Raw genomic sequence first — 57,671 nt, forward strand, 5'->3', positions numbered from 1 at the left:
AAGATGGCGGAAGTATGTCGGGCAGAATGCCGGGTCCCGTGTCACGCACGTTGATCTCCGCGCGATCGGCGATCAGCCCGGCCGCGATGGTAATGGCGGTGCCGGGCGCGGTGTGGACGTGCGCATTGTCAACCAGGATCAGCAGCACCTGCGTGAGGGCATCTCGATTGCCCTGCACGTCCAGGTCAGGCGGCGGCTCGCACACGATGGTGTGCTGCGGCGCCATCAGCCTGGCCCGGCGGCAAACTTCTGCCAGCAGGGACTTCAGTGGGACGGCTTCATCGCGCAGGGCCTTGCCGGCATCCGCCCGCGCCAGCGCCAGCAGCTGGTTGACCAGGCGAATGAGGCGATCTACTTCGTCGTTGGTATCGGTCAGGACTTCGCTGCGCTCCGCGGCTTCGATGGGCGGATCGCGTCGCAGCAGTTCGATGTTGCCGCGCACGGTTGTCAGCGGCGTGCGCAGTTCATGCGAAGCATCGGCCACAAAGCGGCGCTGCGACTGCAGCGCGTCTTCAAGCTGTCGGTAGCCTGACTCCAGTTCACCCAGCATGTCGTTGAAGGTGGTCGCCAGTTGACCAACCTCGTCGGCCGGCCCGCGGTGCTCCACCCGGCGGCTGAAGTTGCGCTCGGTTCCGATGACCTGGGCGGTGCGGGTAAGGCGCTGGATGGGACGCAATGCGGTCCCGGCCAACACCCAGCCCAGGGCAAAAGCCGCCAGGATGGCCAGGCTGCTGCCGGCCACCAGAATCAAGCGCAGGGTATTGAGGGTCTGTTGCGGTTGGGTCACCGGAAAGGCCACCTGCACAATCTCGATCACGTCCGCGCGCGTGGCGACAAGCGTGCTGTAGATGAGCAGCGGCTCATCCTGCACCTGCGCCGTCTCGAACCAGCCTGAGCCGGCCTGCACACTTTGCAGGCCGGCGTCGCTCAGGGGCAGGTTGACGCCGCTCAGGTCAAGCGTTTGTCCGGTTATCGTGCCGGTGATGCTGCGCGTTTGCGTCCAACGGCCTGGGAGGGTGCCGCCGGGCAGAGTCTCTGCCGGCGCTTGGGGCGACAGCGTTTGATCAGGCGCCGTGGTATCGCCAGGCGGTGGCCCAGTAGGGTGCTCATCGCGCCGGGCATAAAAATCAACCTGACGTATCAGGTTGGTCGCGATGCTGCCGTATGTCGCCCGCGTTTGGATGATGTAGAGGGTGATACTGAACGCGACCAGGGTCAAGGCCAGAATCGCGCTGTAGAAAAGGGTTAGCCGCAGTCGGATAGACATCGTGCGCCTCACGACTCCTCGCGCAAAACGTAGCCCACGCCGCGCACCGTCTGAATCAGGCGCGATTCGCCGCCGGCCTCCAACTTCTTACGCAAATAGCCGATGTACACCTCCAGGACGTTGTCCTCGCCGCCGAAATCATAGCCCCAGACCTCCTGCAAGATCTGTTCGCGGGTCAACACCTGGCGGGGATGGCGCATGAGGAAGTGCAGCAGGTCATACTCTTTCGAGGTCAGACCAAACGCACGCGCCTGCCGCTGCGTTTCACGGGTCATGGGGTTGAGTGATAGATCGGCGTAGACGAGCATTTCGTCCCTGGCGGTCACCGCGGGACGGCGCAACAGGGCGTGCAGGCGTGCCAACAGTTCGGCCGGTGCAAACGGCTTGACCAGGTAATCGTCGGCGCCGCTCTCCAGCCCTTCCACGCGCTGCTCCACGGCATCGCGCGCGGTCAGCATCAATACCAGGGTCTTGTCACCGGCCGCGCGCAGATGTTCGAGTACACCCAGGCCATCGAGGCCGGGCATGAGCCAGTCGAGCACCACCACATCCGGGCGCTGCGCCTGCAGCACAGTCAGCGCGGCGCGGCCATCACCGGCGCTGAGGACACGGAAACCTTCATAGGCCAGCGTGCGTTGCAGCATCTTCAGCAGTTTGGGATCATCATCTACAATGAGTACGGTTGCCATGTCGTATTCTACCTGCGGTCCAAACAGTCCGGTATTGTTGCTCAAATTATACACTGCAAGCGGGAATGGACTTCACTTTTCCGCCTACGGAAACAGGCGCAATTCGTGCCCGCTTGCAGTATAGCACAATCCGTCTGAGGCGCGGTTAAGCCGATGCTGTGAAGATGCTGAGAGATTTTATCCCTTCCCATTTCCCGTGCTATGATTCCTGTGCTATGATGTTGCACCATGCTCACTCGTTACCGTTTGGCCGGCGCGGGGCCAGCGCTGGCCGCCATTCTACTGATCGCCGTTGCGCTGCGCCTCTGGGGGATCAACTTCGGCCTCCCCTATCTTTATCATCCCGATGAGCCGGGCTATGTCGCCATCGCCCAGAACATGGTCAAGACGGGCGACCTCAATCCGCACTTCTTCAACTACCCGACCCTGTTTTTCTATCTCAACTCCCTGGCGTATTTGCCCTTCTATGCGGTGGGCAGAGTGCTCGGCGTATTCCAAACGCCGGCCGACATCCCCGCCCCGATCCTCCTGGTGGGCGGTGCTGGCATGACCCCGCTGGCGGCTACCTTCTGGTTGGGTCGCCTGCTGACCCTGGCTTTTGGGACCGGCGCGGTGCTGCTCGTTTACCTGGTTGGGCGTCAGTTGTTTGGTAGTCGGCGCGTCGGCCTGCTGGCCGCTCTCCTGCTCGCCATTTCGCCAACGAATGTGACGCATAGCCGCTACATTACGCCGGATACCTTCGTGGTTTTCTTTGCCGTGTTCAGCCTGTGGGCCGCGGTCCGGGTTTATCAGCGCGGCCGCACACGGGATTACGTGCTGGCCGGCGTGATGGCGGGGTTGACTGCTGCAACCAAATACAACGGTGCGTTGATCCTGGTATGCATCGTGGCAACCCACTTTCTACGCGCCGGTTGGCGTGGCTGGCGGGATAGACGCCTCTACCTGGCCATCGCGGCCAGTGCCCTGGCCTTTACATTCGCCACCCCGTTTGCCATCTTCGACCCTGCGAAATTCATGGCCGACTTGAGCCTGGAAGCGCGCCACTACGCGACGGGCCATGCTGGCGGCGAAGGGAACGCGGCCCTGTGGTACGTCACTTACCTGTGGCAAGCAGAGGGATTGACGGCACTGTTTGCACTGGCCGCCCTGGCGCGCGGGCTGTGGATGCGAACCAAACCCGTGATCGTGGTGGCAGCTTTCCCTGTCGCCTATTTTGTGTTCATCAGCAATTTTATGGTGCGGAACGACCGCACCCTCGTGCCGTTGACGCCCTTCCTGTTTCTGCTGGCGGCCCTCTTCCTGGTTCACGCCTGGGACTGGCTGTACCGGCGTGAGCCTGGCCCGGACATCGTCCTGCCTGGCACGCGCCCGCCCTGGGCCAGGGGCGTCGCGGGCTTGCTGCTGGCGTTGACCCTCCTCATCCCCTTGACGGGAACCATTCAGGGCGCGAACCGCCTGACCACGGTTGACAGCCGTGAAACCGCGCGCGTCTGGATTGCGCAGAACCTTCCGCCCGGCGCGCGCGTTGTCCTGGAGTCGTACGCACCCTACGTGGACCCCCAACGCTTCACCGTGCTGGGAGTCTACCGGCTCATCCTATATCCACCAGCCTGGTACATCAACGAGAAGTTCGACTACCTGGTGTTCAGTGAAGGGATGTTCAAACGGTTTTACCGCGAGCCGGAGAAATACGCCGCGCAGATCGCGGAGTATGATGCTCTCTTCCAAGCCTTTGAGCCAATCAAGATCTTTACCGATGGTGGCTACGAAGTCCGCATTTACCGGATCATGGCTCATTGAAGCATCCCTGCCCTTGCAAGCCCCACGCCGGCTGGGAAACGTTGTGTCCCTGTCAAACCCAAACGCGCGTCTTATGACCTGTATCAGTGTACGATTGGCGCGGGTCTGGCATACTGTGGCACAGTGTCCCCGACCTAATTCGAGCAAGGGATAGCCCGCGCCATCGGCCATGTGCCGTAGATGCGGCAGCCGGGAGGCCGGGCAGATCAAGATCCGTGCGTTGACGCATGGGAGGACTGAGCGATGAAGAAAATAGTTGTCATTCACATCAACGACGGCGAAAGCACAACCACCGTCGAGTTCTTGGGCCAGCCGATGGAAATCCGCCGTATCGGCTGCCACGGCGACCCCGACAAGGCCGAAGCCTTGATGAACCAGGTTGATGGCACCGTGGATGTGATCGGCCTGGAAGGCATGCCTCATTGGTTGGAGCTTGGCCCGGCACGCCGCGAACATTCCGTGGGCACACGCCTGAGCGGGATCACCACGCAGACGCCGGTCGTGGACGGCAGCGGTATTCGCGCCGGCATCGAGCGGTGGGGTGTCATTTTAGCCGACCGTGCGCAGCCCGGTATTTTTGCCGGAAAGCGTATCTTGATGGTGCCGGGCTTGAACCATGCCGGGCTATCACAATCTCTCGGCCGGCGTAGCGAACAGATGCGCTTTGCTGATCCGGAGATTTTCTTTGCCCTACCCGACATCCCTGGCGTCGGCGCCAAGTGGATGCTGGAACAAGCGGCCGCTCCCACCCTGGAGCAGTTACAGGACGCACCCTTCCGTCGTCTGCTGCCCGAAGCCGGTCATCCCGGCGTGGAGCGCAGCAAGGCGCCGTTCGAATGGGCCGATCTGCTGGCCGGCGACATCGGTACGATTCGCCGCTACGCGCCAGAGGACCTGAAGCGCAAGACGATCGTGGTGGAATCGGCCACCGCAGAAGATGTCGAAGATCTGAAGCGCCGCGGGGCCAGCATCGTGGTGACGATGATTCCGGCGCTGGTCGAAAGGGGGGCGTTAAGCCCCTGGTCGGCCACGGTGTTCGAATGTTGCCTGGTGGCCGCCAGGCGCAACCCTGACGCGCCGCTGAACGAGGACACGTATCTTGACCTGATGGCCGATCTGCAATGGACGCCGGGCGTCCGTTACTTGCAGCCGGAGGAGATGGGCCTCAATAAGTTTGCCTTCGTCATCCATCCACTCAACATTGGCTTCATTCACAAGCACGATCGCTTCCGCTGGACGAAACACCTGCCCGATGAGATCGTGGAGCCGATTGCGGCCCTGGTTCCACCCATGTACGTGGGCAAGATCACCGGCGGGCAGTCTCCCGCCACCGGGCAGAAGATCGAGGGTTATCTGATTTCGCTCGGCAGCACGCCGCGCGAGATGATGAGCAGGGACGAGAATTTTACCTACAAGAAATTGGTGCAGTCGGCCAAGATGGCCGAGCGCTTCGGTGCGCGCATCATGGGCCTGGGCGCCTTCACCTCGGTGATTGGCGATGCCGGCATTACCACTGCACATCAGTGTGACATTGCCATTACCAGCGGCAACAGCCTGACCGTCTCAGCGACGCTGGAAGCGGCCAAGCAGGCCGTCATCAAGATGGGCGCGACGGACCTGACCAAGGGGAAGGCGATGGTCATCGGTGGCACCGGCTCCATCGGCTCGGTCTGTGCGCGCTTGATTGCGCAAGCCATCAAGGACGTGGTGTTGGTTTCGATCGAGCCGGAGCGATTGATCGAATTCAAGCGCATGATCGAGGAGGAGACGCCCGGCGCGCAGGTGACGATTTCGACCCGGGCCGGCGACCTGGTGGCTGACTGCGATCTGATCATCACCGCCACTTCGGCTTTCGGCCAGCGCATTGTGGACATCACCAAGTGCAAACCCGGCGCGGTGATCTGCGACGTGGCTCGCCCGCCCGACATCAGTGAGCAGGAAGCCGCGCTGCGCCCCGACGTGCTGGTGATCGAATCGGGCGAGGTGCTCATTCCGGGCGACATCAACATCACCTACGACATCGGCCTGCCGCCCAAGACGGTCTACGCCTGCCTGGCGGAAACTTCACTGCTGGCCATGGAAGGGCGCTTCGAGGACTACACGCTGGGGCGCAACATCACGATGGAGCGCGTGAAGGAAATCTACCGGCTGTTCAAGAAGCACGGCTACCAGTTGGGCGGTCTGCGTTCGCACGGCAAATTCGTCACCGAAGAAGAAGTGGCGCAGAAGCGTGTGCAGGCCGATTACTGGCGTGCCCATCCCGCAGAGTTCAAGGCCATGCAGAAAGAAGCCGGCGCCAAGCTGGAGAAAATTCCACGCATGTCCAAGGGCGTCAAGACCAAGCAGAACTCGCTCAAGCAGTGGGGGCCGTTGGCAGCTGTCGCCGGAGTCATCGGCGGGCTGATGCTGGCGGGGCGGGGGAGGAAGTAGGGGGAGAGATTGGAGACCGGAGATTGGAGATTGGAGATCAGGGGTGGGGGAAGTGTGTGGGTCTCCAGTCTCTGATCTCTGATCTCCGGCCAACAGAGTGGACGATGTTACATTATTGTCAATGGCAAGCGTGGCATCACACCGGAAACAGCTTGGCTTTTTGCACAGGCCTTTGGCACCACCCCAGAGTTTTGGACAAATCTCCAAGCCAATCATGATTTGGCCAAGAAGCGTCCGCGCCGTGAAATTATGCAATTACAGCCGATATTGAAAGCGGCCTGAGAGTCGCCCACGATGCCAGTGAAGGCTGCACTGCTTCCCTGAATTCGGACACCTCGCGCGCCAGACCATGCTGCTCACGGCAGGGCGCGGCAACAGGCCAGAACAACCTTTCGTCACAGCAAAGTTCAAGAGCCAGATTATCGAAACTTTGCCAAATTGCCTGTTGGGTGTATGATGCGCGTGGGAGGCGAATCATGAGCGATCAACAACTTCTTGAGCGAATTACGATCAACTCCAAGGTCATGGTGGGAAAGCCTGTTATCAAAGGGACGCGCCTCACCGTCGAGTATATTCTGAATCTGCTGGCGCACGACGCCACATCGGCAGAGATTCTCAAAGAATACAAAGGACTCACGCAGGAGGATATTCGAGCCTGCATCCTCTTTGCCACCCGTGCACTTGAAAGCACCATCTTCATGCCGCTTACTGTGGAGATGGCATAGTGCGTTTTTTGGTGGATGAATGCACGGGACCAGCAGTAGCTGAATGGCTGCGAGCACAGAAGCATACGGTCTATTCCGTGTACGAAGAAGCGTCCGGAATGAACGATGATCGCATTATCCATAAGGCATTTACAGAGAACTGGATTCTCATCACGAATGATAAGGACTTTGGAGAACAAGTTTACCGCGAACGCCGCCCTCACAGGGGCGTGGTCTTACTACGACTTGATAACGAGCGGGCAGCTGTCAAGATTGATGTCCTACGACGATTACTCGAAGTCTATTCAGAGAGGCTGCCTGACCGGTTTGTGGTCGCAACAGAGAGAAATGTTCGGTTTAGCGCGTGAGCTTTGAAGCCTACCTGGATCGAAGCCTGCCTGGATCGAAGCCTGCCTGGATCGAAGAGCCAAAGCTTGTCCGAAATTGACGTCTGAGGTCGCTGCACCCGCTAATCCATCGGCGCCTGGCGGCGGCCAGCGTGACGCCACAAAATCCACCCAGCGACCGCGGCCCAGCCCAGGCTGCCGAGCAGGCCAACGGGCAACGGGCCGAGCAGTGAACTGGGGTTGCCCTGCACGAGGAGGACGCCCAACGCGCTGATGCCGTTGATGGCCGCATGCCCGATGACCGCCGGCCAGACACTGCCGGCCCGCAGCGTCGCCCAGGCCAGGAAGACACCGGTGACGACGGTGAACCATACCATCAGCAGCATTCCGGTCCAGGGCGCGCCCGGATAGCCAAAGCCGTAGTTGTGTCCCATGGCGATGACCGGCCAGTGCCATACGCCCCAGATCACGCCTGAGACCAGCATCGCCCGTCGTTCACCCAACGGCAGCAGCTTCGGCAGCAGATAGCCTCGCCAGCCAAATTCTTCGCCAAAGGTAAACAGTCCATTGAGCAGGGGCGCAATCAGCACCGCGCTGCCCAGTTGCGCAGCCACGATCAGCCACGGATTCATCGTGGCCGTCTGCGCGTTCTGCGCCAACATGCCGCGCAGCATGGTGAGATCCGGGTCGAAGTAGCGCGGCAGGAGGGCAAAAAAGACCGCTGCGCCCACGATTGTCGCCAGCGCCGGCACGACCCAGGCCGCCAGCCAGTAGCGCCAGCCCCGCTTGAAATGCGGTCGCAGCCACGTATCCTGCCAGCCTTCACGCGTGAGCAGTCGCGTCAACACGTGCGCCAGCGCCGGCGCCCACATGTAACCCACCGCCAGCAGAACAACCGCCAGGGTCAACTGCAATTGTGGAACCAACACCGGGCTGTTGACCAGGCCGCCCGTGAGGAAAATGACCAGACCGATGATCCAGGCGAGGCCAAAAGCCAAAGCCAGGAAAATACCTAAGCGCTTGACATCCAAACCATTGTTCATCCGTTATCACCTCTGTCATGTGCCCTGGATCGCCTCGCAGACCGGGCGTCCATATTTATTATACCGTTGTCCGCGGCTGTAGTATAATCGCGGTGTGAAGAGATGGCAGAAGTGATCTGTACCGTCGAAGAGGAGTCTGCATGTCCAGTGATCTGATCCACGGCGCTTGCCCGCACGACTGCCCCGATACCTGCGGCATCATCAGCGAAGTCGAGAACGGCCGGGCCGTCAACTTCTACGCCGATCCAAACCATCCCGTCACGCAGGGCTGGCTGTGTGCGAAGGTGCGCCCCTACCTGGAGCGCGTTTATCATCCCGACCGCCTGACCCATCCGCTGCGCCGCGTGGGGCCGAAGGGGGGCGGGCAATGGGCGCGCATCACCTGGGATGAGGCCATCGCGGAGATTGCGGCGCGCTGGCAGGCCATCCGCGTCGAGTCAGGCGCGGCGGCCATCCTCCCCTATTCGTACAGCGGCACCCTGGGCCTGGTGCAGATGACCGTGTGCAACGCCCGCCTCTGGAATCGCCTGGGCGCCAGCCATTTACAGCGCAGCATTTGCGGCGCGGCCGCGGAGTTCGCCGTCGAATCCACCCTGGGCGCCCGCCACAGCCCCGCGTATGAAGATGTGGCTCAGAGTCGTCTCATCATCCTCTGGGGTCACAACCCAGCCAGCACTGCGCCGCATTTCATGCCGGCCCTGCGCCGCGCCCAGCGCGCCGGCGCGGAGACGATCGTCATTGATCCGCGGCGCACCCTCAGCGCACACGGCGCCAGTCTGCACCTGGCGCCCCTTCCCGGTACGGATGGCGCGCTGGCGTTGGGCCTGGCGCACATCATTGTGCAGGAGAACCGCCATGACGAGGCCTGGTTGCAGGCAAATACGGTCGGTTGGCCGCAGTTCAAGGCGCGCCTGGCCGATTACCAGCCGGCGCGGGTGGCGCAAGTCACCGGCCTGGCGGAGAGCGCCATCGTTGACCTGGCCCGGCGCTACGCCAGCGTGCGCCCAGGGCTGATCAAGATCGCCGATGGTCTCAACCGTCACCGCAACGGCGGGCAGACCGTGCGCGCCGTCTGCGCGCTGCCTGCCATCACCGGGCAGTACGGCGCGGCCGGCGGCGGCCTGGCCTACAGCACCAGCGGCTATCTGCGCTGGGACAGCGAGGCGGTTTCTCACGCCGCGGACTGCCCGCCCGCGCCGCGCAGCGTCAACATGAACCGGCTGGGCGCGGCTCTGCTGGGCGAGATCAACGATCCACCCATCCGCTCGCTCTATGTGTACGGCGCCAACCCGGCTGCCAGCGCACCCAACGCGGGCGCCATCGTGGCCGGCCTGCAGCGGTCTGACCTGTTCACCGTCGTACACGAGCTGTTCATGACCGACACTGCTGCCTACGCCGACATCGTGCTGCCGGCCACATCGCAACTGGAGCACACCGACCTGCACAAGGCGTATGGGCATACCTATCTGCAATACAACAGGCCGGCCATTCCGCCCCTGGGCGAGAGCAAGAGCAACTGGGACGTGATGCGCCTGCTGGCGCAGGCGTTGGGCCTCGACGATCCCTGGCTGCAGCAAGGCGCCGATGAGGTGATTGAAGAGGTTCTGACCGCCACGGCCAACCGGCTGCCGGCCCTGCACGGCATCACCCTGGCGCGGCTGCAAGAGGGACGGCCCCTGCCCCTGACGCTTTCGCCGGCAGCGCCATTCGCCGATCTGAACTTCCCAACGCCGAGCGGCAAGGTGGAGCTTTTCAGCCAAAGCCTGGCCGACCTGGGCCTCGATCCGCTGCCCGGTTTTGTCCATGACGATGACACCGCGCCCGCGCCGGATGGCTGCGCCGAAGCGGATGCGCTGCAACTGGTCTCAGGCGCCGCGCATCACTTTGTCAGCAGCAGCCTGGCCAACCTGGAGAGCCTGTTGGCGCTGGAAAAATCGCCCTTCCTGGAAATTCATCCCCTGGACGCCGCGGCCCGGCAGATTGCGCAGGGCGACAGGGTGATCGTGGAGAATCGGCGCGGCCGCTGCACCCTGCGCGCCGTGGTCACTGGTGCCGTGCGCCCCGGCGTGGTCGTCTCGCCCAAGGGCCGTTGGTCGCGGCAGGGAGACGGACACAACGTCAACTGGACCACGTCCGATGCCCTGGGTGACATGGCCGGGCAGAGTACATTTCACAGCAACCGGGTGTGGGTGCGGTCGGACAGTCGCCAGGTTCCTGCGCCCGCCGAGCAGCAAAGCATGGAAGATCAACACGCATGAAAATCAGCCGTGGCACGCTGGCCGCCGCCGGCGCCTATGTTCTTTGGGGCTTCTTCCCCATCTACTGGAAATTTCTGCAGAGCGTCTCGCCCCTGGAGATTCTGATTCATCGCATCCTGTGGTCATTGGTCGTGGTGCTGGCGCTGTTGGCGGTGCAAAAACAGTGGCAATGGCTGCGCCAGAGTCAGGCCCGGCCGGCTATTCTGCGCACGTTCGTGGTCACCGGCATCTTGCTGGCGATCAACTGGCTCGTCTACATCTGGGCCAACAACAACGGGCACATCGTGGAAGCCAGCCTGGGCTACTTCATTACGCCGTTGGTCAATGTGCTGCTGGGTCTGCTCTTCCTGCACGAACGCCTGCGGCGGGCGCAGTGGTTGGCGATCGGCATCGCCGCGGCCGGGGTACTCTATCTGCTCCTCAACGCCAGCGGACTGCTCTGGATTTCGCTCACGCTGGCGTTCAGCTTTGGCATCTACGGCCTGTTGCGCAAGACGGCGCAGCTTGGGTCGCTGCCCGGCCTGACCGTGGAGATGATCGTGCTCTGCCTGCCCGCGCTGGCCTACGCGCTGTTTCTGCAGAGCAGCGGGCAAGCCGTTTTCGCGCATGGCCCGGCTTCAACCACGATCTTGCTGGCGCTCTCAGGCGTGGTCACCGCGGTGCCGCTCTTGCTTTTCGCCCACGGCGCGCGCCAAGTCACGTTGACCAGCCTGGGCGTGCTGCAATACATTGCGCCGACGCTTCAGTTCCTGATCGGCGTGCTGCTCTACGGAGAACGCTTCACCACGCACCGCGTGATCGGCTTCAGCCTCATCTGGCTGGCGCTGGTGATCTACGCCTGGGACAGCTATCAACTCAGTCGAAATCCGTGAGTGATGCCCGATCTCCATTGCGATCTGATTCAAGTTCCTGCAGAATTTGCCGAATATGCTGCTTGACTTGTGGGAGGCGTCTTTCGATAGTCTCCCAGACCAACTCATAGTCAACACCGAAGTAGAAGTGAATGAGCCTATCGCGCATTCCAGCCATTTCACGCCAGGGGATATCGGGATATGAATGACGTATCGAATCAGGCACCTGCTTTGTGGCTTCGCCGATGATCTCGAATTTCCGCAGGACCGCACTAGACGTCCTGTCGTCGGCCTCAAAGGCTTGCAGATCCATATCCACGACAAACGACTCAATGCTGTCAATTGCATGCAGTATATCCCACAGATAAAGGCGAAGATCTCTCACAGGATGATTACCTCTTGGAGTACAGCGTCGCGTAATTCCTCACGGAGCGCGCGACGAGGAACAACATCTACAGGGCGCTGAAGGCGTTCTTCCAGAAACTGGCTCAAACCGACCAAATCGAACAGATCAGCGCCATCCTGAAAATCAACCAACAAGTCAACGTCACTTGATGGATGTTGTTGGTTGCGCGCAAAAGAACCGAACAAACCAATCGTGCGTAGTTTGTAGCGAGCGATCATAACCGTCTTGAATGATCGAAGAGTAGTAATTATGTCTTCCATCTTATACCTTTTTATACCTTTTATACCTTCCATCATAGCGGAATTCTAACGGGAAATGGCTGGGGTGTCAATTGCAGCAGGACAATAATAGGCGACGGACAATCACCCGATTGTTGTCGGTGGGCAGGCTGTGCTATACTTACGCGCAACCGGCGCAGGATCGCCGGCCTGTGAGATGCCAAGGAGTGAAAGCCAATGATTGCCACCAAGAGCCTGGCCGCGAGACTAGATCCCTGGGCTGAACCAGCCTGGGATATCGCATTGCTCTTCCCTGACCAAGGGGCCTGGAGCGAAGAAGAATTCCTGCAACTGGACACCAATCACCTGGTCGAGTTCACCCATGGACGCCTGGAGGTACTGCCAATGCCTAACGAGACTCACCAAGATTCCGTGTTCTTCCTGGCCGCCTTGCTCAAGGCCTTTGCAAGACGGATTGGCGGCCATGCCGTGATCGCGCCCTTTCGCCTGCGCCTGTGGCCTGGCAAAATTCGCGAGCCTGACATCATGTTCATCGCCAACGCGGCCGATCGCCGGCGCCAGCAGGCCTACTGGTCCGGCGCCGACCTGGTGGTCCAAGTCTTGAGCGAGGACGACCCTCTGCGCGACCTGTCGGTCAAACGCTTCGAATACGCCCAGGCGCGCATTCCCGAATACTGGATTGTGGACCCGACCGGCGAAACCCTGACCGTGCTGGCGCTGCAAGGTGACGCGTATCGAGAACACGGCTGCTTTGGCCGCGGGGCCACGGCCACCTCAGCCACCCTGACTGGCCTGGTAGTAGATGTGAACGCGCTCTTCGACGCGGAGTAGACGCCTGCCTGCAAGCCATTCCCACACGATCGTTTCGCTTCCTGCCCGCACCGTGGAACCAATGCGCTCGTTTTGCGTACTGTAGGCGAGGGGTTTGAGTTGCGCCTGCAGGCGCCTCGCTAACAAAAGGAGTAACTTACTATGTCATACACGGCTGAGATTAGCCGCAGCAATCCATCCTGTTTTCTGTTCCTGATTGACCAGTCCGGCTCCATGGCCGACCCGTTCGGCGGCCCCGGCGGCAAGCGCAAGGCCGACGGCGTGGCCGATGTGGTCAACCGCCTGCTGCAGAACCTGGTCATCAAATGCGCCAAGTCCGAGGGCGTGCGCGACTATTATCACGTAGGCGTCATCGGCTACGGCGCCAGAGTTGGCCCGGCCCTGGGTGGCGCTCTCGCCGGTCGCGAGATGATCCCGATCAGCGAAATCGCCAACAACCCGGTGCGCATCGAAGAGCGCGTGCGCAAGATGGACGACGGCGCAGGCGGCATCGTCGAGCAAACGGTCAAATTCCCCATCTGGCTTGATCCGGTGGCGCAGGGCGGTACGGCGATGGTGCAGACGCTGACCCAGGCGCGGACCATCATCGAAGGCTGGCTGACGCAGTACCCGAACTGTTTCCCGCCCATCGTCATCCACATCACCGACGGCGAGTCAACCGACGGCAACCCCACGGACGCGGCCAACGCGCTCAAGGCCCTGACCAGCAACGATGGGCAGACGCTGCTCTTCAATATCCATATTTCATCGCAACGCACCAACCCGCTGGAATTCCCGCCCGGCGCCGACGGCCTGCCGGACGACTACGCGCGCAGCCTGTTCGCCATGTCGTCGGAACTGCCGTCGTACATGCAGGAAATTGCACAGCAGGAAGGCTATCCGGTGACCGCCGACACGCGCGGCTTTGTCTTCAACGCGGACATGGTCGCGCTCATCCGTTTCCTGGACATCGGCACCCGGCCCAGCAACTTGCGCTAGCAGCCTGTCGGAGGGGCATCCTGGAGTCAAGGCTTCAGCCGGTTCTAGCATCCTGGAGTCAAGGCTTCAGCCGGTTCTAGCTGGAAATCGCAGTGATTTTACCGGCTAAAGCCTCGATTCCGGCCCGTTGGGGGTTCTCTCCGACAGGCTACTATAACGAAACGTCTCTGCCGGCCCAGGCTCGCCCCCACACGAACCTGGAGCCGGCTTCTGATGGAGTCAATCACTGTGCAGGTGCTTCTTGATCACCTGGCTCTGCCCAAGGCCGGGAACAGCGCCAATGACTACGAGGATGCGGCGTTTCCGTTGGATGCGCCCGTCACCCCTGTGACCCGCTTGCGGGCGGCCATCGCCGATGGCGCGACCGAAAGCTCGTTCGCCGCGCTGTGGGCGCGTCTTCTGGTCGAGGCGTTCGTGCAGAAACGACTGCTCGTGCGCAGTCAGCGTCTGCTGACGCAACTGGCCGTGCTGCACCAAACCTGGCGGCAGGCTGCCGCGTCCAAACCGCTGCCCTGGTATGCCGAGGAGAAGCTGCGCGATGGCGCCTTTTGCGCCTTCTTGGGGCTGGAACTGGCCGAGGGGCGCCGCGGGAACACCTGGCAAGCCTGGGCCGTTGGCGATAGCTGCCTGCTGCATGTGCGCGGCGACACCCTGCTCGTCGCCTTTCCGCTGACCACCGCGGAGGCGTTCAACAGCCGCCCCCTGCTGATCGGCAGCCAGGTGCGCTTTCACGCCGAAGCGGTCGGAGCGATGCACCGCACGCATGGCGCCTGGCAGCCTGGCGATCGCTTCTTTTTGCTGACCGATGCCCTGGCCGCCTGGTTCCTGGCTGCACACGCGGCCGGCGACAACCCGACCGCCACGCTTGAGGGGTTATTGGCCGACCGCGACACTGACGCGTCGGCCGCCTGGCTGGCCGACACGCGCCGCGCTCGCCACATCCGCAACGATGACACCACGTTGTTGCGCATCACCCTGCTGGGCACACCGGGAGACGCCTGATGGGCGTCTTGCACGCGGTTGCCTGACCAAACCATGCCCACACCCATCGCACCGGCTGCCCCCCAGCCCAACGAATACGACGAAGCGGTGCAGAACCCGCGCACCTGCTTTGCCGACCCGGACCTGCGCAGAGGCACGGTGGAAACCTACCCGCCCGGTCGCGGCATTCCCGGCATGCCCTGGCCGCGCAGCGGCGCCTTTGGGCAGGCTTACCGTGTCTTCGTCAACGGGCAGCAGTGGGGCGTCAAATGTTTCACCCGCCTGCACGAGGACCAGGAGGCGCGCTATCGCGCCATCTCCGCGCACCTCAAGCGCGCCAACCTGCCCTACATGGTTGACTTCGATTTTCAGCCTGCCGGCATGCGCGTCAAGGGCAAGGCGTACCCCTTGCTCAAAATGGCCTGGATTGACGGCGAACCGCTCGATGACTACATCGAAGGCCACCTCAGCCAACCGGGCGCGCTCGCCCGCCTGGCGGACCAATGGCTGGCGCTAGTGCAGACCCTGCACGCGCACGGCATTGCGCATGGTGATTTGCAGCATGGCAACATCCTGGTGGCCGCCGGCGAACTGCGTCTGATTGACTACGACGGCATGTTCGTGCCGGCCCTGCGTGGTCAGGTCAGTCACGAGATCGGCCATCGCAACTACCAGCACCCGCAGCGCAACCAGCAGCAGTTCGACGACTCGCTCGATCATTTCTCATCCTGGGTGATCTACCTCTCCTTGCTGGCGCTCAACGTGGAGCCAGAACTTTTGGTCGCGTTTCCGCGGCGGCGACGAGAAGCTGCTCTTCGATGCGGATGACTTCCGCGCCCCTGGCCGCTCGCCTGTGCTGAAGGCGCTGCGCGACTCGTCCAAGCCAGATCTGCCTCCCCTGGCTGCGTTCATCAGCGAATTGGCACGCGTGCCGCCCACCCACGTCCAGCCGCTGGATGGGCAGTTGGTCATGCGTGCCCTGGAAGAGGCGCGCGCGGCGGCGCGCGTGGCCTGGATCAACGATCATGCGCAGACTGCCCCGGTCAGTCGGGCGGCAAGCGCCGTCAGCCCGCAGCTGGCGGCCGCGCCTGCGCGGCCGCCAGCCGCCGCACCAGGCGCGGCCGGTTGGATCGCCGGTCATCCGGTGAGCCGTCAGCCGCAGGCGCCAAAACTCAGCCGGCCGTCGCCCAAGAAATGGCTGCCGGACCGCCTGTGGCCTGAACGGCTGGGCATGGCGCTGCAACTGCTGACCAGCGGCGCCCTGGTCTACCTGGCGATTCTCGGCCTGATCGTGGTCGAATGGGCCGCGCTGTGGTTTACCTCCACCCTGGCGATGATGATCGTTCTCCTGGCCTATCGCTACGTCACCCTGCCCGAATTCCGTGAGCGTTCCGATCTGCTCACCCTGGCCGCGCGCCACCAGCGGGAGCAGCGTCAGATCTCCAAGCGCCTGGACAAACTCACGGCTGCCTGGGAGCGGGAGACGAAGCGTACACAAACGGCCGCGCACAGACTGGCCACGGCCGAAACGACCTTGCGCACCCGCCAGGCGGCCGAACTACAGACGGTTGACCACGAACTGCAAGCACGCCTGGCCGGCCGACTGCAACGCTGGCAGCAGCAGAAGCGACGTGACGCGCTGGCACAGGTGCGCCTGGCCGATGAAGCCATCCCGAGCATCGGTCTGTTGACCCTACACCGCCTGACGAAGGCCGGCATCATCACCGCGGCCGATGTGGACTACGACCGTGTGCGTCAGGTGCCGCGCGTCGGCGACCAGCGGGCGCGTGAACTGGTGGCCTGGCGGCGTCAGGTGGAGGCGCGCATTGCGCCCACCCTGCCGGTTGCACTTCCGCCTGACCAGGCCGCGCCGCTGCAAAAGCAAGGCGCCAGCGACCATGAGCGCATCGAGAAGCGCCATCGCAAGCCCCTGGCGCACGCCGTGCAGGGACGTCTGGCCGAGGCGCAGCGCCATGCCCAGGAAGAGCAGAAGTTTGTGCCTGCAATCAATGAGGAAAAGCGCTGGCACGCCGATCTCGTGCAGCGCCTGCAGGAAGTCAACAACGAACTGACGGCCTACGAGACCCTGCGCTTCGTCACCTTCATGCGTCGCCTGCTCTTCCTGCGCACCTGAGCCACTGCGTGCAAGTTCACCGGTAAGTGCGCCCTTTCCATTCGCTGCGCACGCCGCGATAATAGCGCAGGGCGGAGCTCCAGGTCATGCTCAGGTAGAGCGTACCGATCAGGGGCGTTAGCAGAGGCCATAACGGTGACAAGCCATAGAATCGCCATGTGGGCCAATGGAAGGCGACCATTCCCAACCAGGCGGTCAGGCTCAGCAGGCGCGTGGATGGATTGGGGATCATCAGGCCGATCACCGGCATCCAGAACAGAAGGGCCATGACCAGGGTGAGCAGGGCAAGGATAAGGGGTGAGTAGCCCAGTTGGGTATAGGCCGAGCGGGCGATCATGTTCCAGATTTCCGATAGCCCCCGGTAGGGCCGCACGCAGGTGACGCGTCGCGAAAGGCCGATCCAGGTGCGCGCGCCGCGCGCCTTGACCTGGCTGGCCAGGGTGCAGTCGTCAATCAGCGCACCGCGCATCACCTGCAGCCCGCCAATGTCGGCAAAAAGGCGCGTTTCAAGCAAGATGCAGCCGCCGGCCGCGGCGGCCACGCGCTTCGTCGGGCCATTGGCCAGGGCAAATGGATAGAGGCTCTTGAAATAGAGGATGAACGCCGGCAGGAGGAGTCTCTCCCAGAAGCTCTGCATGTGCAGTTCGGCCATCACCGAGACGAAGTTCCGCGCGCCGTCGGTCATCAAGTGCTTCAGCGAGGCGATCACACCCGGGGCCAGGCCAATGTCGGCGTCGAGCAGCAGCGTCAGCGGGGTTTGCACGCAACGCACCCCCTGGTCCAACGCCCACAGCTTGCCGGCCCATCCTTCCGGCAACGGCGCGCCCGGTACGATGGTCAAGTTGAGGCCGGGCACGCGGCGAGCGACGCCGGCGGTGGCATCGTCCGAGCGGTCATCCACCAGGATGACGCGCAGACCCTCACCCTGGCCAGCCAGCGCGGCCAGGGTGAGGCCAATGATCGCCGCTTCATTGCGCGCCGGGATGACGACGGTTACATCCTCCAGATTGTAAGGATCGAGTGGGACGGGCGCTTCCCGCTCCAGGGTTTCGCGCTGGAGCCAGGAGAACCAGGGCTGCAACAGCGCGCCCAGCCAAAACAGGGCCGAGAGACCGGCCAGAGCCACATCCATTGCCGTAGATCACCTTCTTTCCGCCCAAACCGCCTAAACCGCCTAAACCGCGCCAAACCGCCTAAACCGCCTAAACCGCCCAAACCGCTCAAACCCACGTCGCGGCTTTCTCCGCTGCGGCGCTGCAACCCCCGCCGCAGCGGAGCCAAGTGTACCCGCGTTCTGACGCGCGGTCAAGACGCCCCATGACATCGGGTGCATTTCAAATTGGGGAATTGGGGGCAGGCGATTGTCAATCCCCCTTATTTCAAGTACAATACGCCTTACTGATCTCCGATCTCCGATCTCCGATCTCTGATCTCCGATCTCTGATCTCCGATCTCTGATCTCCGATCTCAAATCTCAAATCTCACACCCAAGGAGAAACCCACAACCCAATGCTCACCCTGGACCAAATTCGTCAGGAACTCCCTGCTGTCCAACGCGCCGTCTATCTCAACACAGGCTCGAATGGGCCGCTGCCGCGGGCGGCTGCTGTGGCGATGGCCGAGGCAGCCGCTCGGGAACTGAACGAAGGCCGCATCGTTCCGACGGCCTGGCAGGTATTCTCTGAAACCAAGATCCGCCTGCGCGAGGATTTCGCCGCGCTGCTGCACGCGCCGCCCACGAGTGTGGCGCTGACGCACAGCACCACCGAGGGCGTCAATCTGGCCCTCTGGGGGCTGAACTGGCAGGCGGGCGATGAGGTGATTACCACCACCCTGGAACACCCCGGCGTCACCGTGCCGTTGACGCTGCTGCGCCAACGAGCCGGCGTCACCGTCCGTTTCGCTGAGGTGGGTCTGGGCCAGGCCGAGCGCGTGCTCGACGCGCTGTCCAGGGCCTTCACCCGCCGCACGCGCCTGGTCGCGCTCTCGCATGTCAGCTATTCCAGCGGCGCCGTCTTCCCGCTGGCTGAGATCGTCGAACTGGCGCACCGCCACGGCGCGTGGGTGCTGGTGGACGCGACCCAAAGCCTGGGCGCCATCCCCGTGGACGTGACCGCGCTGGGCGTGGATTTCTACGCCTGCTCCGGCCAGAAGTGGCTGTGCGGGCCGGAAGGCGTCGGCGCGCTCTACGTGCATCCTGACCGCTTCGATGATCTGCTGCCGGCTTTCGGCGGTTACTCCACCTTTCTGGCGCAGAATCATCGCGGCTGGATCGTGCCGCAGCCGGGCGCGGCCCGCTACGAAAGCATCGCCTTCTACCCACCCACCATCTGGGGCATGGCCGCCGGCCTCAAGTGGCTGCGCGACGAGGTTGGCTTCGACGCTATTTTCAGCAGCATCGCGGCCAATGCCCGGACCCTGCGCGATGCGCTGGCGCCGTTGCCCGGCGTGACGCTGCTCACCCCTGCGCAGCAGCAGGCCGGACTGGTCAATTTTGACCTGGAGGGCTGGTCGCCGCAGGCATTGGCCGGCCTTGTCGAGGCCGTGGAGCAGGCCGGCTATACCATTCGCACGGTCCCGCACCCGCCCTTTGGCCTGCGCGCCTCAACCGGTTTTTTCAACACAAACGCTGAACTGCTGGGCCTGGCCGCGGAAATCCGGGCGTGGCTGGCGCGGGGACCGGCCGCCGTCAAGGCGCCGCCAATGGCGGTTGGCTTGCCGGCGCAGTATGTGAAACCGGGCTGAGGCCAGGAGAGGACTGCTGTGCTTGCACCTGAGCGGGTCGTCATCGTGCTGGTGGAGCCGCAGGACGCGGTCAATGTGGGCGCGGTGCTGCGCGTCATGTTGAATTTTGGCCTGCGCCAATTGCGCGTGGTCAACCCCGCGGCGGCTGCGCTCGACCCGGCGCGGCTGGATGACCTGGCGCACCGCAGTCAGGCCATCATCGCCGGCCTGCAGGTGACCAGCACACTGGACGAGGCGCTGGCCGATGCCACCTACGTCGTTGGCGCCACCGCGCGACCGCGTGAAGAGGCGCCGGCCGCGCACACGCCGCGTGAATTGGCGCCGATATGGGTCGCCCAAATGCAGGCCGGGCGCCTGGCGTTGGTCTTCGGGCCTGAATCGTCCGGATTGACCAACGCTGCGCTCGACCGCTGCCACGTGCGGCTGACTATCCCCACCACGCCGGACTATCGCTCGCTCAACCTGGCGCAGGCGGTCCTGATCGTTTGCTATGAACTGTGGCTGGCTGCTGACGATCCGGCGCCGACGCCGACCCTGACCCGGCCCGCCGACGCTGCAGCGCTTGTAACCATGTTCACCGACTGGCAGCAGGCGCTGACGGCCATCGGCTTTCTCAAGCCCGGCCAGGCGCCGGTCATGATGCGCCGGCTGCGCGACCTGGTTCAGCGCGCCGCGCCCAGCGCGGCTGAGGCGCGGCTGCTGCATGCCATCGCGCGTGAGATGCTTAAATTCGCCCGCCGGTTGACCTGAGAGTCTGTGAAAATATCCTGGCGGCAGTTCGGAGGTGGCATCATGACCACAACCTGTAGTGGCTTGGTGTTCGAAAACTACCACATGCGGTATGCCATCGCAGGGGTGTTACGCACCCCGGAGATATTTTCACAGACTCTGACAAGAGGTACTTTATGCAAGACAACGACATTCACCCGATCATGATCGCCCTGCGTGCGGCCGTTGGCGCCTGGCGGTTATCCATTGTGGACGCCCTGGCCCAGCGGGCCGAAACCCCCTACAAGATCCTCATCACCACCATGCTCAGCCTGCGCACGCAGGACACCACCACCGGTCCGGCCAGCGAACGCCTGTTTGCCCTGGCCGATACACCGGTTGCCATGTTGACCCTCAGCGCCGAGGCCATCGAGCAGGCGATTTACCCGGTCGGCTTCTACAAAGTCAAGGCGCTGAACGTGCTCAAAGTGTCACGCATCCTGCTCGAAACCTACGACGGACGCGTGCCCGCGACCATCGAAGAGCTGATCGAACTACCCGGCGTGGGGCGCAAAGTAGCCAACCTGGTGTTGACGATGGGCTATGGCTTGCCCGGCATCTGCGTTGACACCCATGTCCATCGCATCAGCAACCGCTGGGGCTATGTGCAAACCAAGACGCCGGAACAGACCGAATTTGCCCTGCGCGCCAAGCTGCCGCCCGCGTACTGGATCGAAATCAACGGGCATTTGGTGATGCTGGGCCAAAACATCTGCCATCCCACCTCCCCGCGCTGCAGCCAGTGCCCGCTCAGCGCCTGGTGTGAGCGCGTCGGCGTCGTGCGCAGCCGTTAGCCCCGCTCCTGTAGGTCCGGCCTCCTGGCCGGACAACGTTGGACAAGAGAAGCAAGTTCTGCGGCGGAGGGCGTCGTCACGCCGGAGACGTGACCTACGGCTGGTTGCGCCCGTCGCAGGTTGCCTTCTTGCCAAATCAACCTGACTCGGTTATAATTTGTGCGGTCGAACGGGGCGTAGCGCAGACCGGTAGCGCACTTGAATGGGGTTCAAGTGGTCGGAGGTTCAAATCCTCTCGCCCCGACCTGATGACAAGGCCGATGGTTGCACAGCCGTCGGCTTTTCGCTATCTTTCGGTTGCATAGGAAAGGCGGCATCTATGACAGATGCCTCATGGCTCGATCGAGAGCCTTTTGCTGTCGAACAAAATACGAACGGGACACACCTGCCCGCTCCGGCCCCGGACCAGACGAGCGATTTTCTGGAACGGGTCAAGGCGGGCATGTCTATTGCTGCCGACATCAGTCGCGCAGATATTGTGCTGTTCCAGTTGCAGCGTAACGAATTGGTCGTCATGGCCCATGCCATGCCGGCGTCCATCTCGTCGCTCTACCGCCAATCTGCCCTACATCGCACCTATCACACGCAGGAACATCCGTTGGCGATGGAGGCCTTGACCAGCGGCGCTCATCGGCGCCGCCTGCGCGAGGTGCTGACCGATGGCGCACCGGTGGACGAAGAGGTGTGGCCGGTCATTGATGGTAACGGTGTCATCGTCGCGGCCTTCAGTGTCCTGACCAACCTGATCGAACACGAACGCCATCGCCGACGAAAGCGTATCTTTCAGACAGCCATGCGTTGGCTGAAGTGGATGGCAGTGCATGGTGAGTTGCGAGGCGCCGAGGACTTGTCCCCTTTCCATGAATTCGACGGCATCCTGTATGTCAACGAAGCCGGGTCCATCGAATACCTCAGCGGCATTGCCATCAACCTCTATCGCCGGGTCGGATACCTTGAGGACATGCGCCGTCGCGGGCTAAGCGGGCTGGCCACCAACGACGAAGCCGTGGTCGCGCGCGCGCTGCGCGCGCAGCGCTGCCTGGAAGAAACGGTCGAGTTTGGCGATCATTACTGGGTACACAAAGCCGTTCCTCTGCGCCAGGCGCAGCCGCAGTGGCAGCAGCCGCGCACCTGGTTCAACCCACACACTCTGCCCCTGGTGCCGGCCGGCGCCTTTTTGTTGATCCATGACGCCACCGAAGCCCGCCATCGTGAGCAGGAGCTTAAGATCAAGTCGGCGCTTATCAAAGAAGTACATCATCGGGTCAAGAACAACCTGTCGTCGGTCGCATCCCTGGTACGGATGCAGGCGCGGCGCATCGTGACCGTGGAAGATGCCCGGGCGGCCCTGGCCGACACCGAGGAACGCATTCGCAGCATTGCGATCATTCATGAGTACCTGGCGCGCGAGGAAGGTCGCCCCATCAGCATGCGCGAAGTGTGCCAGCGCATCGCGGAAGAGGTCAAACGCATCGAACAAAAGCCGGGCCAGGTCATCACCATTACGCTCGCTGGTCCAAGTCTGCACCTGGCGAGTCGTCAGGCCACCGCCTGTTCGCTGGCCATCAATGAGCTGATTTCCAACGCGATCGAACACAGCACCGAACCGGTCATGCGCGATGTGCTCATTGATGTCGTGCTCGAAGATGGCGGCGATTTCGTGCGCCTGCAGGTCACAGATGATGGCCCGGGCCTGCCGCACGACTTCAACCTGCAAACGGTGCGCGGCCTCGGTCTGCAAATCGTGCGCACCCTGGCCCAGGAAGATCTCAAGGGCAAGTTCGAAATACGCGGCAACATCCCCAAAGGGACGACCGCAATCGTTGAGTTTCCAAAAGCGTCACTGGCTGACGCTTGACCCAGGCGGCGCGGACGCTGCTGTCCACGCCTGGATCGTTCTCGTTGTGAAGAGGGGGACTACTGTGGAACGTACCCGTATCATCATCGCCGATGACGAAACGCTCATTCGCATGGACCTGCGCGAAATGCTCACCCACCTGGGCTACCTGGTGGTTGGTGAGGTGGGGGATGGGCGCAGCGCCGTCAACCTGGCGCGTGAACTGCGCCCGGACATCATCATCATGGACATCAAGATGCCGGACATGGATGGCATCGAAGCGGCCAAGGTGTTGACAGAAGACAAAATCGCGCCCGTCCTGCTTCTCAGCGCGTACAACCAGCGTGACCTGGTGGTCCGTGCGCGCGAGGCCGGGGTGGCCGGCTACCTGGTCAAACCGTTTCGTGAAGCGGACCTGGCGCCCGCCATCGAAGTCGCGCTGGCGCGCTTCCAGGAATTCCGCGAGTTGGAAAGACAAGTGGGCGATATCCAGCTTGCACTGGAGACGCGCAAGCTGGTTGACCGCGCCAAGGGCATGCTGATGGATCGCCAGGGCATGACCGAGGCTGAGGCCTTCCGCCGTATTCAGAAGATGAGCATGAATAACCGCAAGCCCATGAAGGAAGTGGCCGAGGCCATCATCCTGGCGCACCAGGTGGGCGAAGGTTGATTGCAGAAACGAACAACGTGCTGACAGCGGTTGGCCGGCTGTCAGCACGTTGACAAGTCTTTCGATTAGGCGTAAGCGATCCGCTGGTTCGTAGTGGCGACTTCAGTCGCTCTGTGGCCGCAGAAACGGCTAAAGCCGTCACTACGAACTGCCTGGCAACTTACGCCGCCCACTATTAGAAGTTCAGTCCACCGCCCAGGTCGAGCACACTGATGCCGAGCAAGGACAGGATGAACGCCAGCAGAACAATGAGCAGGATCAGAATCAGCATCCCCAGGGCCGTCGCCGCCATGAAGCCGCAGCCGAATTGAAAGCCATCGGCAAACGTCAGGCTGCGTATTTCCTCCACCACCGGTACAATTTCGGTCATAACCGGCTCTGTCAACGTTGTTTTCTCCTTCGATGGCACAGGTAACGCCGTTTGTGCGGCAGATCAAATACAGAATATCCTGCAAACAGGCCCAAATTGCGCCTGTTTGTATAGGCGGAAAAGCGCAGTCCGTTCCTGCTTGCAGTATAGCACAGGTTGAAACGGCAAAGCAATTTGCCAGGACATCCGGTAACAAGGGCCGGGCACAGCGTTGGGCCACTCTGCCACTGCTCCTGGTTGCGTGGGGGTTGATGCTGGTTGCGCTCGACGCCCACCCCATCCGTGAAGATGAGGCCCTCTACGCCGCCTGGGCGCTGGGACTGGCGCGCCATGACTTCTGGCTGGTTGGCGTGCCAGTGGACAAACCGCCTCTGTTTCTCTGGCTGTTGGCCGCCTGGCAACAGACGGTCGGCAGCAGTGTCGCGGCCATGCGCCTGCTCAACGTCGCCCTCAGCCTGCTCAGCGCCACTCTGCTCTATGCGCTGGCTCGACGTCTGACCGACCGCCCTAGCGCCTGGCTGACTCTGGCGGTCTACGCTGCATCGCCCTTCGCCATTCTCTTTGCGCCCACCCTCTACACCGATCCCTTGCTCACCACCACCCTGCTGGCCGCGTGCCTGGCTGCCGTACAGCGCCGCTGGGGTTGGCTGGGCTTCTCCCTGGGCCTGGCACTGGCCACCAAACAGCAGGCGCTGCTCCTGCTGCCCCTACTGGTATGCCTGATGCCGCGCCCGCTCGCGCACCCGGCCTGGGCGGCCTGGCGCGGCCTTCTCGGCCTCATCCTCGCGCTCGGCCCCGCCCTGGTCTGGGATGCCCACCGCCTGGCGCTGACACCGCCTGGCGGTCCCCCCACCGTTTGGGTTCAGAGCGCGGTCAGCTACGGCGGATTGTCCCTGGCGCCGCTCAGCGCCTGGCTGCCGCGCCTGGTCGCCTGGCTGACGCCCGCACAGGTTCTTGCGCCGGGATGGGCGTCAGCCGGACTGCTCCTGCTCGGCGTGGCCTTAGCCCTGCGCCAGGGCTGGCAGCGACGCTCTTCACCCAGTTCTAGGCCGTGGCGATCCCCGGCGGGGCCGCCGTGGGAATTGCCGCTGCTTGGCTTTGTGCTGATCTACCTGGCGCTGCAAGTTGTGGTATCATTTCAGGTGTGGGATCGTTACCTGCTGCCGCTGGCGCCGCTGTTGGCTCTGTACAGCGCGCTGGCTCTGCGCTGGCTGTGGCGGCGCGGCGGCCCGATCATCCTGCTGATTGGCTTGCTCCTGCTCAGCGTTCCGGCCTGGCGGGCAGCTCACGGCGGCTATCCCGTTGGCAGCGATCACGGCGCTTACGACGGCATCGAAGAGGCGGCGCTGGTGGTGCGTCAGTATTTGCCCGACAACCCATTCGGCGTGCTCTACCATCACTGGTTGGGCTGGCATTGGCAATACTACCTGGACAGCGCGCAGTTCCAGCGTATCTACTATCCCACGCCGGATTACCTGGCCGCCGACGCCGCCGGCCCCCCGCAGTACACGCGCCTGGTCGTCATACCCGCCTGGCGCCAGGACGACGCACTGGCCGCAGCGCTCGCCGCACAGGGCCTGCGCCTGCACTGGCTGCATTCAACCTATCGCCCCGACGGCTCCCCCTCGTTCCTAATCTATCGTATCGAACCGATCTCTGATCTCTGATCTCCGATCTCCGATCTCTGATCTCCGATCTCCGATCTCCGATCTCCGATCTCGATCTCTGATCTCCGATCTCCGATCTCTGATCTCCGATCTCCGATCTCTGATCTCCGATCTCAGGACTCTCACATGGCATCTCCCTGGCAGCGCTTCCTGCGCCCTGACTATTTGCTCGATCCAGCCCCGCCCCTGGGACGCGCCTGGCCGCTGTTCCTGCTGCTGGCCGGCCTGTTTTTAGGCGGTCTGCTCTGGGCGTGGCAGCAGCGGTCACGCGGGCGCGTCGCGCAGTGGGAGGGCGTGGTGTGCGCGGCCGGACTCCTGCTCACCCTGGCCCGCCTGTTCAACGTGCCGGCCCTCTCCGTCCGGCTGTGGCCGCTGTTGGCGCTGGGCCTGGCGCTCCTCATCGCGCTGGGCTACCGGTTGACGCGGCGCCCGTGGGGTGACCAGCCTGGCTGCGTCGTGCGGGTTCTGGCCCTGCAACCGATCGCCGCCGACCGCGCACGCGCACTGGCCTGGCTGGCCGGCCTGTTACCCATGACCTATCCCGCACTGATTGCCGCGGTGCGCCTGGCGTTGCCCAGCGGTCTCGAAGCCCAGGTGCAGGCCAACCTGTTGCCTGATCCCTGGATCCTGCCGTTCGATCTGCCGGCCGCCCTGCTGACCGGCCTTGCCTTCACCCTGCTCTGCCTGGGCAGCCTGATCCTGCTCCCGGCAAACAGCAGCCAGCGCCCAACGCTGGCACCGGACCGGGCACTGGCCCTGGTTATCCTCGTGACCATCTTGCTGTGGGCCGCGCGGCTGTATGTGGGTCAGCGCACCGCGGGCGTCAGCGCCAGTGATCCTTACGCCTACGCGCAGATGGCGGTGGATGTGGCGGGGACGGGCAGCCCGCTGCATCGTTTCACGTTGTTCCCGGCCTTGCGCGACGCGGGCGTGCCCTGGTATCCCATGGTCCATGTCGGCTACGCGCTGCCGTTGGACGCCGCGGGGACAGCCGCCACCGTATGGCCGCCGGGCTGGCCCCTGCTGCTTGCCGTGCCTTACCGCCTCTGGGGTGAGCCGGCCCTCTATCTGACCGCGCCGCTGCTTGGGCTGCTGGCGGTTGCTCTCAGCGCGTGGTTCGTTCACCTGGTCGCTGGCGCCGAGGGAGCTCGCCTGCCCTGGACAGCATTGGCCGGCGCATTGACGGCCTGGCTGTTGGCGACCAGCTTCGAACAGGTGGACCGTCTCCTGGTGCCGATGGCCGATGTCAGCGCACAGATCTTCAGCCTGCTGGCGCTGGCCTGCGGGCTGTGGGCGTGGCGCAATGGCGCGCGCCGGCCCATGCGTTGGGGCCTGGCCGGCGGCGTTTGTTTTGGCCTGGCCTACTTGATTCGTCACACCCAACTGTTCCTGGCCCTCCCCATCGCGCTCCTGGTCTGGCTGGCGCCGGCAACCAGCCTGCGCCAACGCCTCAGGCTGGCCGTTGGCTTTGCCCTGGGCGCGCTCCCGCTGGGGTTGGCCGATCTCTGGTACCACTGGCGCCTGTCCGGCGCCATTTGGCAGCCAGAATCGCCAGAATCGTTCCTGTTTAGCCTGGCCCACATCGGGCGTAGCGCGGCCGCGGTGCTGGCCGAAGCTCTACGCCACAACGAATGGGGGCTGTTGTGGCCGCTGACCCTGCTGGGCGCCTGGTACCTGGCCCGCCGCGCCCCCCGCGTCAGCGCGGTGCTCGGCCTGACCGTGCTGGCCCTGCTTGCCATCCACCTGCCCTACGGCGCCCTGCGTCTGCGCGACCTGCTCTCCCTGTTCCCGCTGCTGGCGTTATTCACCGCCTGGGGCGCGGTTGCCGTACTCGCGCAGGCCCGTGCCTGGGCCGTCCGCGCCGTCGCCGGGCAGATCGTCGCCGCGCTGGCGGTGGCTGTGCTGATCTTCGCCCTGGCTGCGCGCACCTACCCTGTGCTGACCAGCCCCTGGCGACCGCCGCACGCCAGTTTCGGCTTCGTCAGCGCGGCGCAGCGCGCTGCATTCGCGCAGGTGGCCGCCCTGACCGAGCCTGACGCCATCATCGGGGCCACCCTCAACAGTGGCGCGCTCGACCTGTTGAGCGATCGGCGCAGCGTGCGTCCGGCCGACTGGACATCTGCCCAATGGGCCACGGTGATCGAAACGCTGCACGCGCAGGGCCGCGCCGTCTACCTGCTGGATGATGGGGTTGACCTGGCGCCCGTGCTGGAGGCGACGGGCCGGCAGTTTGGCCTGACACCGGTCGCCCTGCTCGATGTGCCGGTCTATGGCGACCCGGACCGCGTGAGTCGCACGCTTTTTCGGGTCTCGGCGCCCCAGACACGACGAATTTGGAGAAAGTGATGACCGATCAAAACGAATCTCCCATTGGCCACGCGCCACATGGCCGCTGGCTCGATGCCCTGGCGTTGGCCGGCTTGGGGGTGTTCGTGCTGGCGCTCTTTGCACGGCTGGCCTTCACCAACCGCGTGCTGGCGACGGGCGATGTGTACACCTACTTCACGCCCTATCGTGATTTTGCCGCTGCGGCCCTGCGCGCGGGCAAGCTGCCGCTGTGGAATCCGTATCTCTTCCTGGGCGTGCCCTTTCTGGCGAACAGTCAGGCTGCGGTTTTTTACCCGTTGCACTGGCCGCTGGCCTGGCTGAGCACGCCGCGCGCCATCGTCTGGACGATCGTGCTGCACGCCTGGCTGGGGGGCGTCTTCACCTACGGCTGGCTGCGTCACGGGCTGCGCTTGCGGCCGCTGGCTGCCTGGCTGGGCGGCATCGCCTTTGCCGGCAGCGGTTTCATCGGCGGGCATGTGGGGCAGATCAACCAGTTGAATGCCTACGCCTGGTTCCCCGCCCTGCTCTGGGTATTGGCCGGGTTGCAGGCGCAGAAACCGGGTTTCTCGGCGGGCAAGGTGCAGAGACCGGGTTTCTTGGCGGGCATCATCATCGGCGGTATCTTCGCCGTGCAGCTTTTGGCGGGGCATACGCAAGCCTGGTACATCAGCGCCATCGGCGCCGGTCTCTACGCCCTGGCCGGCAGCTTGGGTGCCGCACATCCACCGCACGCGGCGTCCAGCGAGCGCGTGGCGGCCTGGCGACGGGCGCAAGGTTGGCTGCGACCGCTCTTCTCCCGCGCGGGCGCGTGGCCTCTGCTGATCCTGGCGCTCGGCCTGGTCATCGGCCTGGGGCTGGCGGCCATCCAGCTTGTGCCCACGCTCGAGTTGAGCGCGCTCTCGCCGCGCGCCAACGGCATGACCTACCGCGAGGTGGTCTCGTTTTCGCTCAAGCCGCAGTGGCTGCCCTGGGCGCTGCTCCCAGCCTACGGGCAAAACCTGGCCGCACGCTTCGGCACCGTAGCCTACGCCGAATATGTCGCGTATCTCGGCGTCAGCGGCCTGCTGCTGGCTATGTGGGGCGCCCGCGTTGGGAAACGCTGGCGCTGGCCGCTGCTGGCCCTGGCCCTGGGAGGTTTGGCGCTGGCCGTCGGCGCCTACAACCCCCTCTACTACCTGGCCTACCGCGTGATCCCCGGCTGGGCGCTGTTCCGTGCCCCGGCCCGCTGGCTGTTGCTCTACACCGCCGGCATGGCCGGCCTGATCGCCGTCGGGGTTGATGCCATCCAGGCGCGGGCCGGTCAGAGGCCGCGGCTGCGCTGGCTGATCTGGGCCGGCGGCGCCCTGCTTGTCGTCGAACTGCTCGTCGCCAGCAACCTGTTGCCGCACACGCACCCGACCGCGCCGGCCGCGGTGACCTCCCTGCGCAACGCGCCCGCGTACCTCCTCAGCGAACCGGGCCTGTGGCGCTTCCTCAGCATGTCCGGCATCACCTACGATCCCGGTGATCAAACCGACCTGGCGCACCTGTTCGCCGGACAGTTGGACCCGGCCGCGCTGTACGACCTGATCGTGGCCAGCAAGCAAAAGGAGATCGTGGCGCCCAATCTGCCGCTGCTCTGGCGCCTGTCCAGTGTGGATGGCTACGATGGCGGCGTGCTGCCGCTGACGCGTTACGTGGATCTGCAGCGCCTGTTCGTGCCGGACGATCAGTTGGCGCCGGACGGGCGCCTGCGCGAGCAGCTGCGGCGCGTGCCGCCGGCTCCCCTCCTCGATCTGCTCAACACGCGCTTCATCATCACCGACAAAGTCTTCGATGTGTGGGTAGACAACGTCTACTACGACCTGCAGTTCAGCGCGCCCCTGGCGGCCGGCGAGACGTGGCGCCAGACCTTGCCCGCTGACCAGCCGTTCGAGGCGACGGCCCTGGGCGTGATGTCGCACCTGGCGGGCGCCGCCAGCCTGGCGGATGGCACGCCGGTGGCCGCGGTGCGCGTGCAGGCGGCGGACGGGCGCTGGACCGCATTTGCCCTGCGCGCCGGCCAGGACACGGCCGAGGGCAGTTGGCGCGCCGGCGCGGTGGCGCATCAGCCGGCGCGCAGCGCTCATCCCTGGCGCGATCACGCCGACGGTCAGGATTACCTGACCGTGCTGACCCTGACCGCGCCCTCGCAGATCGTCACGGTCGAGGTAACCGGGACAGCGCCAGGCAGCGATTTCGTGCTGCAAGGCGTCAGCCTGATTGACGTGCGTACCGGGAGCAGCCAGGCGCTCATCACGCCGGCGCAGGGCGATTGGCGGCGCGTGCATTCCGGCGATGTCAAAATCTACGAGAAACGCGATGTGCTGCCGCGGGCCTATGTGGCGCCGGCCACGGGCGTGATCGAGGTTGCGGACGCGGCCGCGGCCCTGGAGGCGCTGCGCCGGCCGGACTTTGCGCCCGGCCAGCAGGTGGTCCTGGAAGCAGACCGCAGCCTGCCGGCGCCCGTCGCGATCAACCGCGACGCATCCTCCGGACAGGCGACCGCCGCGGCCGCGGGCCGCGCCGTGATCGAACGGTATGCGCCTGAACAGGTGGTGATCAGCGCCACGCTGACCGCGCCCGGCATCCTGGTTCTCAGCGACACCCACTATCCGGGCTGGCGCGCCACCGTGGACGGGGCGCCGGTTCGTATCGAGCAGGCTAACCTGCTGTTCCGCGGCCTGCGCCTGGCGCCTGGCGTGCATCGCGTGGTCTTCGATTTTGCACCCGCCTCGTTGATGCAGGGTCAGCGCATCACCTTCATCACCTTCATCACCTTGCTGGGCCTCGGCGTTTGGTTTCTTCTCAGGTCTCGAATCTCGAATCTTCCCTCTTGACAGACCGCCGCGGTCATGATATGCTCGGCTCGTTAACAGCTCTGTTCCCCCGCCTTCCGAGTCGCCTCTCGCCGCCGGAAGTCCCTGGCGCGAGTTCTCTCTCCCGCCCGCGACCTCCTTACAGCAGTCAGGAAAATGTCCCTGACCCCAGCCGTTTCGATTGCTGCACGAAAGGAGTCCGTTGTCATGTTACGCCGTTCTTCTACTCTCTCTTTTCTACTTTCTACTTTCTCTCCCCTCTCCTCCCGACATTCTGCTCGCGGCCGGCTCGCGCCGCGCCTGCCGTCGTTGGTTCATCTGCTGGTGGTGTGCAGTCTGCTCTTTTCCACGGCTGCTGCTGCTACCTCCCCCCCCCCAGATAAATTCCGCTGCTAAACTCATGTCCCCTGATCCCAACTTCGATCTCATTTCCGATCCCGATGCGACGCCCGCGCCTGCGCCGGTGCAGTTGACGCTGGCTGCGACGCCGCAGCAGGTCGAGCCGGCGGGCGTCGTCACCTACACCGTGGTCATCACCAACACCCTGGCCGACCGCGACCTGAGCGGACTGGTGGTGAGCGACACCCTGCCGCTGGAGCTGGCCTACTGGCCGGCCGGGGAGGGGGATTTCAGCTACCTGGAAACCGAGCGCCGGCTGGAATGGGTCATCGGCCAACTGGCTGCGGGCGCGACGCTGACCGCCATGTCCGGGGGCGTGACCGCCAGCTACGTGTACGACGGCGACGGCAACCGGGTCAAGGAGACCATCAGCCCGACTTTCGGCCACGAATTGCACGAATTGCCACGAGGGCAGAAGCTCGATTCGTGTAAATTAGTGAAATTCGTGGCAGAGAAAGCCGGGCGGATTTTTGCCACGAATTACACGAATTGACACGAAGGCAGAAGCTCAATTCGTGCAAATTAGTGAAATTCGTGGCGGAGAAGACGGTCAACGAGAACGGCGCACCCGATGCGGAGCTGCGCTACAAGCCGTGAGGGAGAATCGAGGGACGCCCTATCAGACGACGCCGACGCAACGGCGCTTCACCGGTTTGTGTTCCTCCTGATACTCGTCCACTCGCCGGTCATATTCCAACTCTAGTTCCTCGGGCAGCAACATCACCCAATCAATGAAACGATATTTGCTGCTATTGTACACCTTCTTTCCCTTTTCGCTACTTGTGCAGGACAGCCGGTCAGAACCGCAGCCGCGCCGTACAAAGGCGCGCCGCGGTGTCGTGCCGGGGCCGACCGCCCTCAGGCGGCAGGATAGCCGAGCAGGGTTAGTCAGTCGTCGGCGCCAGGGGTGATATTCGTCCACTGGAAGGGACTGTGGCCGGCGCGTTTGCCGCGCTGGAAGCTGCGCATGTTGTGCCAGAGCACGAGCAAATTGAGATAGGCCTGGGCCGTCTCCGGATTGCGAAAGGCTTGGCGCGCCTGTAAGAAAGTTCCTCTGTTCTCAGGGGCCGAGGTAGACGTACACCTGAAAGTCGGGTATAATGACACAGAAGCGGCAACTGTGAGCGGTCGCCGGACCTAATGTGAGCGATCGTCGGACCTAATGTGAGGTGTGCGATGCATGGCCTGAATCGTCTGATTGTCTTTCTGTTTTTTCTTACGCTATTTGTCTGCCTGCTGGGCGTTGCGGTGTTTCCCTTTGGCGCCTTGAGTCTGGCGCAGCAGATCGTCAGCAACCTGAATGAGACCCTGACCCAAGCCTATTACGATTTTGGGCCGCAGTTCAGGCTGGGGCAGGTGCTGGTCGTGGTGGCCGCGGCCCTGGTTCTCATTCCATTCATCTGGCTGCAAGTCCGGCGCACCCGGCCCGCGACCGTTCGAGTGCAGACCAATAGCGGCGCGGCCACGCTGACCGCCGATTCGGTCATGCGCCGGCTCGCCTGGCACCTTGACCAACTGGCCGATGTGGTTGGCGTCACTTCTGAGGTGAAAGCGCACGGTACGAGCGTGGACATCAAGCTGAGCGTTCGCACCACGCCGGACATCGAAGTGCCGATGAAGACCGAAGAGATTCTGGCCGTAACGCGTGAAGTGGTCGAGCAGCGCATGGGCCTGCGCCTGGGCAAGGTGGAAGTGCAGATTGACCATGCGCCTTACGCCGAGCGTGCCACCATCGAGAAGGGAAGCGCACGCTGAGCATCATGGTGACAGATCTGTTGACCGACGCCGAATCTCCCGCGCGCGCGCCAGAAGCCCTGAGCGTGTTGATCGAAAGCCTGCTATTTGTGGCGGCCGAGCCTCTCACCCTGGCGCGCCTGGCCGCGGTGTTGTTGGTCGAGCCGACGCAGGTCGAAGGGGCGCTGTCCGAGCTGGACGCAAGCCTGGTCGGACGCGGCCTTCGCTTGCAGCGCAAGAATGACCTGGTGCAGTTGACGACCCTGCCGAGCGCGGCCCCCGTCATCGAACGCCTGCTGGGACTCGACACCAACCCCAAGCTATCGCCGGCAGCCCTGGAGACGTTGGCCATGATCGCCTATCGCCAGCCGGTGACGCGGACACAACTGGAAGCGATTCGGGGGGTCAACTGTGACGGTGTGATTCGCACACTGCTGAGCCGCAGCCTGATCGAAGATCAAGGGCGCCTGGACGCGGTAGGACGCCCTATCCTGTACGGCACCACCTTCGAGTTTTTGCAGTATTTTAGCCTGAACTGCGTAGAAGACCTGCCGCCGTTGCCGGAGGCCATTATGGCCGAGCTGGCCGCGCGTGATGCACAGGCGGTGACGGTTGCGGATGAAACAACCACGGAGGCTCGAGCCGAGGTTGACACCCGGCGCCCAACCAACGAGCACGGCGCAGCAGACCATGCCATAGCAGATGACGGAGCAACAGAGCGAGGAGCATAAGATTATGGAAGATCTCTGGAAAGTACGTAAACGCAAACGCATGACGATTGGCGAATTGAGCGGTCGCACCGGTATCTCATCCAAAGTCCTGCGGCGCTACGAGATGGGCGAAATTCCGATCCCTCTGACAGACATCGAGAGGCTTGCCCGTTCGCTCTATGTGGAGCCGTGGGAGATCAAGATTCAGTCCGATCCGCCGCCCATGCCCCCGCCCGCCCCGTTTCCTTCGGCCGCTGAAGCCGGCGCGGCCTCACGCCCGGCGCCTCCTACTCCTCAGACTCCCGCCAGCCCGCCTGCAGGGCCAGGGCCTGCGCTGCCCTCAAGCCCGTCCGACGGAGATCAACGCCCGCCTGGCAACCGCCCCGCAGGCCCGCCCCGGCCCGAGGGGGGCGCGCCGCGCTACGCCGCGTCCGACCGGCGCCCGCCGCGCCGCGAACGCCCTGACCGCGGGGAGCGCCCCGATCAGGAACACCGCGCACCGCCCATACCCGGCCCGGTGCGGCCCAGCCAGGTCGCCCATCTGCTCAGCCTGGGCACGCGTCTCGGCGTGGAACAAAGCCAACTGGAAGCCGAGGTCGGCAAGCCGTTGAGTGAGATGAATCGCCGTGAGGCCTCTCTGCTCTTGGGCAGTTTGCAGAAACGTATCGTCGAGGAACATCCCAATCGCCCCAAAGGCAAACGGCAGCGCCCGTACTTGCCCGAATCGGTGGATGAGTTCGAATTCAAATATCTGACTGCGAAACAGACGCAAGGCGCGCTGCTGGATTTCAAGCTGTTCGATGGCAGCCAGGTCGTTGGCCAGGTGATTGGGTTCAGCCCGTATGCCATCACCGTACGTGAGCCATCCGGCGCCGAGACGACCATCCAAAAACTCGCCATTGCCTATTATCGCCAGCCCCCAACGCCGGTGACACTATGAGCCTGGGGGACTATGTGCGCTTCTTGCGCGCGCTCAAGGGCGGGCCGACGCCCTGGCAGATCGAAACGGACACAGGGATCGCACCCGGCATCTATCGCCAGATCGAGCAGCGCTATCGGTCCATCGGCGACGAACAACTGCTGGAGAAGATGGCGGCCTATTTCGGAGTGGCGGCGGAGGAGCTGCGCTGGCGCCAACACTGGCCGCGCAAGGGGCTGACCGCGGCGCTGGTAGATGCGCAGGAAAGCGGCCGGCCGCTGACCCTGGTCTTACGCAACAGTGAAACGCTGACCGGCGCCGTGCAATGGTGGGACTTGGGCGCTGTCGAGATTCGGCAAGCTGATGGCGCGTCGCTTGTCGTCCAACGCCATATGGTGGACCGCTGGGAGTAGATCGGTCCACCGAATGAATTCAATGAATTCAATGAATTCATTAAATTCATTCATGGGCGAATGGGCCGTGCCGCGGGCGCTGACCGGGAGAGTCGGGTTGCAGATACGGAGTCAGGTAATTCATGACAGCCTCCGGGATACGCGTGGGCTGCCCGGCATGCGTAATGCAAATGTGCCGAGAATAGCCGCCGGCCAGCACCAGGCTGTCACGGGCACGCACGATCTGGTAGTCAAACCGGATGCCACGGCTGCGCAGCGCGCCCAGGCGCGTGCGGATGATCAGCAAGTCCTCGTAGCGTGCAGGCGTCACGTAGCGTGCCATCACTTCGGCCACCGTCAGGTAAAAACCGGCCTGTTCGATCTGACTGTACGGATAGCCCACGCAGCGCAGCAGGCTGCTGCGCCCCTCCTCGAACCAGATGATGGTGTTGCTGTGATGGGCGATGCCCATCGCGTCGGTCTCCGCATAGCGTACCGAAACGACCGCACACGCTTCATTTCCTTCCAGCCATTCACGGCGTGTCAGCAAATCAGTCATGACTTCCTCCTGCTGGCAAGCATAGCATAGACGGTAGTATCGAGCAAAGGTCAAGGAGTCAACATGTCAACCAGAAAATGTCAGTCGCTTGTGCTTCTTCTTCTGATCATTTTTCTCAGCACGGCTGGCTCGCTGCACGCGGCCGCTTTTGGTCACACCTTCGTGGTTGATCTCAGCAGCCTGAACCCCACGCAGCGCGCTGACCTGTTGCATGCCCCCGGCGTCGCCTGGTGGGTGCAACTGGGCACACAGGCGTTGGTGGCGGGCGATATGCCGGCAGCGGCGCTGACCCCGCCGGCCGGCCCGGCGCCGATCCTGGTGGCCGACGATGCCGATGCCAGCAGTTTCGTCGCCGTGCGCCTGCCACCAGACGGCCTGCCGGTTCTGCTGCGCTCCGGTCACACGGCCATCGCGCAGCGCGCCAGCGTTGACGCCTGGCTGGCGCAGCATCCAGATGTTGTCCCGCACGTGCAGGAGATAGACGAGGTTGCGCACCACGGCCATCAGGACTTTCATCTTCACCCACTCAGCCCACTGCTGTTGAATCAGATCCTGGGCGGACCGCCGCCGTTTAGCGAGGCGGCCGCTCCCGATCATAGCCGTAGCGACCTGGTGGCGGCGGTCAGCGCCCCCCGTACCTTTGCCGACATCACCTGGCTGGCCACGATTCAAGCGCCGGCCACCACCACGCGGCGCACAGGCACCATCGGCCAGCAGTTGGCACGCGACTGGCTGAAGGCCCAATTCGAATCCCTGGGGTATGCCACCACCCTGCAGGCGTTCAGCAGCCCCTACGGCACCGCGCACAACGTCGTCGCGGAGATCAGCGGCCGCATCCGCCCCAATGATGTTTACATCATCGGCGGTCACTACGATTCCACGTCGCAGTCTGCCGCTACCAACGCGCCGGGCGCAGAGGACAACGCCAGCGGCACCGCCGGTGTCCTCGAGATGGCGCGCATCCTGGCCCGGTATCCGCCGCAGGCCACGGTGCGTTTCATCCCCTTCGCCGGTGAAGAGCAGGGTCTGTATGGCTCCGAGGCCTATGTCAACTCCTTGAGCGCCAGTGAGCGCAGCCGTATCAAGGGGGTCTTCATCATGGACATGATCGGCTACAAGAGCGCCGCGTACCCCCTCAACGTTCTGCTGGAAAGCCGCAGCAGCGTGCCCGGCGCGGTGGGCCTGGTGACGACCCTCAGCCAGAACGCGCAGACCTACACCACGCTCAACGTCACCACGTCGTACTATGCGTGGGGCAGCGATCATGTTCCCTTCCTGGATGTCAACCTGCCGGCGGTTCTGCTGATCGAACAGGAGTACGACAGTTACAGTTGCTATCACCGCACGTGCGATACACCCGACAAGGTAACGCCTGCGCAGGCCGCCGAAGTGCTCAAGATGCTGATTGCCGCGCTCGACGCGACTGCCGGCACCTGCCTGTTGGGCGACATCAACTGCGACGGGCAGGTGACAACCACCGACATCACGATGATTACCGAATTATGGGACACCGGCTACGACCGGCGCGTGGATCTCGATCATAATGGCCACATTGACATTGTGGATGTGATGTTGGCTGCGTGGCAATGGCAGGCATGAGCCGCTGAGGCCGCGGGGCAATGGCGGTCAGGCGCCCTGGCCCCGCAGGGTCGGCGCGGCGTCGGTCTGGAACAAGAAAAGTCGCCACCTTGTCGGTGACGACTTTTCTTGATGCCCCTGGTCCGACTCGAACGGACACGCCCAACCGGGCACAGGCCCTCAACCTGCCGTGTATGCCAATTCCACCACAGGGGCGTAAGACGCTGAGGACATTATACCAGAAAGGAGAAAGTTGTCAACCGTGCTAGTTTTGGTATACTGAGTGCCAGGGGTTCGCAAAAGAATTCGTTTCTGTATTTTGCCGAGAAAACGCTGAGAAACACGGAAGTTATATTTTTACGAACCCCAACCACCGACCGGCGCTGCACTCCGCCCATTTCCTCTGTCTGAGGATTCGACGGCGCCAGATATCCGATGGAAACGCAATTTTTTCCCATAAAGGAAACGAGCATGGTCCGCATTGTTTGTGACTCCAGTAATTCTTTGCCCGATGATTTGATTGCCCGCCTGAACATCGTCGAAGTTCCTGCCCTGTTGAACGTCCCCACTGCGCAGGGCATCAAGAGCTACCTCAACAAAGTTGAGCTATCAATCGAAGCCTTCTATCAGATTCTACTCACCTCCGACAAACTCCCAACCACCTCCCAACCTACCCCACAACAGTTTGCTGCAGCCATTCGCAACCTGCCGGTCGAGGATGACATTCTCTGCATCACCGTCTCGTCCGCGCTGAGTGGCACCTATGCCTCGGCTATGGCGGCCATTGAGCTGGCGCCTGCGCACCGGGTTACCGTCTGGGATGCGAAGGGCGCTTCGATGGACAGCGGCTGGCAAATTGTGGTAGCCGCCGAAATGGCTCAGCAGGGCGCCAGTCTGGCTGACATCATGGCTAAACTGCCGGTGGTCCGCGACAACACGCACACCTTCTTCACGACAGAAACGCTCAAGTATCTCGCCGCCAGCGGCCGGGTGCCGCGCCTGACGGCCGGCATTGGCAACTTGCTCGATGTCAAGCCCATTCTGCGCTTCATGCACGATGGCACCATTCAACCCATTGCACGGGTGCGGGGGCGCAAGCGTTCATTAGAAGATATTCTGACGCGGGCGCACGAAATTTTCGGAGACCGGCCGGTGCGTGTGGCGGTGGTCAACGCCCGTTGCGCACCCGAAGCCGAACGCTTCAACCTGGAGATGCGCCAGCGCCTGCACGTGGTGGAAGTGCAGGTGATCGAGATTGGGCCGGTGCTGGCCGCGTTGGCCGGGCCGGGGGCATTGGGCCTGGCGATCTACGCCTTGTAGGTTGACTTCTTGCATGGAGAGCAAGGACTCCCTCGCCACGCATGGCACGAATTTGCACGAAGGCAAAGGGGCCAATCTGTGAAATTCGTGGCAGAGACCGCCCTGTTTGATCCCGGCTGATCCGGGTTAGGAGAAAGTCGTGAAAATTGCGCTGGATGTCATGGGCGGCGATCACGCGCCGGCCGTGACTGTCGCTGGCGCGGTGCAAGCCGCGCGTGAGTTTGGAATCGAGATCATCCTGGTTGGCCCGGAGGATGTGATCCGGCGCGAGTTGGCTAAACACAAGACGGACGGCCTGGCGCTGCCGCTTGTGCATGCCAGCCAGGTGCTGGAGATGACCGATCATCCGGCGACGGCCGCCCGCAGCAAACGCGATTCGACCATGGCCGTGGGCGCCAACCTGGTGAAGCGCGGCGAGGCGGACGCCTTTGTCACCTGTGGCAACACCGGCGGCGCACTGGCGACGGGCCTGTTCGTCCTCGGTCGCATCAAGGGCATCAAGCGCCCGGCGTTGACGACGCTCTTTCCGAGCGGCGACGGCTTCTGCCTGCTGCTCGACATCGGTGCAAACACCGAGGTGAAGCCTGAATACTTGCATCAGTTCGCGGTCATGGGCAGCCTGTACGCCGAGCGGGTTTTTCACCTTGAGCGCCCGCGCGTCGCGATTGTGTCCAACGGCGAAGAAGAGGGCAAGGGCAGCGAACTGGTCAAAGAGACGGTGCCGCTGCTCAAGGCCGATAGCGGTTTGAACTTTGTGGGCAATGTCGAAGGCAAGGACATCGTGGCCGGCGTCGCCGACGTGGTCATCACCGATGGCTTCACCGGCAATGTCATCATCAAATTCGGCGAGGGCATCGTCAAGCTGCTGCTGACCGCGCTGCGCCGCGAATTACGGGCCAACTTGGCGCGCAATGCGGCGCTTGGACTCTTGCCCACCGTGGCGTTGGCCGCGCTCACCGCGCAGGGCGTCCCTGATTTTCTGCTGCGCCTGCTGCTCGGACTGGCGGCGGCGCTGGCCTTGCCCGCGGCCCTGCTGTTGCCGGGGCTGCGCAAGGTCGCGCGCCGGCTCGATTATACCGAGTATGGATCGGCGCCGCTGCTTGGGTTGGACGGCTTGCTGCTGGTCGGGCATGGTCGTTCGAACGCCAAGGCGGTGCGCGGCGCCCTGCGGACAGCCAAACAGGCGGTTGAAAACAACACCCTGGAAGCCATCCGCGCCGGTGTCCAGGCGCGAAGCCTGGGCGATGATTGATCCCAGGAAACAGGTTCTCGTTTTTGAGAGTGCTGAGTGAGTGCTGAGAAAGAGCTAAGAAAGAGCTGAGAAAGAGCTAAGAAAGAGCTAAGGATAGAAGGAAAACCGATGACTTCGATGTTGCGTCAACAAGTGAACCGCCTTCCCACACCCGTGCGCGCGGCGCTTCTGCGGTTACTGGCCGATGATCTGACCAGCGATCAGTTGCACGATCAACCCCCCATGGATGACAAGACCCTGCAGGACGCGCTCGTCTCCCTGGGTGAACAACCAGAAGTGCGCCCGCGCGTGGTCGTCACCGGCCTCGGCGCGCTGACACCGTTGGGCCATTCGGCGCCCGCCTCCTGGGAAGCCATGGTGGCCGGCCGCTCCGGTGTGGGCCGCGTGACCCAGTTCGATGCCAGCGCCTACCCGTGCCAGATTGCGGCCGAGATCAAGGACTTCGATCCCATCGCGGCCGGGGTGCCGGCGAAAGATGCCAGGCGCATGGCGCGCTGTTCGCAGATTACGCTGGCAGCCGGCGCCGAAGCCCTGCGCGACGCCAACATTCAGTGGGATGATGAGCAGGCGGCGCGCGTGGGTGTCTGCATGGGCACCGGTCTGGGTGGTTTCGACATCGCGGAGAATCTGATCCGTCAGCTAATCACCCACGGCCCCGGCCGCATGAAGCCACACATGGTGACCGCCGCCCTGCCCAATATGCCGGCCTTTCACCTGAGCCAGACCTTCAACTGCAAAGGCCCGCTCGCCACGGTGGTCACAGCCTGCGCGGCCGGCACGCAAGCCATCGGCGAAGCGATGGAGATGATTCGCCGCGGCGCGGCCGATGTGATGCTGGCGGGCGGCGTGGAGGCCCTGATCGGCCACATCTTCTTCAGCGGCTTCACGGCTATGCGCGCCATCTCACTGCGCAACGATGAACCGGAGCGCGCCAGCCGGCCGTTCGACATCCAGCGCGATGGCTTTGTCATCGGTGAAGGCGTGGGTATCATGGTGCTCGAGCGCCTGGAGCATGCCCTCGAACGAGGCGCACGCATCTACGCGGAGGTGCTGGGGCAATCGGCCAGCGCAGACGCCTATCACGTGGCGGCCCCACAGCCAGAAGGCGCCGGCGCGGCGCGTGCCATGGCCGCAGCCCTGGCCGATGCCGGTCTCAGCCCGCGTGACGTGGATTACATCAACGCGCATGGCACCTCCACCCCCATCGGCGACCCCACCGAGACGCGGGCGATCAAGCAGGTGTTTGGCGAGCACGCCTACGACCTGGCGATCAGCTCGACCAAATCTATGATCGGTCACACGTTTGGCGCCGCCGGGGCGATCGAGTTCATGGCGTGTGTCTACAGCGTGGTCAACAACCTCATTCACCCCACCATCAACCTGGAAAGACCTGACCCCCTGTGCGACCTGGACTATGTCCCCAACGTGGCCCGTCTACGCCCCGTGCGCGTGGCGATGTCGAACTCGTTCGGATTGGGCGGGCAAAATGCCTGCCTGGTTGTCGGCAAGTACGCCGCTTGACCCAGTTATCTGATTTCAAACCAATCGGCGCAGGCCGCCCTCGTCCTCGTGACTGCGATTGCAGCCGGGGACGCGGACGCCTGCGCCTTTACAACCAAACAAGGATCTGACGACCTGATGCAAATTTACCTGAATGCAAAGTACATCCAGCGCCGCGCGATCATTGGCAAATGGACTACCGGCCTTTCACTGGCAGTCCTGCTGGCCGGCAGTATCATCTCCTTCATGAGCAACGTCAACCTGCTGCCCTATGCGATGGGCTGTCTGCTGCTCGGTTTTGTGGGCGCCAACATCGGTTCTTTCTACATGCGGCGTTTCGTGCGCAAACCACGGCCGGATGAGGTCATTGCCACCAGTCTGAAGGGCCTGGACGATCGCTACGAATTCTTCGCCTGGCAATTGCCCGCATCCAACGTGCTGCTGAGTCCGGTCGGCCTCTTTGTCTTTATCACGCGCGACCAGGAGGGCAAGATCACGATCACAAAGAACAGTTGGCGCCAACCGTTCAATTTGCTGCGGTTTTTCACCGCCTTCTCGCAAGAGGCCCTGGGTAATCCGGCGCGTGAGGCGCAGGAAGATGTCGCGCGTCTCAAGCAGTGGATCGTACAGAACGGGCCGGAGTTCGAGGTTGAGCCACAACCGGTGGTGGTCTTCGTGGCCAACAAAGTTGTTTTGACCGTCAACGATGCGACCATGCCGGTTGTGCATGCGAGAGACCTGAAGGAGTTCATACGCAAGCAATCGCAGGCCAAGAACGGCCGCCTCAGCGACACGGTGCGCAAGCAGTTGAGCCGGTTGTTTACTACAACATGATAGTGGAGTGAGCTTCTTACGGTTGAATCGTGGCGGCAAAATCACCCGTGCCGAGCACGACATACACGATGACTGAGCTGCCAGGCAGCACCCCGGCCAGGGCTGCCAGGGCCGTCACCTCCGCCTGCTGGGTGCGAGGATTGACGGTGGTGGTTTGGTCCGTGACGTAGAAAGCGTAGCCATCCGTGGTGGTTTGCGCGGCCAGGTTGAGCCTGGCCAACGCAGGGAAGGTGCGCTTGACCAGGTCCAGCGCCGCGGCGGCGTCGCCCGGATAGCCCGCGCTACTCTGCAGGCTGAAGGCGCCAAGCGATGCCGCTTCGATGTCCGCGGTCAAATCACCCGACACCTGACCGGAGCCATAAGCCACCACGCCAACGCCGCCGCTCAGGCGACCGGCATAGGCAGCCATCGCCAGGTGTACGGCGGCCTGCATACTCTGACTGCCGGCGGTTGACAGCGTCGGCGCCACGGTCAACGGCCCGCTGACCCCACGGGCCTGGGTCACCTGTACACTGATGCCGAGCATCTCCTGGGCGTAGGTCTGGATGACGACGGCGGCATCGCTGGCCGGTACTGCGGTCAGGTTGGGCGCCGGCGCCCCGGTGGCACGCGAACCGGGGCGGCCGGCAGCACCGGCTTGACCTGCGCCCGCCCCCCGCGGCGTGGCCAGGTCGTTGCCCGGCCCCGTCCGGCCGCCGCCAGGTAATGTCCGCTCGCCGGCCGGCGGTTCACCCGGCGCGCGGGAACTTCCTGCCGCGGGCGCGCCGGCTGAACCGCAAGCCGTCAGCATCACCACCAACAACGCACACAACTCCATCGTCCGCATCGTTCTTGCCATCCTTGCCTCCGTCTGTGCCCTGATCTTGATCCCCGTCTGGTATCCTCTCAATTTGCAGCCGGGCGATCCCTTGCGGTCGCCCGGCGGGCAGGCGCAAGGCCGTGCCCCTACTTTGCGCTCTTCAGAATCCCAGGCCACGCTCCTTCATACTGACAAAGCGCTGATGCCCGATCACCACATGATCGAGCACGTCAATATCGAGCAGTTTACCCGCTTCCACAATGCTGCGCGTGACGCGCACATCCTCCGGCGACGGCGCCGGGTCACCGCTGGGGTGATTATGCGCAACGATCATGGCCGCGGCATTGGCCTTGATGGCATGGCGAAACATCTCGCCCACACGTATAGCCGCGCTGTTGAGCGAGCCTTGATAGATGATGGGGATGCCAATGACCGTGTTGCGCGTATCCAGGAGGATCGTGCGCAGTTGCTCCTGCTCCAGCAGGCCCATCTCTGCCATCAGCAGTTCGGCGGCCTCGGCCGGCGAACGCACCTGCGGCCGGTCGAGGGGCGATGAGACGAGCAAGCGTTTGCCCAGTTCCAGCGCCGCCTTGATCTGCGTCACCTTGGCCGGGCCTAGTGCTTTTTCCTGGCACAGTTCATCGAAGCTGGCGCGTGCCAGGCCAGGCAGACCGCCATATTTGCTGAGCAGGCGCTGCGCGACGTGCAGAACACTTTCGCCTTCGGTGCCCACGCGCAGCAGGATGGCGATCAGTTCGGAGGAGGCAAGCGCCCCGGCGCCGTAGTACTGCAGGCGCTCGCGGGGGCGTTCATTGGTCGGCATGTTGCGGATCAAGAGCGTGTACTCGACTCCGGCAGATTCGGACATGGGCAGGTTTTTCCTTTCGCAGTGGGAGAGATGTCATGTCATGCGTGAATGTTACAACGAAACTGACTCCCTTGCATTCGCGCCTGCAACCATTACCGCTCTCACAGCGTTACAATAAGAAGCAGTTTGCGGCCGGGCTTTGCTCTATCGCTTGGAATCGGGTATAATCGGCCGGTTACATGAAATTACTACAGGAGACTCTTGCATGTCGTCTGATCTGTTGAATACAATCGGGACTGCCCTGCAGACCGTGGTGGCCGTGTTTGGCGCCTTGTTGGTGGCCTTCTGGATCGCCCTCGTCATCTGGACATTTCGTGATATGCGCGCCCGCACCCGTGATATTCTAGCCACGCTGCTGGCATCGCTCCTGGTTCTGCTCTTTGGGCCGGTCGGCCTGGGGCTGTACCTGCTTCTGCGGCCACGTGATACCCTGGCTGAGCGGTACGAGCGCATGCTCGAAGAAGAAGCCCTGCTGCGCGACATGGAAGAGCAGCCTGTCTGCAGCAGCTGCCAACACAAGATACAGCCGGACTGGATGCTGTGCCCGCATTGCACCGCCCAACTGCGTCGCCCCTGCGCCTCTTGTGGCCGGCTGCTCGACATGAGCTGGCAGATTTGTCCGTACTGCGCACAGGTGCCCACCGTGGCCCCCATGCAAACCCTGCCTGCATCCCCGGCGGCAGACGACGGACGCTGGGCCAAGCCGACGGCCATTCCCGCCCAGGCGCCGCGTTAAGAAAAAGAGGTAAATAGATAACCATGAGCAAAAGCAAAGTAGCCATTCTCACCACCACGCCCGCCACGGTTCTGGACGATTATCATCGCCTGATGAACCTGGCCGGCTACCAGGATGTGATCGCAAAGGACGCCGACACCGCGCTCAAGGTCAACATCTCCTGGCATGTCTTCTACCCCGGCAGTTCCACAACCCCCTGGCAGTTGGAAGGCGTCATCCGTGCCATGAAACAGGACGGCTACGATCCCAACCTGATTCATGCCTGCCACAATCGCACGGTCGTCATTGATGCGCACCTGGGCGAGCGTGAGAACAAGCAGCTCAACGTCGTGGAAGCCCACGGCCTGCGCAACGTGCATCTGTACGAAGGCGAAGAATGGATCAACGTCCGCGACGCGGTCGGCGACCTTGCCAACAAGTTCCTGGTGCTCAACCAGGTCTACCCGCAGGGCTTCAACATTCCCAAACGCTTCATCGGCGAAAACATCATCCATCTACCCACGGTCAAGACCCACGTCTTCACCACGACGACCGGCGCCATGAAGAACGCGTTCGGCGGTCTGCTCAACGAGCGTCGGCACTGGACGCATCCGGTCATTCATGAAACGCTGGTGGACCTGCTGATGATTCAGCAGAAGATTCACCGCGGTATCTTTGCCGTCATGGACGGCACCTTTGTCGGCGACGGCCCCGGCCCGCGCTGCATGATCCCGTACACCAAGAACGTCATCCTGGCGAGCAGCGACCAGGTGGCGATTGACGCCATTGCCGCCAAGCTGATGGGCATTGACCCGCTCTCCATCAAGTTCATCCGCCTGGCGCATGAACTGGGTTTGGGCTGCGGCGATCCGCGCGAGATCGAGATCGTGGGCGATCTGGCCGCCGCGCAGCAGAACTGGCATTTCGACGGGCCGTTCAAGAACATGACTTTCGCCTCACGCATGCAGCACAAGATCTACTGGGGCCCGCTCAAGCGCCCCATAGAATGGTCACTGAAGACGTTCCTGGCGCCCTGGGCGTACATGGCCTCGGTCATCTACCACGACTCCATCTGGTATCCCCTCCTCGGTAAGAAGAAGATGGCTGTTTTTTGCCAGAGTTCTTGCCACGAATTTCACGAATTGACACGAAAGACAGAGAGCAATTCGTGAAAATTAGTGAAATTCGTGGCAGAGAAAGCTAATGTCTTGTCTGGGTTCCTGTGCAGGTCTGGTTGAAGTGACCTGCCACGTACTGCACATCCCAGATGTCAATCAGGCCGTCGCTGTTCATGTCGTGGCGAGCGACGTAGCCGGGCTGACCGCTGGCCGTGCCCCAACTGCCGGCCACTAACATCACATCCAGCAGATCAATCAGACCGTTGTCGTCAATGTCAGCCAGGCAGGGGACGGGCGGCGCGGCCAGGGCCACGTTGGACATGGCGCTCAGGTTGTCCTGCGCGTCGAAGCTGAAAATGGCCGCGTAGACCGGAGTGGTGGCGCCGGTGGCGATGGTCCACATCTGGCGCTGCCCAGGCGTGGCCGTCAGCGTGGGGCCGACTGCGTTGGCGGCCCACCAGTTCATCACCGCGGGCGACAGTGAGTTCGGCTCGACGAGCGGCCGGTCACTCCAAACGATGTGATAGCGCACCGCGTCGGTGGGCGCAGTCCACAGCAGGCGCACCGTGCCGGTCAGACTCTGGGCCACCAGGTCGCCGATGGCCGGCGGCGGCGTGCTATCCGGTCGCACGGTGTGCTTGACAAACAGGTAGTAGCGGCTCTCGAACTGCCCGCTCCAGGCGTTGAATTCGCCGTAGGGCGGCTCCCCGCCGTTGATGCCGCCGGTGACGTACTGGTTCAGATGCGTCAGGATGGGCTGCCGGCCGCTGTGCCAGTAATACCAGGCCACCGGGTCCACCAGGGTCAGGCTGGTGCCGTTGGAAAAGCCCACCCCGCCGCCGCGGGCATCGAAATAGTAGGGGAAGTTGCCGAAGTTGTAGTTCCACGCCACCAACCCGCTGAGATAGCTGAACCCCTCCGCGTAGGCCTGCCAGTCCCCGCGGGCGCGCATCTCTTCCAGGTAGTCAACCACCATGCGCATCAGATAGCCGGTCTGAAAACCGCCGCCAGATTCGCCCGTTTCCGGCCGTTGATCGCCGTAGAAGCGGTCCTGATCCGGGCGCAGGGTGGTCAGCAGGTGGGTGCGCAGGCGGTCGAGCTGGGTGACATCGCCGGCGACGCGGGCAGCCTGCACCACTTGGTTGAGCGAATGGCCGCGCGCACGGCTGTTATTGTCTGGGAAGGGGTCCAACTGCGCCAGGCGCACGCGGCGGAACTCGGCCACGAAGCGATACCAGTCGCGTATCCAGGGATTGCCGGTGAGCCAGTAGGCGTCGGCCACATGGTAGGTCCAGCCGTGCTGATCGTCGCGTGCCCTGTAAACCGGATAATCGCCGACGGTGTCGGGTAAGGGGGGCGCGGCCAGGGGCGACACAGAGCCTTCATAGATGCGCCAGCGTCCGCCGCAGTAGGGATTTTCTGAAAGCTGCAACTGCGGCCAATCTGCGTCGTGCGTGTAACCGGTGAGCCATTCGGGCCGCAGATTCAGCTCGCTCTGTCCGTGCTCCGCAGCCTCGAAGAAATCGGCGGGATTGCCGGTGGCGATCAGATGGGTGGCGGCGTAGGGCCAGCCGCCGGCCGTGCAGGCCACCGAACGGTAGCCCGGCTCCGGATCCCAGAAGTTGATCCAGCCTGCGCCATAGTAGGCGCTCTGGGGATCGTACCAGTCTTCTGGATCATAGCCAGGCGTGTTGTAGAAGGGCAGGCGGCGGTCGTCGGCCGGTGGAATGGCGACGGCCGGCGGGATGACGCCGCCCAGGTCGGCCGTGGCGTGGGTTTGGCGATACCAGTCGGTGGGAACGACGGTCACCGGCGGAAACTGCCAGGTGCGCGCCAATCCCAGCAGCGTGGCGTTGGCGGCGCCGGGGCCATGAAACCAAAACTGCGTTTCCTTGAGGTAGTGCTGCATGTCGTCCAGCCAGTAGAGGCCGCTGGAGCTGAAGCCGCTCTGGGCATTCTGCGTGTACAGGAACGACAGCCAATGCGCGCTCCAGGCCGGCCACAATTCCAGGCTGAGACGATTTTGCCCATCTACAGCCAGGCCATTGGGCCAGGTCTGCCAGAAGTTGCGGATGGCCGCGGTCACACCGACCTGGCTATCGCTGATGTCCAGGAAGCCCTCTGGCCCCGTGCCAGCCGGCAGGGTGGCGGAATAGACCTGCGTCGGGCCGGGCTGGCTGTAGATGGCGAAGCGATCGTGCATCTCCTGGGCCAGGTACGCGCCGCTGCCGCGGCTGCGGGTGTGAACGCTGCCGTTGCCCAGGCCAAAGCGCAGGGTGGGGTTGCCCTGCAGGGCCAGGCGCAGATCGAGCCGCTGCGACTCGAAGTAGAGCGGCCAGGAGCGCACCACGGTCTTGTCCGAATTCTGCAGTTGATAATCCACTTTGAGCATCGCCTGGCCCGCGTAGGCGTAGATGCGCGCGGCAAAACCGTGCAGATGATTGGTGGTGGAGACGAAGCGCGCCGGCGCCTCCACGCGCACCACGACCACCAGCGGCCCGCTCTGCTCGATCGTCACGGCCAGGTCATTGCGGCCGGCGTCGTACTGCACTGCGCCGGCGCCCGCGCGCGGGGTGAAGACGCCGCCGTTCTGCCCGTGCGGCGCCACGATCTGCTCACCCGCCTCGTAGATGCGATTGCCATTGGCGTCGAACCAGACCGCATCGAACAGATTGAAGGCGGCGGTGTTCAGGCGCAGCCGCAGCGGCCCGGTGGTGATCGTCAACGCCGCGCCGGCCTGGATCAGGCTGACCGGCTCGGCCGGCGCGAGCGGCCCGCCGTCGCCAAAATGGTAGACGACAGCGCCATTGGCGGGAACAGTAGCCTGAAAATGAACCTGTACATGGCGCAGGCTGTGGTCGCCGGGCCAGTGTTCCAGCACCTCCACCTGGGATGGGACGCCGGCCATGCCCAGTTGCAGCGGGTTGGTATACGCGCCCTGCGGCAGCGGGATCACCGCGCTGACCGGGTAGTTGGCGATGGCAACGCCGACGTTTTCTTTGACAGTGAGGGGAACATCGAGCAGGGTGGGTGAAGGGGGCGCGGCGGCAGCCGGCCGCGCCATCCACGCGCAGAGCAGGGCGGTCAGCAGGAGCCATGCGGTCGCCAGCAGGCGGCGGCGCCTGGAATGCGGCCGCACCGCGCGCGGCGCGGCGAGATCAGGCGCGGGGAGCGGAATCCAGAAGCGGTGAAGACGCAACACCATGACAACCTCCCCAGGGAGAAACGGCTCAAGACACATTCGGCAGCCTGAATGTGTTCATTCGGTTCATGGGGTTATCAGTCAGTCATTGCCCTCGTCAGGCAACAGGCAGGGCGCCAAGCGGGCGAATCTTACCGTTTCTTAATCCGGCAGGAGAGCTTTCATCTTACTGAACATGAACTGCGTGGCCCAGCGGGGGTTGAGCCGGTACAGCAGGTCCATCATGCGGGCGTCCTGACCGATGAACACCTGGAATTTGTTGCGCACCATGCCGTTGATGATGGTTTCTGCGGCCACAGCGGCCGTCGTTGCGGAGAACTTGTGCGCCTGCTCATTACCGAGGCCGGCGATCACCACGCCGGAGTTCTGCGCAATGTTGGTGGCAATGGCGCCCGGGAAGACCACCGTGACATGGACGTTGGTTCCGATCATCTCGGCGTAGAGGCCCTCGGTCAGCAGCTTCACGGCCGCCTTCGAGGCGCCGTACATGGTCTGGCCCGGCACCGGGAAGAAGCCACCCATGCTGGAGATGTTGACGATGTGCGCCTCCGGGCGTGCGAGCAGGTGGGGCAGGAACGCCTTGATCATGTGAATCTGTCCGTACAGGTTGACATCCATGACCCGCTTGATGGCATCGAACTCCAGGTCCTTGATTCGCACAAAGGGCTGGATGATGCCGGCGCAGTTGATGAGGCCATCCACCACGCCATGCGCGGCGATGACTTTCTCCGGCAGCGCGTTGACCGTCTCGCGCTCGGTCACATTGACCACATGCAGGCTGATATGGCCCTTGTGCGGCCCGGCCAGGCCCTGCGTTTCTTGCAGGGTATTCTCGTGAATGTCAATGGCAGCCACATGCGCCCCGGCATTCACCAGCCGCAGGGTCAGCGCCCTTCCGATCCCACTCCCCCCGCCGGTAACCACAATCACCTTGTTCTGAGTTTGCACGTTGCACCTCACTCCTTCAGAAGATTGTCGAGCACATGTCGTTCGAGAAACGGTAGTATCCGGCTACAGAAAAATGGGCTTCTAAGCGATGTCATCTCTGGTTTTACTCCTTCTTGCAAATCTGTTTGGTATTGCATATAATACTGACTAGATCGGAATTGTCTTTACGCAGCGATGAAGACTCATTCGATTGGTAGCCACACAACAAGTATGGACAGCTAACGTGACGATACCACAGATCGTGTTGAATCTACGCCTACCGACCTCCATGCATCAGCAGTTACGCGTCCTGGCAGAGCAGGAAGGCGTTTCGATCAATCAATTTGTCACGCTTGCCATCTCGGAGAAGATAGCGATAATCAACACCCAGACCTATCTGCAAGAGCGCGCCAGGCGCGGCAGCCGGGCGCGGTTGCTGGCCATACTTGCCCAGGCGCCTGATGTAGAGCCAGACGCCGCCGATCAATGGCCGGCACGTCATTGATTCCCTGCTTCATCTTGTTGGACTCCGTTGAGAAATGTGACCAGCAGGCGCCTCTCTTCGAGGGGGGTCGCCGATCTTATTCTTGGAGCATTCATCTCATTACTCCAATCCAGGCAGTCGCTTGAACTCATTACTCTCCCACATCCGCAACAGGTCCTGTTGATATTGTGCGCCCCGCTCCTTGATCAGTCTTTGGGCTCGCATGGGTAAATCGCCCTCAAGCATTAGGTGTCTGTTTTTTCCTTTTATTTCGAACCTCAGTCAAGGAGCTGGCCTTATAATCCAGATCGTACAGGTAGTTCAACAGGTCTTCGCAAATTTCAATTGCCAATCGCAACTCGTCTCGTGCAGGAGCGCTTAATTCATGTGCGGCTTCATTCCCCATAAATCGGATGCTGTGAAGGTTCGATACAATGTTCTTGGGAAGTAGTCCCGAGAGGCTTTCTATCTTTTTCTCCAGATTACCGTTCTCTATTTCTCGATCCGCAACAATACCCTCAATAAGCGCACGTATTCCAATAGCGCACAACACTCCCATGTCATTGTTGAATGCTCTGAGCACTTCCCGATATATTCCATCTAGTTTGGGTGGAAGTCGTTTGAACTGTTTTGTCTCAATCTGCAAGTAACCACGATCTGGATAATATCTTGCTTCATACTCGATAGTATCAGCGAGGACCTCGCCGTCTTCATCCAGTGGATAAATAGCGAAATACTCTTCTAATGTTCCGTTTTCACATCCAGCACAAATTAGAAGTCGGAAACCCGTTACCTCACCTTCTTCAGGTATATCATCGTCTTGGTCAACGTGATAGTGATCAGCTATGCATATGTGGTTCGTTTCTCGCTTGCACGAATTGCAGAAAATGCTCTTGGTTTTAGGGAGCAAAGTGGATCGTGTCATATCCAGTGTCCTTTCTTTTCCCCGTATGGGTCACTAACGCCGAGATGACATCAGGTCGCCATGCTTATCCAAACCTGTATGGCAGTTCGAAAATTCCGACGCCACCGGTTGGATGCGCACCATCAATTTGACGGCTGAAAGTGGTTGATCACCGCCACAGAGGCTTTTCGATTAATCGATCGAAATCTTGAGGAGATACCATGTCTCATTACTATGTCTATACTCCATCACACATACGTAATCAGAGCGAATGATTGCGCCAAATGCATTTTGTGCATCAACCTTGCCGACCACAACCCAAACACCATGGCCAAGCACCCGTGACGAATCTATGTCAAGCAATTTGAACGCAGCGCCATCTTTTCCTACAAATATTGCAGTATCCCAGTCATCGAAGAAACCGCCGAATTTTGCCGAGGCTGGGGACAATAACCTTTCCGTGACAAATTGCTCACACATGAGTTCTGCGAAAGATTCGTTACTAATATCAGGTGTATTTGTCGGTCTCGGAGTCACGGTAGGTGTTATTGTCGGCGTATTTGTCGGACGTGGCGTGTTGGTGGGTGTTGGAGGTACAGTCTCGCTTTCAGGTATTTCTATACCGGATTTGAGTGAAATCAGGCTTGCACTGACCCACTCTCTTCCATTCCAGTTTATGAGATACCAATTCTTACCCGCTTTGGCGTAAATCGGTAATTCACCACCTGATAGCGTTTTACCCACGACATCATAAAACTCACCTGGCCCACCAAAAATTTTTCCGTCTACAATGACCGAAGCTAATGTTACTGGGGTAGGCGTTGCAGTACTGGTAGGTGTGTTTGTAGGTGTAGGTGTAGCTGTTGCAGTGTAGGTTGGAGTAAATGTGTTGGTACTTGTAGGAACGATGGTCGGCGTTACTGCGATTACCTTTTCTACAATGAATGCGGCCATATCTCCCAAGGATATGTTTCTATTAGAGGTCTCGAGTTGTAGGCCTTGAGTCTGCGGTGAGACATCAAATACCAAAAACGTTCCTACGCTTTCATCTGGTTCAAGACATTGTCCTCTAGTACTTGGATAGCCCAGGCCATCTAGGTAGGTTTTGCTTAAATGAGAGGCGGCATCTGTATCAATAGTATAGTTCTTTTTATTAGTGTTATTGGCGAGAACATATTCCTGAGCTTCAGTACATGCCGTTTCATTACTCGGATTAGTCAAGGAACCATGAATGATCAAATAGTAATATCTAGGATTGTCTCCTTCTAACTCAGACAATACTTCAATCTTCTCAATCACAAAATCCAGGTTGTTCTTTGTTTGGAAATTTTCGGGTAATGAGATGTCTATCGGTCCAATATTCTCGGGTAACACCCGTTCTTTACGCACGCTTGTTTGTGCCCAAATACTACAACCGCAACACAGAAGGATCAGTACTGCGATGCTCCCGAGTAGGAAGTTCTTCTTCTGCGATGCTTGTTTGTTTCTGGCTCGTTGTTCTTCGGGAGTTAATGACACCAATTTCTCAGCCCTTATGCGCTCCTTTTCTTCCCGGTCCTTTTTTCTTTGTTCGGATCTGGTTCTTGCTTCTTGTTCCCTTCTAGCTCTATCTTCACCTTCTTTCTTCCGACGTTCCTCTGCTAATTTCCATTGTTCTTCTGACCTGATTGCGTCTTGCTCACGTTTCTTCTCATCTTCCAAGACCTTGCGGCGCGTGCTCTGCTTTCGGAGCAACTCTGCTTTGATTTGGGCATCTTCAAGCTGCATTTGAGCAAGCAGGGCATTCGTTTTTGGTCTCAATCTCGCAAGATTGCTTTCGGCCAATTCAATCTTCCATTTTGCCCGAAATCCACTAGCGTTGGCAATTATTACTTCTTGATCTGCTATTTCCTTCTGCAACTCAGCTATTTTGAGATTGTCCCTAGCACGTTTTAGTTGATATTCCGTATTTTCGAACTTTGACATTGTATTGAATCCTGCGTAATGAATTAGCCACAGAGATCAGGAATGCGAACGAATTGAGCAATACCTGCGCCGCATATGAGGTACTCAAAGCGCCATTAACCTTGGCAACGTTGGATTGGAGATGAGCATGCAGGCTTTGGGTGATGGCGGCTTAACCATCCCGTAAACTCGGTTACTCACATACCCAAACCTTCATTGGCACAGTAAATTCGGGAATCACCCAATCACTTCTTGTTCCTCATTTGCTTTAGTTCATCTTTCACCTTGTGAATGTCTCTGCGAGGGAACACCTGCTCAACGAGCAGGTAAGTAAACTCAACGATCTTCTGGGCCTGCGACAGTTCTATTCCTTGATCGTCTTTGCCGGGGTGTGCGCCGATATTTCTCCACTCCTTGACTTCGCTCATGGCGTTGAACAGATCTTCGCTAACCAGTTTTCTGTCCTTCAGTTCGCCGAGCATCGCGCCTAACATCATTGTTTTGTCTGGCTTGATCCCGAAATCAGCCGCGAGTCTCTCGATTGCTCGACCGCACATTACTGCTGCTGCGTTCGATGCTCCCACTGCAAGACAGTCTCCAGCCTCCTCCAAATCGTACCGTATGGTAACCGGTACGTCTCTGCTCAACTTGAATCCGTGAGGATATTGCCCCATTAACTCTATCCACATTGGGGCAATTGATCCTTCTTCTTCGCTAAAACCAGGAGAAAGAACATGAGGGTGTTCAGCGAGAAATGGTTCCAATTCTGATTCTTCCATTGAACCGCCGAAATCTTCTTCCTTCACAGAGAACACAAGCAGATTGAGCATTCTGCAATTTCGACATTTGAGTACAGCAATTGCCTTACCTTCCAACAAGTCCCCATATACGTGGCGTGTCTCTGAGTGATCAGCAAATACGATGTCATACCCTGATTGTGCAAAGCAATAGCCACACATAAAGCCGCGAGCCATACTTTTGATGTTTTCTTGCATGGAACCGATATCTCTTTAGTCGTGAATAGCGAATACTCAAGAAGCATGACCGATAACAACGGTGAGAAGAAGAGCTTACAAGAACCTCCGTGAGTTTCGCACATCCGTGGTTGAAACTCGGTTGGGCAAATCACAGCGATTCAACCGCCCATTCATCTGAAAAATCATTGAGACCGTGACAGTTCCGCACTTGCGTTGCAAATCGTTCAGGAAACCCGCCGGTAACCACAATTACCCAGAATACATCCATTTCTTACATCTGTCAAACACGTTTTTGCGGGCATGCTTCGGCGCATTAACGCCTGTATTAACGCTTTCATCGCCAATTCATTAACACCCCGCGGCTATCATAGTTGCGCCAACACGGCTTGTTTCGCCAACATCGGGTTCTCCTTCATCCAGGGGTGGTTCGCGTGTCAGCCAACGGTCACTCGCCCAACTCAGCGCCGCGGCGCATCATGCAGGTTGATCAGATCACGCTCAACTTCGGCGGCGTGCGCGCCATCTCTGGCGTCAGTGTGGATGCCTTCGAGGGTGAAATCCTCGCCATCATCGGCCCCAACGGCGCCGGCAAAACCTCCATGCTCAACTGCATCAGCGGCCTCTATCACCCGCAGGCGGGCCACATCCGTTTCTTCGACCAGGCCGGCCGCCAGCATGAAATCACGCACCTGCGTCCCGCGCAGATCGCCCGCCTGGGCATTGCGCGTTCTTTTCAGAACATCGAGCTTTTTCGCCACATGACCGTGCTCGACAACCTGATGCTGGGACGTCACGTTCACATGAAAAGCGGTGTGCTCAGCGGCGGCCTCTACTGGGGCTTTGCCCAAAAAGAAGAGATCCGTCATCGCCAGGTGATCGAAGACATCATTGACTTTCTCGAAATCGAGCACATCCGCAAGAAGACCGTGGGCACCCTGTCCTACGGCCTGCAAAAGCGCGTGGAGTTGGGGCGCGCCCTGGCCGTCGAACCGACCATCCTGCTGCTCGACGAGCCGATGGCCGGCATGAATATCGAAGAAAAAGAGGACATGGCCCGCTTCATCCTCGACATCAACGAGGAGCGGGGCATCACCACCATCCTGATCGAGCACGATATGGGCGTGGTGATGGACATCAGCGACCGCGTTGCGGTGTTGGAATTCGGCATGAAGCTGGCCGAAGGCACGCCCGACACGGTCAAAGCCAACCCCGAAGTCATCCGTGCCTACCTGGGCCAGGATCACAATATGCGCCCGCACCTGTAACCACCGATCTCCGGTCCCAATCATGAACCATCAGCAAACGACACCGAACCTTGCATCTACTCCCCAAACTTTCCCGCAGTTGCTGCTGGCGCGGGCCAGCCAGTATGGCGAGCGCAAGGTGGCCCTGCGCGAGAAGGAGTTCGGCATCTGGCAGGCCACGACCTGGGCGCAGTATGCGCGCCATGTCAAGTATTTTTGCCTGGGGTTGCTCAGCCTGGGCATGCAGCCGCGTGACGTGGTGGCGATTGTGGGCGACAACCGCCCGGAATGGCTTTTCGCTGAACTGGCCGCGCAGGCCGTGGGCGGCTTCAGCATCGGCATCTACCAGGACGCCATTGTCGAGGAGATGGCGTACGTCATCGCCTTTGCTGAAACGCGCTTTGTCGTGGTCGAAGACCAGGAGCAGGTGGACAAGCTGCTGGAGATGTGGGATCAGCTCAAAGATCACGTCCACAAGGTGATTTACTACGACCCGCGCGGTTTGCGTAACTACACCGAGCCGTTCTTGCTCTACTTTCCCGATGTGGAAAAACTGGGCGAGGCCTACGAGCAGGATCACCCCGGCGCGTTCGAGGAACGCGTGGCCGCGGGCCGCAGCGAGGACATTGCCATCCTCTGCACCACCTCTGGCACCACCAGCAAGCCCAAGCTCGCCATGCTCACCCATCGCAGCATGATCAGCATGGGGCGCAACCTGATGTCGGTTGATCCCCTGCACGAAACGGACGAGTTCATCAGCTTCCTGCCCCTGGCCTGGATCGGCGAGCAGATGATGGCGCTGAGCTGTGGCCTGACCATCGGCTTTACGATCAACTTCCCCGAAGAACCGGAGACGGTGCAAGAGAACATCCGCGAGATCGGCCCCAGCGTGGTCTTCTCGCCGCCGCGTATCTGGGAAAACATGCTCAGCCAGGTGCAGGTCAAGATCGAGGACAGCACGCGCTTGAAGCAGGCGGTGTACCGTTGGGCCTTAGGCGTTGGCTACACCATGGCCGATGCCCGGTTCCGCAAGCAAACGCCGGGCGCCGGCCTGCGCCTGCGCTATCGCCTGGCCGACGCCCTGGTCTTCAAGATGATCACCGATAAACTGGGCTTGCGCCGCACCCGGCGTTGCTACACCGGCGGCGCTGCGCTGGGGCCGGATGTCTTCCGCTTCTTCCATGCCCTGGGCGTCAACCTGAAGCAGATCTACGGCCAGACAGAGATCAACGGCATCGCGGTGGTGCATCGCGACGGCGACATCAAATTCCAGACGGTCGGCCATCCGATCCCCGAAACCGACGTGCGCATTGATGCCAGCGGCGAAATTCTGGCCCGCGGCCCGGCCGTGGCCGAAGGCTACTTCAATAATCCCGTGGCCACGGCTGAGAGCTTCCGCGATGGCTGGCTGCACACCGGTGATGCCGGTTATTTCGACGACGACGGCCATTTGATCGTGATTGACCGGGCCAGGGATGTGATGACCCTGCACGACGGCACCAAATTCAGCCCGCAGTTCATCGAGAACAAACTCAAGTTCAGCCAGTACATCAAGGAAGCCGTGGTCTTTGGCGGCGACTGGCCGTTCATCACCGCGATGGTCAACATTGACTTTGCCAATGTGGGCAAATGGGCCGAGAAGCGCGCCGTCACCTACACCACCTACACCGACCTGGCGCAGAAACCGGAAGTCTACCGGCTTATCCGCCAGCATATCGAGCAATCCAACACCGATCTGCCGCCCGCGGCGCGCATCAAGCGCTTTCTCTTGCTGCACAAGGAACTGGACGCCGACGATGCCGAGCTGACCCGCACACGCAAGGTGCGTCGCAGCTACGTGGCCCAGCGCTACGAAGACATCATCAGCGCCCTCTACAGTCAGAACGATCACCTGGACATGGAGACGACCATCACCTACCAGGATGGGCGCACCGCCCGCCTGCGCACTCGCCTGCGCATCGAAACGCTATAATTCTCGATCTCTGATCTCGATCCGATCTCTGACGAAAGGCCAACATGGATCAATTCATTCAGCTCTTGTTCACCGGCTTGACCAACGGCGCGATCTATGCGTTGGTGGCATTGGGCTTCGTGTTGATCTACAAGTCCACCGAAGTCATCAACTTTGCCCAGGGTGAGCTGCTCCTGGTCGGCGCCTATCTGACTTTCGGCCTGATGGCGGACTTTGGCCTCGCCTGGCCCCTGGGCGTGCTCATCACCCTGGTCCTGGCGGCCGTCCTGGGGGTCATCATCGAGCGCCTGGTGTTGCGCCCCCTCATCGGTGAGCCGATCATCTCGGTCATCATGGTGACGATTGG

50 protein-coding genes and 1 tRNA gene (1 of these 51 running past the window's edge) are annotated in these 57,671 nt (G+C 61.8%); 36 read left to right on the top strand and 15 right to left on the bottom strand.

Annotated features, from left to right (window positions below; all coding sequences use genetic code 11):
- The coding region (locus IPF85_RS09315; RefSeq protein WP_343407808.1) for a HAMP domain-containing sensor histidine kinase at nt 1-1,267 on the bottom strand (1,267 nt) is incomplete at its 3' end.
- A gap of 8 nt (nt 1,268-1,275) precedes the next feature.
- Entirely contained in the window at nt 1,276-1,956 is a 681-nt protein-coding gene (locus IPF85_RS09320; RefSeq protein ID WP_343407809.1) for a response regulator transcription factor, read from the bottom strand.
- A 228-nt stretch (nt 1,957-2,184) separates the two neighbouring features.
- Between IPF85_RS09320 and IPF85_RS09325 the strand changes: the two genes are divergently transcribed.
- The 4 genes from IPF85_RS09325 to IPF85_RS09340 all read left to right on the top strand — a co-directional run bounded on the left by IPF85_RS09325 (nt 2,185) and on the right by IPF85_RS09340 (nt 7,258).
- Nucleotides 2,185-3,756, top strand: a complete 1,572-nt coding sequence (locus IPF85_RS09325; protein ID WP_343407810.1) for a glycosyltransferase family 39 protein — start codon at nt 2,185-2,187, stop codon at nt 3,754-3,756.
- 243 nt (nt 3,757-3,999) lie between these two features.
- On the top strand, nt 4,000-6,186 hold the full coding sequence (locus IPF85_RS09330) for a serine carboxypeptidase (RefSeq protein WP_343407811.1): 2,187 nt from the start codon (nt 4,000-4,002) through the stop codon (nt 6,184-6,186).
- Nucleotides 6,187-6,662: 476 nt separating this feature from the next.
- Nucleotides 6,663-6,911: a DUF433 domain-containing protein gene (locus IPF85_RS09335; RefSeq protein ID WP_343407812.1), complete on the top strand. Its 249-nt coding sequence runs from the start codon at nt 6,663-6,665 to the stop codon at nt 6,909-6,911.
- Nucleotides 6,911-7,258 (top strand): DUF5615 family PIN-like protein, encoded by a 348-nt coding sequence (locus IPF85_RS09340; protein ID WP_343407813.1) that lies wholly within the window; start codon nt 6,911-6,913, stop codon nt 7,256-7,258. Before IPF85_RS09335 ends, IPF85_RS09340 begins: the two co-directional genes overlap by 1 nt.
- 101 nt (nt 7,259-7,359) lie before the next feature.
- Here IPF85_RS09340 and IPF85_RS09345 read toward each other — a convergent pair whose 3' ends face one another.
- Entirely contained in the window at nt 7,360-8,280 is a 921-nt protein-coding gene (locus IPF85_RS09345; protein WP_343407814.1) for a CPBP family intramembrane glutamic endopeptidase, read from the bottom strand.
- A 140-nt stretch (nt 8,281-8,420) separates the two neighbouring features.
- Here IPF85_RS09345 and IPF85_RS09350 point away from each other — a divergent pair, with 140 nt between their 5' ends.
- Nucleotides 8,421-10,538, top strand: coding sequence for a molybdopterin oxidoreductase family protein (locus tag IPF85_RS09350; protein WP_343407815.1), 2,118 nt, complete (start codon nt 8,421-8,423; stop codon nt 10,536-10,538).
- Complete coding sequence (gene rarD / locus IPF85_RS09355; protein WP_343407816.1) at nt 10,535-11,410, top strand: EamA family transporter RarD; 876 nt, start codon at nt 10,535-10,537, stop codon at nt 11,408-11,410. The genes IPF85_RS09350 and rarD overlap by 4 nt, the downstream gene beginning before the upstream one ends.
- Here the strand turns inward: rarD and IPF85_RS09360 are convergent.
- On the bottom strand, nt 11,394-11,774 hold the full coding sequence (locus IPF85_RS09360) for a DUF86 domain-containing protein (RefSeq protein WP_343407817.1): 381 nt from the start codon (nt 11,772-11,774) through the stop codon (nt 11,394-11,396). The two genes, rarD and IPF85_RS09360, sit on opposite strands and share 17 nt — an antisense overlap.
- Nucleotides 11,771-12,091, bottom strand: a complete 321-nt coding sequence (locus IPF85_RS09365; protein WP_343407818.1) for a nucleotidyltransferase family protein — start codon at nt 12,089-12,091, stop codon at nt 11,771-11,773. Before IPF85_RS09365 ends, IPF85_RS09360 begins: the two co-directional genes overlap by 4 nt.
- A 159-nt stretch (nt 12,092-12,250) precedes the next feature.
- Between IPF85_RS09365 and IPF85_RS09370 the strand changes: the two genes are divergently transcribed.
- The 5 genes from IPF85_RS09370 to IPF85_RS09390 all read left to right on the top strand — a co-directional run bounded on the left by IPF85_RS09370 (nt 12,251) and on the right by IPF85_RS09390 (nt 16,958).
- A complete protein-coding gene (locus IPF85_RS09370) occupies nt 12,251-12,865 on the top strand; it encodes a Uma2 family endonuclease (RefSeq protein ID WP_343407819.1) in 615 nt (204 codons plus the stop codon).
- 141 nt (nt 12,866-13,006) lie between these two features.
- Nucleotides 13,007-13,843: a vWA domain-containing protein gene (locus IPF85_RS09375; protein ID WP_343407820.1), complete on the top strand. Its 837-nt coding sequence runs from the start codon at nt 13,007-13,009 to the stop codon at nt 13,841-13,843.
- Between the two features lie 213 nt (nt 13,844-14,056).
- Entirely contained in the window at nt 14,057-14,845 is a 789-nt protein-coding gene (locus IPF85_RS09380) for a hypothetical protein (protein ID WP_343407821.1), read from the top strand.
- Nucleotides 14,846-14,878: 33 nt separating this feature from the next.
- Nucleotides 14,879-15,652, top strand: a complete 774-nt coding sequence (locus IPF85_RS09385; RefSeq protein WP_343407822.1) for a hypothetical protein — start codon at nt 14,879-14,881, stop codon at nt 15,650-15,652.
- 25 nt (nt 15,653-15,677) lie between these two features.
- Nucleotides 15,678-16,958 (top strand): hypothetical protein, encoded by a 1,281-nt coding sequence (locus IPF85_RS09390; protein ID WP_343407823.1) that lies wholly within the window; start codon nt 15,678-15,680, stop codon nt 16,956-16,958.
- 16 nt (nt 16,959-16,974) lie between these two features.
- On the opposite strand, the gene IPF85_RS09395 is transcribed toward IPF85_RS09390, so the two are convergent.
- On the bottom strand, nt 16,975-18,090 hold the full coding sequence (locus tag IPF85_RS09395; protein ID WP_343407824.1) for a glycosyltransferase: 1,116 nt from the start codon (nt 18,088-18,090) through the stop codon (nt 16,975-16,977).
- A gap of 377 nt (nt 18,091-18,467) precedes the next feature.
- Here IPF85_RS09395 and IPF85_RS09400 point away from each other — a divergent pair, with 377 nt between their 5' ends.
- From IPF85_RS09400 to IPF85_RS09425, 6 genes are all read left to right on the top strand, one after another.
- Nucleotides 18,468-19,703 carry an aminotransferase class V-fold PLP-dependent enzyme gene (locus tag IPF85_RS09400; RefSeq protein WP_343407825.1) on the top strand — a complete coding sequence of 412 codons (1,236 nt, stop codon included), beginning with the start codon at nt 18,468-18,470 and terminating at the stop codon, nt 19,701-19,703.
- An 18-nt stretch (nt 19,704-19,721) separates the two neighbouring features.
- On the top strand, nt 19,722-20,453 hold the full coding sequence (locus tag IPF85_RS09405; protein ID WP_343407826.1) for an RNA methyltransferase: 732 nt from the start codon (nt 19,722-19,724) through the stop codon (nt 20,451-20,453).
- 155 nt (nt 20,454-20,608) lie between these two features.
- On the top strand, nt 20,609-21,265 hold the full coding sequence (gene nth / locus IPF85_RS09410) for an endonuclease III (RefSeq protein WP_343407827.1): 657 nt from the start codon (nt 20,609-20,611) through the stop codon (nt 21,263-21,265).
- A 170-nt stretch (nt 21,266-21,435) separates the two neighbouring features.
- Nucleotides 21,436-21,509, top strand: a tRNA-Pro gene (locus IPF85_RS09415).
- 75 nt (nt 21,510-21,584) lie between these two features.
- Nucleotides 21,585-23,123 carry a histidine kinase N-terminal domain-containing protein gene (locus IPF85_RS09420; RefSeq protein WP_343407828.1) on the top strand — a complete coding sequence of 513 codons (1,539 nt, stop codon included), beginning with the start codon at nt 21,585-21,587 and terminating at the stop codon, nt 23,121-23,123.
- Between the two features lie 64 nt (nt 23,124-23,187).
- Complete coding sequence (locus IPF85_RS09425) at nt 23,188-23,772, top strand: response regulator (protein ID WP_343407829.1); 585 nt, start codon at nt 23,188-23,190, stop codon at nt 23,770-23,772.
- A 175-nt stretch (nt 23,773-23,947) separates the two neighbouring features.
- Here the strand turns inward: IPF85_RS09425 and IPF85_RS09430 are convergent, their stop codons facing one another.
- Nucleotides 23,948-24,157 carry a hypothetical protein gene (locus tag IPF85_RS09430; RefSeq protein ID WP_343407830.1) on the bottom strand — a complete coding sequence of 70 codons (210 nt, stop codon included), beginning with the start codon at nt 24,155-24,157 and terminating at the stop codon, nt 23,948-23,950.
- A 236-nt stretch (nt 24,158-24,393) separates the two neighbouring features.
- On the opposite strand from IPF85_RS09430, the gene IPF85_RS09435 reads away from it, so the two are divergent.
- From IPF85_RS09435 to IPF85_RS09470, 8 genes are all read left to right on the top strand, one after another.
- Nucleotides 24,394-25,809: a glycosyltransferase family 39 protein gene (locus IPF85_RS09435; protein WP_343407945.1), complete on the top strand. Its 1,416-nt coding sequence runs from the start codon at nt 24,394-24,396 to the stop codon at nt 25,807-25,809.
- Between the two features lie 126 nt (nt 25,810-25,935).
- Entirely contained in the window at nt 25,936-28,155 is a 2,220-nt protein-coding gene (locus IPF85_RS09440; RefSeq protein WP_343407831.1) for a hypothetical protein, read from the top strand.
- Nucleotides 28,155-30,995 (top strand): YfhO family protein, encoded by a 2,841-nt coding sequence (locus IPF85_RS09445; protein ID WP_343407832.1) that lies wholly within the window; start codon nt 28,155-28,157, stop codon nt 30,993-30,995. Before IPF85_RS09440 ends, IPF85_RS09445 begins: the two co-directional genes overlap by 1 nt.
- A 379-nt stretch (nt 30,996-31,374) precedes the next feature.
- Nucleotides 31,375-31,866 (top strand): hypothetical protein, encoded by a 492-nt coding sequence (locus IPF85_RS09450; RefSeq protein WP_343407833.1) that lies wholly within the window; start codon nt 31,375-31,377, stop codon nt 31,864-31,866.
- A gap of 683 nt (nt 31,867-32,549) precedes the next feature.
- Nucleotides 32,550-33,128: a hypothetical protein gene (locus tag IPF85_RS09455; protein ID WP_343407834.1), complete on the top strand. Its 579-nt coding sequence runs from the start codon at nt 32,550-32,552 to the stop codon at nt 33,126-33,128.
- Nucleotides 33,129-33,133: 5 nt separating this feature from the next.
- Nucleotides 33,134-33,838, top strand: coding sequence for an SMC-Scp complex subunit ScpB (scpB, locus tag IPF85_RS09460; RefSeq protein ID WP_343407835.1), 705 nt, complete (start codon nt 33,134-33,136; stop codon nt 33,836-33,838).
- Between the two features lie 4 nt (nt 33,839-33,842).
- Nucleotides 33,843-34,757 (top strand): helix-turn-helix transcriptional regulator, encoded by a 915-nt coding sequence (locus IPF85_RS09465; protein ID WP_343407836.1) that lies wholly within the window; start codon nt 33,843-33,845, stop codon nt 34,755-34,757.
- Nucleotides 34,754-35,149, top strand: a complete 396-nt coding sequence (locus IPF85_RS09470; protein ID WP_343407837.1) for a hypothetical protein — start codon at nt 34,754-34,756, stop codon at nt 35,147-35,149. The genes IPF85_RS09465 and IPF85_RS09470 overlap by 4 nt, the downstream gene beginning before the upstream one ends.
- Before the next feature lie 46 nt (nt 35,150-35,195).
- Here IPF85_RS09470 and IPF85_RS09475 read toward each other — a convergent pair whose 3' ends face one another.
- Nucleotides 35,196-35,687 carry a thioesterase family protein gene (locus IPF85_RS09475; protein WP_343407838.1) on the bottom strand — a complete coding sequence of 164 codons (492 nt, stop codon included), beginning with the start codon at nt 35,685-35,687 and terminating at the stop codon, nt 35,196-35,198.
- Between the two features lie 63 nt (nt 35,688-35,750).
- Here IPF85_RS09475 and IPF85_RS09480 point away from each other — a divergent pair, with 63 nt between their 5' ends.
- The 5 genes from IPF85_RS09480 (at nt 35,751) to IPF85_RS09500 (ending at nt 42,171) form a co-directional block, all read left to right on the top strand.
- On the top strand, nt 35,751-37,286 hold the full coding sequence (locus tag IPF85_RS09480) for a M28 family peptidase (protein ID WP_343407839.1): 1,536 nt from the start codon (nt 35,751-35,753) through the stop codon (nt 37,284-37,286).
- Between the two features lie 450 nt (nt 37,287-37,736).
- Entirely contained in the window at nt 37,737-38,585 is an 849-nt protein-coding gene (locus tag IPF85_RS09485) for a DegV family protein (RefSeq protein ID WP_343407840.1), read from the top strand.
- A gap of 139 nt (nt 38,586-38,724) precedes the next feature.
- Nucleotides 38,725-39,837: a phosphate acyltransferase PlsX gene (plsX, locus tag IPF85_RS09490; RefSeq protein ID WP_343407841.1), complete on the top strand. Its 1,113-nt coding sequence runs from the start codon at nt 38,725-38,727 to the stop codon at nt 39,835-39,837.
- 108 nt (nt 39,838-39,945) lie between these two features.
- Entirely contained in the window at nt 39,946-41,358 is a 1,413-nt protein-coding gene (gene fabF / locus IPF85_RS09495; RefSeq protein ID WP_343407842.1) for a beta-ketoacyl-ACP synthase II, read from the top strand.
- A gap of 117 nt (nt 41,359-41,475) precedes the next feature.
- Entirely contained in the window at nt 41,476-42,171 is a 696-nt protein-coding gene (locus IPF85_RS09500) for a hypothetical protein (protein WP_343407843.1), read from the top strand.
- Nucleotides 42,172-42,187: 16 nt separating this feature from the next.
- On the opposite strand, the gene IPF85_RS09505 is transcribed toward IPF85_RS09500, so the two are convergent.
- Nucleotides 42,188-43,009, bottom strand: coding sequence for a hypothetical protein (locus IPF85_RS09505; protein WP_343407844.1), 822 nt, complete (start codon nt 43,007-43,009; stop codon nt 42,188-42,190).
- Nucleotides 43,010-43,130: 121 nt separating this feature from the next.
- On the bottom strand, nt 43,131-43,838 hold the full coding sequence (radC, locus tag IPF85_RS09510; protein ID WP_343407845.1) for a DNA repair protein RadC: 708 nt from the start codon (nt 43,836-43,838) through the stop codon (nt 43,131-43,133).
- Nucleotides 43,839-44,043: 205 nt separating this feature from the next.
- Here radC and IPF85_RS09515 point away from each other — a divergent pair, with 205 nt between their 5' ends.
- Both IPF85_RS09515 and IPF85_RS09520 read left to right on the top strand, forming a co-directional pair.
- The gene (locus IPF85_RS09515; RefSeq protein WP_343407846.1) at nt 44,044-44,574 is read left to right on the top strand and encodes a zinc ribbon domain-containing protein; all 531 of its coding nucleotides are present in this window, start codon (nt 44,044-44,046) and stop codon (nt 44,572-44,574) included.
- 23 nt (nt 44,575-44,597) lie between these two features.
- Nucleotides 44,598-45,725: a DUF362 domain-containing protein gene (locus IPF85_RS09520; protein ID WP_343407847.1), complete on the top strand. Its 1,128-nt coding sequence runs from the start codon at nt 44,598-44,600 to the stop codon at nt 45,723-45,725.
- 28 nt (nt 45,726-45,753) lie between these two features.
- Here the strand turns inward: IPF85_RS09520 and IPF85_RS09525 are convergent, their stop codons facing one another.
- Together IPF85_RS09525 and IPF85_RS09530 are read right to left on the bottom strand one after the other, a co-directional pair.
- Complete coding sequence (locus tag IPF85_RS09525; RefSeq protein ID WP_343407848.1) at nt 45,754-48,876, bottom strand: hypothetical protein; 3,123 nt, start codon at nt 48,874-48,876, stop codon at nt 45,754-45,756.
- Between the two features lie 138 nt (nt 48,877-49,014).
- A complete protein-coding gene (locus IPF85_RS09530; protein WP_343407849.1) occupies nt 49,015-49,821 on the bottom strand; it encodes an SDR family oxidoreductase in 807 nt (268 codons plus the stop codon).
- A gap of 223 nt (nt 49,822-50,044) precedes the next feature.
- Here IPF85_RS09530 and IPF85_RS09535 point away from each other — a divergent pair, with 223 nt between their 5' ends.
- Nucleotides 50,045-50,305 (top strand): toxin-antitoxin system HicB family antitoxin, encoded by a 261-nt coding sequence (locus IPF85_RS09535; RefSeq protein ID WP_343390169.1) that lies wholly within the window; start codon nt 50,045-50,047, stop codon nt 50,303-50,305.
- A 217-nt stretch (nt 50,306-50,522) separates the two neighbouring features.
- On the opposite strand, the gene IPF85_RS09540 is transcribed toward IPF85_RS09535, so the two are convergent.
- The 3 genes from IPF85_RS09540 to IPF85_RS09550 all read right to left on the bottom strand — a co-directional run bounded on the left by IPF85_RS09540 (nt 50,523) and on the right by IPF85_RS09550 (nt 54,127).
- Complete coding sequence (locus IPF85_RS09540) at nt 50,523-51,209, bottom strand: DUF4145 domain-containing protein (RefSeq protein ID WP_343407850.1); 687 nt, start codon at nt 51,207-51,209, stop codon at nt 50,523-50,525.
- A gap of 171 nt (nt 51,210-51,380) precedes the next feature.
- Entirely contained in the window at nt 51,381-53,153 is a 1,773-nt protein-coding gene (locus IPF85_RS09545) for a hypothetical protein (RefSeq protein WP_343407851.1), read from the bottom strand.
- A 224-nt stretch (nt 53,154-53,377) separates the two neighbouring features.
- Nucleotides 53,378-54,127, bottom strand: a complete 750-nt coding sequence (locus tag IPF85_RS09550) for a DUF4145 domain-containing protein (RefSeq protein ID WP_343407852.1) — start codon at nt 54,125-54,127, stop codon at nt 53,378-53,380.
- A 458-nt stretch (nt 54,128-54,585) separates the two neighbouring features.
- Here IPF85_RS09550 and IPF85_RS09555 point away from each other — a divergent pair, with 458 nt between their 5' ends.
- The 3 genes in view from IPF85_RS09555 to IPF85_RS09565 are tightly spaced (at most 44 nt apart) and all read left to right on the top strand, a layout consistent with a single transcriptional unit that may run on beyond the window.
- Nucleotides 54,586-55,374, top strand: coding sequence for an ABC transporter ATP-binding protein (locus IPF85_RS09555; protein WP_343407946.1), 789 nt, complete (start codon nt 54,586-54,588; stop codon nt 55,372-55,374).
- Nucleotides 55,375-55,396: 22 nt separating this feature from the next.
- The gene (locus IPF85_RS09560) at nt 55,397-57,325 is read left to right on the top strand and encodes a long-chain fatty acid--CoA ligase (RefSeq protein ID WP_343407853.1); all 1,929 of its coding nucleotides are present in this window, start codon (nt 55,397-55,399) and stop codon (nt 57,323-57,325) included.
- Between the two features lie 44 nt (nt 57,326-57,369).
- Nucleotides 57,370-57,671, top strand: partial view of a branched-chain amino acid ABC transporter permease gene (locus tag IPF85_RS09565; protein ID WP_343407854.1) — the 5' end (the start) only. The gene runs 571 nt beyond the window's last position; the window shows 302 of its 873 coding nt (coding positions 1-302); the start codon lies at nt 57,370-57,372; its stop codon lies off the right edge, out of view.

This window comes from Candidatus Amarolinea dominans (genome assembly GCF_016704685.1).
Taxonomy (GTDB): domain Bacteria; phylum Chloroflexota; class Anaerolineae; order SSC4; family Amarolineaceae; genus Amarolinea; species Amarolinea dominans.

Bases quoted from the DNA above. Each gene is read 5' to 3' on its own strand.
- IPF85_RS09320 (WP_343407809.1), bottom strand. From the start codon at position 1,956: ATGGCAACCGTACTCATTGTAGATGATGATCCCAAACTGCTGAAGATG.
- IPF85_RS09325 (WP_343407810.1), top strand. From the start codon at position 2,185: ATGCTCACTCGTTACCGTTTGGCCGGCGCGGGGCCAGCGCTGGCCGCC.
- IPF85_RS09330 (WP_343407811.1), top strand. From the start codon at position 4,000: ATGAAGAAAATAGTTGTCATTCACATCAACGACGGCGAAAGCACAACC.
- IPF85_RS09335 (WP_343407812.1), top strand. From the start codon at position 6,663: ATGAGCGATCAACAACTTCTTGAGCGAATTACGATCAACTCCAAGGTC.
- IPF85_RS09345 (WP_343407814.1), bottom strand. From the start codon at position 8,280: ATGAACAATGGTTTGGATGTCAAGCGCTTAGGTATTTTCCTGGCTTTG.
- IPF85_RS09350 (WP_343407815.1), top strand. From the start codon at position 8,421: ATGTCCAGTGATCTGATCCACGGCGCTTGCCCGCACGACTGCCCCGAT.
- rarD (WP_343407816.1), top strand. From the start codon at position 10,535: ATGAAAATCAGCCGTGGCACGCTGGCCGCCGCCGGCGCCTATGTTCTT.
- IPF85_RS09365 (WP_343407818.1), bottom strand. From the start codon at position 12,091: ATGATGGAAGGTATAAAAGGTATAAAAAGGTATAAGATGGAAGACATA.
- IPF85_RS09370 (WP_343407819.1), top strand. From the start codon at position 12,251: ATGATTGCCACCAAGAGCCTGGCCGCGAGACTAGATCCCTGGGCTGAA.
- IPF85_RS09375 (WP_343407820.1), top strand. From the start codon at position 13,007: ATGTCATACACGGCTGAGATTAGCCGCAGCAATCCATCCTGTTTTCTG.
- IPF85_RS09380 (WP_343407821.1), top strand. From the start codon at position 14,057: ATGGAGTCAATCACTGTGCAGGTGCTTCTTGATCACCTGGCTCTGCCC.
- IPF85_RS09385 (WP_343407822.1), top strand. From the start codon at position 14,879: ATGCCCACACCCATCGCACCGGCTGCCCCCCAGCCCAACGAATACGAC.
- IPF85_RS09395 (WP_343407824.1), bottom strand. From the start codon at position 18,090: ATGGATGTGGCTCTGGCCGGTCTCTCGGCCCTGTTTTGGCTGGGCGCG.
- IPF85_RS09400 (WP_343407825.1), top strand. From the start codon at position 18,468: ATGCTCACCCTGGACCAAATTCGTCAGGAACTCCCTGCTGTCCAACGC.
- nth (WP_343407827.1), top strand. From the start codon at position 20,609: ATGCAAGACAACGACATTCACCCGATCATGATCGCCCTGCGTGCGGCC.
- IPF85_RS09420 (WP_343407828.1), top strand. From the start codon at position 21,585: ATGACAGATGCCTCATGGCTCGATCGAGAGCCTTTTGCTGTCGAACAA.
- IPF85_RS09435 (WP_343407945.1), top strand. From the start codon at position 24,394: ATGCTGGTTGCGCTCGACGCCCACCCCATCCGTGAAGATGAGGCCCTC.
- IPF85_RS09440 (WP_343407831.1), top strand. From the start codon at position 25,936: ATGGCATCTCCCTGGCAGCGCTTCCTGCGCCCTGACTATTTGCTCGAT.
- IPF85_RS09445 (WP_343407832.1), top strand. From the start codon at position 28,155: ATGACCGATCAAAACGAATCTCCCATTGGCCACGCGCCACATGGCCGC.
- IPF85_RS09450 (WP_343407833.1), top strand. From the start codon at position 31,375: ATGTCCCCTGATCCCAACTTCGATCTCATTTCCGATCCCGATGCGACG.
- IPF85_RS09455 (WP_343407834.1), top strand. From the start codon at position 32,550: ATGCATGGCCTGAATCGTCTGATTGTCTTTCTGTTTTTTCTTACGCTA.
- scpB (WP_343407835.1), top strand. From the start codon at position 33,134: ATGGTGACAGATCTGTTGACCGACGCCGAATCTCCCGCGCGCGCGCCA.
- IPF85_RS09465 (WP_343407836.1), top strand. From the start codon at position 33,843: ATGGAAGATCTCTGGAAAGTACGTAAACGCAAACGCATGACGATTGGC.
- IPF85_RS09470 (WP_343407837.1), top strand. From the start codon at position 34,754: ATGAGCCTGGGGGACTATGTGCGCTTCTTGCGCGCGCTCAAGGGCGGG.
- IPF85_RS09475 (WP_343407838.1), bottom strand. From the start codon at position 35,687: ATGACTGATTTGCTGACACGCCGTGAATGGCTGGAAGGAAATGAAGCG.
- IPF85_RS09480 (WP_343407839.1), top strand. From the start codon at position 35,751: ATGTCAACCAGAAAATGTCAGTCGCTTGTGCTTCTTCTTCTGATCATT.
- IPF85_RS09485 (WP_343407840.1), top strand. From the start codon at position 37,737: ATGGTCCGCATTGTTTGTGACTCCAGTAATTCTTTGCCCGATGATTTG.
- fabF (WP_343407842.1), top strand. From the start codon at position 39,946: ATGACTTCGATGTTGCGTCAACAAGTGAACCGCCTTCCCACACCCGTG.
- IPF85_RS09500 (WP_343407843.1), top strand. From the start codon at position 41,476: ATGCAAATTTACCTGAATGCAAAGTACATCCAGCGCCGCGCGATCATT.
- IPF85_RS09505 (WP_343407844.1), bottom strand. From the start codon at position 43,009: ATGGCAAGAACGATGCGGACGATGGAGTTGTGTGCGTTGTTGGTGGTG.
- radC (WP_343407845.1), bottom strand. From the start codon at position 43,838: ATGTCCGAATCTGCCGGAGTCGAGTACACGCTCTTGATCCGCAACATG.
- IPF85_RS09515 (WP_343407846.1), top strand. From the start codon at position 44,044: ATGTCGTCTGATCTGTTGAATACAATCGGGACTGCCCTGCAGACCGTG.
- IPF85_RS09520 (WP_343407847.1), top strand. From the start codon at position 44,598: ATGAGCAAAAGCAAAGTAGCCATTCTCACCACCACGCCCGCCACGGTT.
- IPF85_RS09525 (WP_343407848.1), bottom strand. From the start codon at position 48,876: ATGGTGTTGCGTCTTCACCGCTTCTGGATTCCGCTCCCCGCGCCTGAT.
- IPF85_RS09540 (WP_343407850.1), bottom strand. From the start codon at position 51,209: ATGACACGATCCACTTTGCTCCCTAAAACCAAGAGCATTTTCTGCAAT.
- IPF85_RS09545 (WP_343407851.1), bottom strand. From the start codon at position 53,153: ATGTCAAAGTTCGAAAATACGGAATATCAACTAAAACGTGCTAGGGAC.
- IPF85_RS09550 (WP_343407852.1), bottom strand. From the start codon at position 54,127: ATGCAAGAAAACATCAAAAGTATGGCTCGCGGCTTTATGTGTGGCTAT.
- IPF85_RS09555 (WP_343407946.1), top strand. From the start codon at position 54,586: ATGCAGGTTGATCAGATCACGCTCAACTTCGGCGGCGTGCGCGCCATC.
- IPF85_RS09560 (WP_343407853.1), top strand. From the start codon at position 55,397: ATGAACCATCAGCAAACGACACCGAACCTTGCATCTACTCCCCAAACT.